This window comes from Escherichia sp. 93.1518 (assembly GCF_013368915.2).
Taxonomy (GTDB): domain Bacteria; phylum Pseudomonadota; class Gammaproteobacteria; order Enterobacterales; family Enterobacteriaceae; genus Escherichia; species Escherichia ruysiae.
This window is the reverse complement of the sequence record NZ_JABWMT020000008.1, coordinates 1-57,671: the sequence shown is the minus strand read 5'-3', so window position 1 is coordinate 57,671 and position 57,671 is coordinate 1. Positions and strand designations below refer to the sequence as shown.

Below are 57,671 nucleotides of genomic sequence, written 5' to 3'. Positions count from 1 at the left end.
CGATAGCCAGCAATCTTCTGATGGAACTGGCGCGCCAGTTTTGCCTGGCTTTGCGAAAAGAGCGGTGATGTTTCGCCGTTGAAAAATTTGTTATCGGCGATATCAATCTTCAATGAGAAAACGGACATATCCTATCCTTTTGGCCTCTGTAAATAGAGAGCCGATCTGTCGATCGGCCCGAGGGGTTATTTCACGCGTTCTTGCGCTTCTTTCAGCAGTTGTTCGAGCAGTGCACCCGGTTTGGAGTATTTACGGGACAGGATCATCGCGGCGATGATATAAGGCTTCCAGCTGGCTTCTTTGTAGGTCGCGATACGGTATTTTTCGAATACGCCCTCAGTGACTTCACCTTCTTTGCAGGATACGCCGCTGATATCGGCTGGCAGGCAGTGCATATACAGGGCTTCGCCATCACGGGTCAGCTCCATCATCTCTTCAGTACAATGCCAGTCTTTGTGCTGTGCGTTCTGCGCCAGACACTGTTTTTCCAGTGCTTTTAAGCCTTCGTGATCGTTAGCGCGCAGCAGTTCAGTACGCTCTTCCATCACTTTGTAAGGTGCCCATGACTTCGGATAAACGATGTCTGCATCTTTGAACGCTTCTTCCATGCTGGTGACCTGACGGAAGCTGCCGCCGGACGCTTTAGCATTGTTTTTCGCCACTTCAACCACATCCGGGATCAGGTCGTAACCTTCCGGGTGGGCCAGGGTGACATCCATACCGAAGCGGGTCATCAGGCCGATGATGCCTTGCGGAACAGAAAGCGGTTTGCCGTAGCTTGGTGAATAGGCCCAGGTCATGGCGATTTTTTTACCTTTCAGGTTTTCCAGCGAACCAAAGTGTTCACGCAACCATGCCAGGTCAGCCATCGACTGCGTCGGGTGGTCGATATCACATTGCAGGTTAACTAAAGCCGGGCGCTGCGGCAGCACGCCCTGTTTGTAGCCGTCGTCGAGTGCCGCGCCAACTTCACGCATATAGGCGTTACCCGCACCCAGATACATATCGTCACGAATACCGATAGCGTCGGCGCAGAAGGAGATCATATTAGCGGTTTCACGAACGGTTTCGCCGTGAGCGATTTGTGATTTACCTTCATCAAGATCTTGCTGTGCCAGACCGAGCAGGTTAAGCGCGGAAGCATAAGAAAAACGGGTACGGGTGGAGTTGTCGCGGAATACGGAAATACCTAATCCACTATTAAAGACTTTGGTCGAGATGTTTTCAGCACGCAGTGCTTTTAACGCTGCGGCAACGTCCAGTACTTGTTTCAGTTCATCTGGCGTCTGTTCCCACGTTAACAAAAAATCTTTCTCGTGAAGGTGAGAGGTCAGCGAATTGATATCCTTAATCAGCTCATTAACAGTTTTCATCATAAAGTCCCGATAGTGGAATGACAGGCAAAGTGGTTTATTTCACTGTGACTTGCCAAAGTGATTGGTGTTTTCACAGCTATACCAGGGACTAACAATAAGTGTGCCAGAATTATCTACGCGGCTGCGAAAGAGTAATTTGACAGGTAATGTGTGGGGTTGATCACAAATTAACATTGCACTATGGAGCATAAAAATATACGGAAACGATTGGCTTTTTTTCTGCCGTTATTTATTTGCTGCTAAGTATCGTAAATAAGATATAAGGGAGAGGAGAATCGTCGTCAGTTTGATAAATGCAGTCCCGTAATTCTCATATTGATATAGAAATGTGATATCACTTCCATAATTTCATTAGAAAGTGATAAAAATCCTATGTTTTTAGCAAAGCTATATTTGTCTGAGTTAATATCGTCATGACCTGTGAACCATCAACGTCTTCAATGATCGACTTTTAAGTGATTCTGGAAGGTAAAGCTATGGAGCTTGTTACTACGCAGTCAGTATTGATGCAAATTCAACCAACAATTCAGCGTTTTGCCAGAATGCTAGCCAGCGTTTTGCAGCTTGAGGTTGAGATCGTTGATGAAAACTTGTGTCGCGTCGCTGGAACTGGCGCATATGGGAAGTTTCTTGGGCGCCAGCTAAGTGGCAATTCACGTTTGCTCCGCTATGTCCTGGAAACCAAAACCGAAAAGGTTGTGACACAGTCTCGCTTCGATCCCCTTTGTGAAGGTTGTGACAGTAAAGAAAATTGTCGTGAAAAGGCATTCCTGGGCACGCCCGTTATTCTGCAAGATCGTTGTGTCGGAGTAATAAGTTTGATTGCTGTTACTCATGAGCAACAAGAACATATCAGTGATAATTTACGCGAATTTTCAGATTACGTTCGCCATATATCTACTATTTTTGTCTCGAAACTTCTGGAAGATCAGGGGCCAGGAGATAATATAAGTAAAATATTCGCTACCATGATCGATAATATGGATCAGGGAGTGTTAGTTATCGATGAAGACAATCGTATTCAGTTTGTTAACCAGACTGCATTAAAAACTCTTGGTGTTGCTCAAAATAATATGGTTGGGAAACCTATTCGTTTCAGACCATTAACATTTGAGAGTAATTTTACTCATGGACATATGCAACATATCGTTTCGTGGGATGATAAAAGTGAATTAATAATTGGTCAGTTGCATAACATCCAGGGGCGACAGTTATTTTTGATGGCGTTTCACCAGTCACATACCAGTTTTTCTGTGGCGAACGTTTCTGATGAACCGCATATTGAACAATTAGTGGGTGAATGCCGGGTTATGCGGCAATTAAAACGACTCATTAGCCGTATCGCGCCCAGCCCATCCAGCGTAATGGTGGTCGGGGAAAGTGGCACCGGTAAAGAAGTTGTCGCTCGTGCAATTCATAAGTTGAGTGGAAGACGGAATAAACCCTTTATTGCTATCAACTGTGCCGCGATCCCGGAGCAGCTTCTGGAAAGTGAGCTGTTCGGTTATGTCAAAGGCGCTTTTACGGGTGCTTCTGCCAACGGCAAAACAGGGCTGATTCAGGCGGCGAATACGGGCACGCTGTTTCTCGATGAAATTGGCGATATGCCATTAATGTTGCAGGCAAAATTGTTACGAGCTATTGAGGCGCGTGAAATTCTGCCGATTGGTGCCAGCAGCCCAATACAGGTCGACATCCGCATCATTTCTGCAACTAACCAGAATTTGGCTCAGTTTATTGCTGAAGGTAAGTTTCGTGAGGATCTCTTCTATCGCCTGAATGTTATTCCGTTAACGTTGCCGCCTTTGCGTGAACGTCAGGAAGATATTGAACTGTTGGTGCATTACTTTTTACATCTGCATACCCGTCGTCTGGGGTCGGTTTATCCTGGCATTGCTCCTGATGTTGTTGAGTTGCTGCGTAAGCATTATTGGCCTGGAAACCTGCGAGAGCTAAGCAATTTGATGGAATATCTGGTCAACGTTGTTCCTTCAGGTGAAGTCATTGACAGCACACTCCTGCCGCCCAATCTGGTAAATAACGGCGTGACAGAGCAAAGTGAGAGCCCAGAAGCCAGCGAAGCACATTTGGCACTTGATGATGCTGGTGGTACGGCGCTGGAGGAGATGGAAAAACAGATGATCCGCGAGGCGCTTTCACGTCATAACAGCAAGAAGCAAGTTGCTGATGAACTGGGAATCGGCATTGCTACGCTCTATCGTAAGATTAAAAAATATGAATTGTTAAGTGCGTAACCGCAGTAAATCCGGCCTGCATTCAGGCCGGATTTCGTTTTACTTCGTTTCCTCGCAGTCCAGCACTGTATTCACAATCATCTGATAACCGGTGCAGCGACAAAGATTTCCCGCCAGGCCGCGACGAATTTCCGTAATAGTTAATGGTTTCTCGCGTGGTTTTGCCAGCATTGCCGTGGTGGCCATAATCAAACCGGGCGTACAAAAGCCACACTGTACCGCGCCTGATTTCGCATAAGCCTGTTGTACATGAGAAAGTTTGCCGCCTTTTGCTTCGCCTTCCAGCGTGCGTATCTCTTTTCCTTCAGCCCAGGAGGCAAGGTATAAGCAGCTATCTATCGCGGTGCCATCAACCAGCACAGTACACGCGCCGCATTCTCCAACGCAGCATCCTTGTTTGACGCTAAGTAATCCTTGCTCACGGAGCAGTTCTGAAAGCGGCATACCCGGCGCGGCGCGGAGCTGAAAAGGCATACCGTTAATGACGCATTCAATGGTAATTGTTTCGCTGTGGTTCATTGTAGTTTTCCCCCTGCCGCAGCGACGGCTTCGCTAATGACTTTTTGGGTCATCGTCTGGATAAGATGCAGACGAAACTCTTTACTCGCACGCCATGAGGAACGCGGGGCGACGTCTTGCAGGACAGACTCGCTGATGGCTTCCAGCGTTTGCAGGTTCAGTGGCGCGTTTTGTGCAGCCTGTTCGGCGTGTTGGCAGCGAATCGGCGTTGGAGCGGCAACACCAAATGCCAGGCGTAATTCACTGAAACTTCCATTATCCAGCCGACAATACGCGGCGCAGCCAATCGTTGAAATATCCATTGCGTCGCGCATGGCATATTTAAAATGCGCGCTACCAGCATGTTCTTTCGGTTGTGGCGGAAAATGAAAGGCGACAAGAATTTCGTCATGCTCAAGAGAGACTTTGCCTGGCCCTGTGTGAAAGCCATTAATCGGGACGAAACGAACTCCACGCGGTGAGTGGATCTCCAGCTTCGCGTCATAAATCAGCGTTGGTGTGGCGGAGTCTGCGCTGGTGGCACCGTTGCAAATATTTCCACCGTAGGTAGCGACATTACGGATCTGCGGTCCGGCAATTGACGAAGCCGCAGCACATAACGCCGGAAGATGATGCTGGGTTAACGGATCTTCAATGAGCTGAGTAAATGTCGTCGCGGAGCCGATTCGTAGCGCGCCATTTTCCTCCTGCGTAATTCCCCGAAGCTCCGCCAGATTGTGAATATCAACAATATGGCGATAACGGTCATTGTGATGATGGAGCTGAATCAGTACGTCAGTGCCACCGGCGAGCAGTTTTGCCTGCGGATTGTGGGTCAGCAGGTTGATGGCATCGGCAATGGTGGTCGCGCGATGGTAAGAAGCAAAATCAAACATGATGTTATCCTCAAATCAATCCTGCCAGATGGAACTCTTCGTATAACCGTTTTGGCGTCAGTGGCAGTGTATTGATTGCAACACCGGTAGCCATCTTCACCGCGTTACGAATAGCAGCGGCAACAGGAATGATTGGTGGCTCACCCAGTGACTTATGTCCGTATGCGGATTGCGGTTCATTGATTTCGACAAACGCACTTTCCAGTTGTGGCAGATCCGGCATGGTCGGCATTTTGTAATCCAGCAGATTTGGGTTACGTACCACGCCGCTTTTCGCGTCGATGATCATCTCTTCAAATAGCGCCCAGCCAATGCCCATTCCCATCCCGCCGTGTACCTGGCCTTCTGCCAGTAGCGGATTAAGAATATGCCCCGAATCATGAACGTTGAGGATGCGGTTGATAGTGACTTTGCACAGCGCAATATCGACTGTAAGGTCAACAAAGGTGCAGCCAAACGCCGGTGGGTTAGTGGTAGTTTTGATAGAACTTTCTGCAGAAAGCTGTCCGCCACGCTCGGGATGATAAAACGCATCCATTGCCAGATCTTTTAATGACAGCAACGGCTCTTCTGGTCTTTCAACCAGCACGATTTGGCCTTTTATCAGGGTCAGATTCATCGCTGACTGATGTAGCATGACTGCGGCGTGAGCGATGATTTTCTCTTTCAGCAGCAGCGCCGCACTGCGCAACGCTGGCGCGGCAACGTAGCTCTGACGTGATGCAAACGCGCCGGGGTCGAATGGTGTAATATCGGTGTCTTGTGTCGAAATTACGCGGACATCGCTGACCGGGACACCCACGGTTTCTGCCACCATTTGTGAGAACACGGTGTCGGCACCCTGACCGATTTCTGTAGCGCCGCTTTGCACGTTGATGGTTCCATCCTGATTCATCAACAGGCGTGCGCCCGCGATTTCCACCCCGACAGGCCAGGTGTTAGAGGTGTAGCTAAAACAGGCAACGCCAACGCCTCGCCGCAAATTGCCTTGCTGGTTCCGGCACTCTGCACGGCGTTTTTCCCATTCAAAGATTTTCCGCCCTTTTTCAAGACACTCTGGTAATCCTGCGCTGTAAATACGTTTGCCCGTGAGCGGATTTGCATCGCCTTCTCGAGCAGCATTACGTAAACGAATTTCTACTGGGTCTAGTTCTAACGCGGTAGCGGCGTCATCCAGCATTGATTCGACAGCAAAAACGACTTGCGGTGCGCCATAACCACGCATCGCGCCTGTCGAGGGCAGATTGGTATAGCAGGTCTTTGAACTGTAGGCATAAGCACAACGAGGATAAAGGTAAGCGACTTTGTTACCGCCTGCGGAAGCGATGGAGTGACCGTGGGAGGCATAAGCGCCGGTGTTGGACAGAACATCCAGACTATAACCTTTCAACGTACCATCACGATTCACGCCCATTTTCCCATCAATGGTAAAGGCGTGGCGGGTTCGGGTTGCGAGAAAACACTCTTCACGGCTAAGGGAAACTTTCACCGGAATGCCCCCGAGCTTGCTGGTCAGGAAGGCCGCCATAGGCTCTTCCAGCACATCCTGTTTATTACCAAAACCGCCGCCGACAAACGGTTTGATGACTCGAACACATGACCAGGGAATATCCAGCGCCTGACCGACAACGCGGCGAACAATATGTGGGATCTGCGTACTGGAGACGATGGTAATTCGCGAGTCATCCTCCATCCATGCCAGTGAGGTCACACTTTCCATATGGCAATGCTGAATGACCGGTGTTTGATAATGCCCCTCGATCTTGTAATCTGCCGCATCGATTGTTTGCTGGACATTGCCCGTCGACATCATGCTTTGTTTAAGTAAATTGCCGCCGTTATGGATTGGTGCTGCGTCTTCTGCCAGTGCCGCTTCTGGTGTGGTGATAACGGGTAATTCTTGCCACTCAATGCTGACTAGTTGCGCCGCTTTTTCTGCCGTGAGCTCATCGCGAGCCACGACGATGGCAACGGCATCACCATGATGACGAACATGGCGGGTTAACAGTGCGCGATCGGCGGTATCGCGTTTATTTACGTCAAGTGTCCATGCATGTCCTGCCGTAGCGAATGGGATATCCGGTACATCTTCCCAGGTAAAAATCGCCAGTACGCCCGGCAGGCTTCTGGCTTTTTCATCGTCAATATTTACGGCATAACCATGTGCGATAGGGCTACGTACATATTTTGCGTAACACATGCCCGCCATAACATAATCATCAGTATATCGTGCCCGCCCGGTAACCTTAGCAATGGCATCTACGCGCATACATGATTCACCTGTAGCGGTTGCTTCCCGCGCTTCCATAGAAATCCCCTTGATTTGAACATTTGGTTCTTATGGCAATGATTTAGTCTTTGCAGGCAAGAATTACGCCAGAAACGACTATAAGCATGGGGGGAGGAGGGAAGTGTGATGTTGTTAATAAAACGCCAGGGATGATGCGTTTTTATCAGCAAAGAAAGAGAGGGCTGTGTATCAATATGAGTGTGATAAAAATCATTGTGATAAATGAATATTAGGCGACAGTCAGGATGCCTTCTTTTGCGTTATGATGATGTGCAAATGGGGGATCGCTATCCTAATGGATTCATTCACAATTCTTGATTTGTACATCCATTTTCTGAGCAATGGATTGGGTATCTGACAGGTGGCTGCTATGATATAGCGTCTTGTTTTTTGAGCGAGGAAAGATTTTGAGCGCAGGACGCCCGAATAAAAAAACGCTGGGTATCGTGATGCTGTTATCGGCAGGGCTGCTTCTGGCGGGCTGTTCTGGTAGCAAATCATCAGACACAGGAACGTATTCCGGCTCCGTTTACACCGTGAAACGGGGGGATACGCTTTATCGTATTTCACGCACCACGGGAACAAGCGTAAAAGAACTTGCCCGACTCAACGGCATTTCTCCACCCTATACCATCGAAGTTGGTCAAAAGTTGAAGCTTGGTGGGGCAAAAAGTAACCGCAGCTCGAGAAAATATACAGCCAAATCAACGACGAAAACAGCGTCAGTCACTCCACCGCCAGTGGTTCCGAAATCTTCATGGCCGCCCGTCGGACAACGTTGCTGGTTATGGCCAACGAGTGGAAAAGTTATCATGCCTTACTCAATGGCTGATGGTGGTAATAAAGGGATTGATATTGCTGCAGCGCGCGGGACGCCAATATATGCAGCCGGCGCCGGTAAGGTGGTGTATGTCGGTAACCAATTACGTGGCTACGGTAATCTCATCATGATTAAACACAGTGAAGATTACATCACTGCTTACGCTCATAACGACACGATGCTGGTAAACAATGGGCAAAATGTTAAGGCTGGGCAAAAGATAGCGACGATGGGCAGTACGGATGCTGAATCTGTGCGGTTACATTTCCAGATTCGTTACCGTGCTACGGCGATTGATCCTTTGCGCTACTTGCCGCCACAGGGCAGTAAACCAAAGTGCTGATGGTGAATTAATCAGCAGTCAGTAGCAAGGCACTTGCTAAGAAGAGCGTAAGGTTTATAATGCCTTACGCATCTCAAAGCGGGCGTAGTTCAATGGTAGAACGAGAGCTTCCCAAGCTCTATACGAGGGTTCGATTCCCTTCGCCCGCTCCAGTTTTTATATCCTCATTTATTTTTCTTTTTTTATCGAAACTTTCCATTCTTTTAATGTGCTTACATCAAGTATGGCTGAATCAAATAACAACAATCAAAAATAAGTAGAGCTTGTGTGCTCCTCGACATTAGCAGTCATAAACGAGTTTGCATTCGTTATACCAGTCGAGGATTATCACGACTCACGCTACTGCACATTGACTATTAAAATCGATATTATTATTAGTTTTTGATAATTGCTTTAATTTTTGGATGTTATTAATAATAACTAAATAGCATTCTTTCTCTGTTCCTTGATAAACGTGTGTGTATTTTTTATTCTGTGTTGCAGAAATATATGCATTAATGCATTTTTTTATTACCACAGCTTTATGCATATCAGGTTCAAGTAACAGTGCCTGGTCTATACAAGCAATTGCATCCTCAATTTTATCGTTATATATATTTACCAGTGCACGATAATAGTATAAGGCGGCGATATCTAATATTTGTGTCTGCGCATGTTCAAAAAAAATACGTGATGTCGTTGCTTGTCCGGAAAGACCAGTTATCAATCCCATGATTCCTGAAATCTTTCCATCACAAATAGTTTTATCTGACACCTTATCTATAAATGCGAATGCTTTTTGAGTTGCATCTTTGTGCTCATTCATACCATGAAGAGCCAGGGATATATAGCCTTCAGCCAACAGGCAATGACACTCATTTATTAGAGACGGAATATTGTGTTTTTTTTTCAGGTGTTCAAATATCGTTATTGCTTTGACAATACTTTCAGGCGTGAACTCATTTAGCGCGTTTTTTCCGTTAGACATTTCTTTTGATAAAATATGGTCATTAAAAGAATCGCGTTGATTAATCAAGCCCTGTGCAGCTTTAGGCTTCTTCATAGCCAGATACAAGTTACTTATTATAAATTGTGATACTTTTTGTATATCATCCGCTTGCAGATGTGTGCTGGCAACAAGATAAAAACTTTTTGCATCGATCACCTCAACATATAAACTATTTGATGTTCCATGTTGGCTGATTCTTCCGGTTATAAAATAATCTGGTTTGAATCTGGCCAGAAAAGCTGTTTGAGATTTATTATCTATACAATATTGGGTTGCTGCCAGTGGGTATATATAAAGGTCATCATTTTTTTGGTTTGAGATAAGTTGTACAAGATTCTGATTTAGTGTTAATGGATCATGATGACTGTGAGACGTTGTAAATGGAAATAAAGCAACCGTACTTCCTTCTTCATTATTTTGGTTCCCTTTTATTTTGAAAACTTGCCCACTGAATCGATAGCCTTTCCTGTATATGGTTTCTATACAGCGGGTATAACCGATGCGTTCAAAAATACATCTTAATGAATATATACACCGTGTAAGGGACTCGTCACTTACAATGACATTTTTCCACACGGACTCGATGATCATATCTTTTGATACAACATTGCCAGATGATTCAAGCAATACAAATAATACGCCAAGCTCTTTCGGAGGTATGTAAGATTGCTCATTCCCTTTTGTAAGAATACCATCTTCTGTAAGAATTATTCCATCAGGAAAATGATATGAAAACTTAATTTCTAAATCCATTAGCTAACCCCTGTAAAGTTTATGGTTATTTACGTCCTGAATGAGTAATAGATATAACTGATATTCATATATGTTTTATTAAACTGTATATGATTTTGTATATATAAAATTCCATGACTGTTTGCATTAATTTATAGAGGATTTTTTCGAATGTAACCTGAAATGTCCTTAATTAATGCTTTTTAATCATGTTTCTACGTAACCAATTGAAAGGCAATGATAAAATGACGCGGCTATCATTCCTTAACTGAGTGCTGATTTTGATTTAAGATAAGAAAATATACTCAGGTAACAGCTATATATCGAGTTCTAACCTTGTTTGTGAACGTTATAGTAACGATATCTTTCTCTGGCAATTTATTATTGTTTTTGATATGCCAGATATGAAAAATATTTGTTTGTTTTTTCACCATTATATATATCACCATTTTACAATGGAGTATTCTCACTGGTAATATTTCCTTCAAATTAATACCGGCAAGGCGTTAATTTGAAGAGTGAGTGTCATACTGAGAGAAGGGGAATATATTGCTGATGTTTTTAGGGAGTGGAAGGTTGCTATATAGATATGTATGGTTATAAAAAATTATAGAAATATTGCATGTGTTATTTTTAATATTTTTATTTCGACCGTGTCAGGGGTTACCTTGCACAGTACATAATCGCTCTGTTACTAATGTTAAAAAGAAAACCGCGATTACCCTGTGTTTGTATATTATAGCTTATCATTTTTCCTGAAAAGACATAGAAGTCAGGAAGGAGTAGTGCGAGTTTATTATCTTCAACTTGATCAATAATATCGAACTTATTTATTTTGTTGGAGGTGAGATGCAACGTATTATAATTTTCAGTCCATGTATATTCAATATCACGTCGAATTGCTTTATAAGCCTTTGTGTTTTGTTTCCATGTACCGCTGAGTGCAACTATACCTGTCTTTTTGTTTTTATTATACATAAAGTCAAGAGTAAGATTGGCTTGTCCCTGGTCATTAAAAATAACCCAGTTAGCTGTACATTTTTCATTGTATGCGATTTGCTGTTTAGAATAATGATAGGTAATAAAAAGAACAAATCCGCTAATAAAACATAAAATAAGTATCAGGGCTTTTTTATAACGAGTCACGATTAATCCCACGATAAGACAAAGTTAAACAACCTGCAACTTCGTTATTTCTATAGCTTTTTTTGCAGGCCATAACAATCAAGCCCGGAAACGATCTGGCCAGAGGGAAATATAGCCATGGATATTTCTTGCAGTCAATTCCTGACGCTAATATATGCTTTTTATATTTATCAAAATCTTTCAGGCCATTAATGCTATCTTCTGTTACATTAAAATGACAACCATTTATTTCTGCAACAGTCCTGTAATCTCTAAAGAATGGTTTGGGTTGATTATTATTCCATAGTAAAAATGCGGTAAGCAAACCCACACCAAATGCACTTAACATGAGTAAATAAAATTTAGAGTGCCGGAGTATGTTCCTGACATGATTATCTGGAGCAGAATTTATCTCTTTAACCCCATCTGTAACGTTCAAACTGAGGGGAGAGTTGTGCTTTTGGACATCTATTGCAGAGAGGGGGGTATGATTTTCTATGTTGATATCGTTATTGAGCTTGAACCCTTTTCTCGGCACGGTTGCAATAAGCGAATGAGTCGTATCACCAACCGCGCGAAACCCACGCCTGATAATCGATATGTTTTGGTATAACGTGTTGACCGGTACACGCATACCTTCTTCTTCCCAGACTCTGGAGAAAAAGTCCTGCTGGGCGACCACATCTGGAAAAGCTTCGAGTAGCAACGATAAACACCTGCTTGCGGGCGTTGTCAGAACAACGTTCAACTCGGCGTCATGTACCGAAATTAATTTCTTGTGTTCCGGCCAGAACTCAATATTATTGTTAATAATCCAGTACATAGGTCAATAAAACACAGCATCAAGAAAATTCAAATGAGATAGTTTGGTAAGTATATTAGTATTTATCTAATAAATATATATTAATTTTATATTCATTATGACAATTATAATTGCAATATATTAATGCAACGTAAATAACCATGTGTGTTAACAAATTTAACGGTTATAACGTCTACTTTTATGGTTTTTTCTCTCATGAATTTTTGAAATAGCACACAAAATTCACATGATTAAACTAAAAATTAACAAGCGGACTTGAAGCTCATCGTATAAAACACGGGCATTATTATAAATGCCCGTATATACAATAATTATTATTGTGGATAGTTACGTTTCAATGCTGAACTGAGTTTGAACGTATAAATAATTCGTTTATTTTACCACCCATCCTTTTTTCAATTCTTTGCTTGTAGGCGTAGATGCTACGGATATCCATGTCGAGAGTGTCTGCAATTTGATATGGATTATAACCAGATACCATATGCCCCATTATGGTGAACTCCATTTGAGTCAACGTATTGCCTCTGGTAAATGACAGGTAACGACCAATAAACAACTGTCTGATCTTCTCGTTAGCAACATCCAGTCCATCATCATTATATATAATGGCTGATATTGCGGGGTTGTGTTTTCTCCAGTAATTAGCAAGAGATTGCATATTCCTGTCGCTTATCAACACAATTCCCATTTCCGTACTTGCAAGATACTCAATCCAGTCTTTATCCAGGAAAAGACGTAAAAAACTTACTGAAAAATCCACAAAAATGTATCCGCTTAATCGAGCATTGTGATTTTTACTTAATATGCCTTCAACCACGCCACGATTAAAATACGAACTATCTTCGGGCCACATACAAAAACAGGCGTTTGCACAATACTGCAAGCGCGGTGACTTTTCTGGCATTATTTGGCAATGCATTGAGCAACTATTGCATGTAAGACTTTTATATCTACTACAAAGTCTCATGTTAATAACCTCCCTATTCATAGATAATCGCATAATTTCATTGGTTATTGATGATGTCAATACACCCTGATTTAATAAGCTTTTAATTGGAATTTGCGTTTAATCTGTATTTGATATTATTCTCAATAAGATATTTAAGAATGCATCATTAAGTTTTAAATATGGCTTGATTTCACTCATTTAACCATGTTTGGCTTATCGCAAATCAGATAAATGCTTAATGCATTAGGAATATCTATACTGCAAATTGTTTTCGAATAACCAGACGATATCGTGTAAATCTAAGTGACGCATCTTAAATAGTCTTATTTAAGATGTTCAGATTTTTACTGAGGATAACAGCTTGATATTGTTTGTTTATGCTATAGATAGTCAGGAGGGTGATTAATGGTGGAGAGGCATTGTAAGAACTGGAATGGTTCAAAATAATGACTATTTTGAACCATTCTCATCAGCGATTAACTAAAGAACATTACCGACACGCACAGGATACCCACGATCAACGTAATTAGATTTCCGATGGAGCGCCAGGGTTTAAGGGCTGGAATGAGATACGTAGACAGTGTTGGCATGATAAAAAGAATCATGGCAATGAGCGGACCACTGATCGCGTAAATCATCGAAATTGCGTTAGGGTTGATGCAGCAAACGATGAAAGTAATCAGTGATACCAACATAATTGACAGCGCGCGGTTAAATGCACGGCTTTTTTTAACGCCCGCCTGCTGTAACGTGGTTTTGACTAATTCCGTCGCACCTTCAATAACGCCAAAGTAGGTGCCTAAAAATGATTTAGACATTGCAACTACCGCGACAATAATCCCGGAAATTGACAACCATGCAGGGGAATTTGGCAGCATAGACAGTGCCGATAAAATGGTTACGCCTTCCTCTTTGGCTGCCTCAATATATGAAGGTGGAATTGATAACAGGCAGCTAAACACGAAGAACAGCACGCTCACACAGATGATGAGATAAGCGACCTTCATAATTTTTTTGCATTTATCCATAGCGTGTTCGCCGTATTTTTCTCGTCTGTCGATGGCAAACGTAGAAATAATCGGAGTATGGCTAAAGGCGAAAACCATCACGGGAATCGATATCCATATCTGGTGAAGGGTATTCTGATTGAACTCTACCTGGGTTGTTAATAAAGAAGGCTGCCAGCTACCGACCAGGTAGATGGAAAGAAATAAGAAGTAAGCAATCAGCGGGAAAACCAAAAATCCCATTACCCGAATTGTGGCATGACGCCCCATCAGAAAAATAAGATTCAGGATTAACACAACGCCAAGACTCACCAGCATACGGATGCGTAGATCAATGACCATATGCTTCGCCAGCTGTTCAGTGAGTGAGTTGGTGATTGCCACTGCGTATATCAGTACAACGACAAAAAAGGCAATGAAGTACAGAGTGGTAATCAGATTACCGATCTTCTTGCCATAGTAGTGAGTTACCGCGCCAGTGATCCCTTCGCCTGCCGATGTTTTTGAAGAAAGGATGAACTGGCACAAGGCCTTATGTGGCCAATATGTTAAAGGCCAGGCGACCAGTGCAGTAATAAACAGGACCACCGCTCCTGCTGAACCTAATTGAATAGGAAGGAAGAGCGTGCCTGCGCCAACGGCTGTGCCGTAGAGTGCGAAGCTCCAGAGAGTTTCTTCTTTTGACCAAATTTTAGACATTATTTGAACGTATCATCTACAAATTAAACAAAATGGAGGGCAATTTACCATAAACCAGGCCGGACATGGGAGATTAACGCTATATCAACCTCTGGATTGGTGTGTTAGTAGATGCAAACCTTGCGTGCCAGTCAGATATCATCCTCCCTTCTTACGGTAAATTTCCTTTGTGATAAAAATCACTTTTTTTAAACATTTTGGATAATTGAAATTAACAATCATTTACTATTGCGCTGTTAATTGGTGCGAGGTTGTGATGAAAGATGTTGTGATTGTCGGTGCGTTACGAACACCTATCGGCTGCTTTCGTGGCGCGTTGGCTGGTCATTCTGCGGTAGAATTAGGCAGTCTGGTCGTGAAAGCCTTATTAGAGCGCACCGGCGTTGCTGCACATGCGGTGGATGAAGTGATTCTTGGACAGGTTCTGACTGCCGGGGCAGGGCAGAATCCAGCACGGCAATCGGCCATTAAAGGTGGTCTTCCCAACAGCGTTTCGGCAATTACCATTAATGATGTTTGTGGTTCCGGGTTAAAAGCTCTGCATCTTGCTACTCAGGCGATTCAGTGTGGTGAGGCTGATATTGTTATTGCCGGTGGTCAGGAAAATATGAGTCGTGCGCCACATGTTTTGACTGATAGCCGCACCGGAGCACAGCTTGGCGATAGCCAATTGGTTGATAGCCTGGTGCATGATGGCTTGTGGGATGCATTCAATGATTACCATATTGGTGTCACTGCCGAAAATCTGGCGCGCGAATATGGTATCAGTCGTCAGTTACAAGACGCCTACGCACTTAGCTCACAACAGAAAGCGCGGGCGGCCATTGATGCCGGACGATTCAAAGATGAGATCGTCCCGGTCAGAACGCAAAGTAACGGGCAGTTACTGATTGTTGATACCGATGAGCAGCCGCGTACTGATGCCAGTGCCGAAGGGCTGGCTAGTTTAAATCCGTCATTTGATAGTCACGGTTCTGTTACCGCAGGAAATGCCTCATCCATCAATGATGGCGCGGCTGCGGTAATGATGATGAGCGAAGCTAAAGCACATGCGTTGAATTTACCCGTGCTGGCACGTATTCGTGCCTTTGCCAGCGTTGGTGTTGATCCTGCACTGATGGGTATTGCTCCTGTGTATGCGACTCGCCGTTGCCTGGAGCGTGTAGGCTGGCAGCTGGCTGATGTTGATCTTATTGAGGCTAATGAAGCATTTGCCGCGCAGGCGCTTTCTGTTGGCAAGATGCTTGAATGGGATGAACGCCGGGTCAATGTCAATGGCGGCGCGATTGCATTGGGTCATCCGATTGGCGCCTCTGGTTGCCGCATTCTGGTTTCTTTGGTTCATGAAATGGTGAAACGCAACGCTCGTAAAGGATTGGCTACACTCTGTATTGGTGGTGGTCAGGGGGTGGCGTTAACTATTGAGCGTGACGATTAGATCTGTATTTCTTCCTTATCCGTTAAACCTCTACCGCCATCAAGCTGCTTTATAATGATGGCTGACACGTCTACGCATATCCCATATAGAACCTGACTTTTTCCTTTCCCCGGCTTATTCGTGATCGACACTACACTTTTCACAATCGCCTTCTTAAAAATGAAACAATGTTTTATTTTTAATTGAAAAGAGCACATCACGGGCTTATCATCCTTCAATAGAAAAACGAAACGATGTTTCACAATCGTTCTAATTTCACACTTCAATGATTATCGGAGGTTGATGTGGACGTAAGACAGAGCATCCACAGTGCGCACGCGAAAACGCTGGATACCCAAGGGCTGCGCAATGAATTTTTGGTTGAAAAGGTATTCGTCGCGGATGAGTACACCATGGTTTACAGCCACATTGACCGTATTATTGTTGGCGGCATTATGCCGGTAGCAAAAACGGTTTCCGTTGGCGGGGAAGTAGGAAAACAACTGGGCGTGAGCTACTTTCTTGAGCGTCGTGAGCTGGGCGTTATCAATATTGGCGGAACCGGTACGATTACCGTCGATGGCCAATGTTATGAAATCGGTCACCGCGACGCCCTCTATGTTGGTAAAGGTGCAAAAGAAGTTGTTTTTGCCAGCATTGATAGCGCCACTCCGGCGAAGTTTTATTACAACTGCGCGCCTGCTCACACGACGTATCCCACTAAAAAAGTCACGCCGTCTGAAGTGTCTCCGGTTACGCTGGGCGATAATCTCACCAGTAACCGCCGCACGATTAACAAATACTTTGTGCCGGATGTGCTGGAAACCTGCCAGTTGAGTATGGGGCTAACAGAACTGGCACCGGGAAACCTGTGGAATACCATGCCGTGCCACACCCACGAGCGCCGGATGGAAGTTTACTTCTATTTCAACATGGACGATGACGCCTGCGTTTTCCACATGATGGGGCAACCGCAAGAAACGCGTCACATTGTGATGCATAACGAACAGGCGGTGATTTCCCCAAGCTGGTCTATCCATTCAGGTGTAGGAACCAGGGCTTATACCTTTATCTGGGGCATGGTTGGTGAAAACCAGGTCTTTGATGATATGGACCACGTTGCCATTAAAGATCTGCGCTAGTCGCGGATATATATGAATAAGGTATTCTCATGATTTTAAATGCATTTTCTCTTGAAGGTAAAGTTGCAGTTGTCACCGGTTGTGACACTGGGCTGGGGCAGGGAATGGCGTTGGGTCTGGCGCAAGCGGGCTGTGACATTGTTGGCATCAACATTGTTGAGCCAACAGAGACCATTGAACAGGTCACTGCGCTGGGGCGTCGTTTTTTAAGCCTGAGCGCCGATCTGCGTAAGATTGATGGTATTCCAGCACTGCTGGATCGTGCAGTGGCAGAATTTGGTCATATTGATATCCTGGTGAATAACGCCGGTTTGATTCGCCGCGAAGATGCTCTCGATTTCAGCGAAAAAGACTGGGACGATGTGATGAATCTGAACATCAAGAGCGTGTTTTTCATGTCCCAGGCGGCGGCGAAGCACTTTATCGCGCAGGGCAATGGCGGCAAGATTATTAATATCGCGTCAATGCTTTCATTCCAGGGCGGGATCCGCGTGCCCTCATATACCGCATCAAAAAGCGGCGTAATGGGTGTGACGCGCCTGATGGCGAACGAATGGGCAAAACACAACATTAACGTTAACGCGATTGCTCCGGGTTACATGGCGACCAACAATACTCAGCAACTGCGGGCTGATGAACAGCGTAGTGCGGAAATTCTGGATCGTATTCCAGCGGGGCGTTGGGGGTTGCCGAGCGATCTGATGGGGCCGGTGGTGTTTCTGGCGTCCAGTGCTTCTGACTATGTTAATGGCTACACCATTGCCGTGGATGGTGGCTGGTTAGCACGTTAATTCATTTAGCTTACATTTATGACCCTGTCACATTGGCAGGGTTTTTTATTTCTGATAATCAACATAATCCATATCACGGCTATTAAATAATCCATATTAATTATCAATTGATAAGTTTTGTTGGTTTTATCTGCTTTAAAATTAGTTGCTTAATAATAATGTCATTAATTTCACTTAATTTTAAAAGTGTAATGTCCATCACATAACTGCATGTGGCAGCAATTTAATCCATATTTATGCTATTTCCGACCTGACACCTGAGTTAATTGTTCACGTATTTTTTCACTATGTCTTACTCTGTGCTGGCAGGAAAAAATGGTTACTATCAATACGGAATCTGCTTTAACGCCGCGCCCTCTGCGCGATACGCGGCGATTTTGGTATTACCTGCTCGACCACCACAAACTGGGTGTCGAACATGATTATTGGCGCGACCTTCCTGACTCTGCTCGATAGCATTGGTGCGGCAGGTACGTTCTGGCTCTACACTGCGCTGAACATTGCGTTTGTTGGCATCACCTTCTGGCTTATTCCGGAAACCAAGAATGTCACGCTGGAACATATCGAACGTAGACTGATGGCTGGTGAGAAATTGAGAAATATCGGTGTCTGATTTCACAGGCCGGATGTGCTGTACATCCGGCCTTTTTTTCGCTAATAGAGATCTGGCACCAGGCCGTTGAGGCGTTTGTCTCGTTCCTTAATCAGCCCTGTTGCGGTAACTCACACCAGGAGAGAGGAATGAAAACAATTGGTTTGCTGGGAGGAATGAGCTGGGAATCCACTATTCCTTACTATCGCCTGATAAATGAAGGCATTAAACAGCGACTTGGCGGGCTTCACTCTGCGCAAGTGCTGCTACATAGCGTCGATTTTCATGAAATAGAAGAGTGCCAACGTCGCGGTGAGTGGGACAACACAGGAGAGATTCTTGCCAGTGCGGCGCTTGGATTACAACGGGCAGGAGCAGAAGGCATTGTGTTATGTACCAATACGATGCACAAAGTAGCAGATGTCATCGAGTCTCGTTGCTCACTGCCTTTCTTACATATTGCGGATGCCACCGGGCGTGCCATCACCCGTGCTGGAATGACGCGCGTGGCGCTGCTGGGAACGCGCTACACCATGGAACAGGATTTTTATCGTGGACGGCTGGCAGAGCAATTTTCTATCGATTGTCTGGTGCCTGAAGCGGATGAGCGGGCGAAAATTAATCAGATTATTTTTGAAGAGCTGTGTCTGGGGCAATTTACCGAAACGTCACGCGCTTATTATGCACAAGTCATTACTCGTCTCGCAGAACAGGGGGCGCAGGGCGTGATTTTCGGTTGTACTGAAATTGGTTTACTGGTGCCAGAGGAGCGCAGTGTCCTGCCCGTGTTCGATACCACCGCTCTTCATGCCGAGGATGCCGTCGCCTTTATGCTGTCGTAACTCGCTACAAAATAGCGTTAAGTGAGGCAACCAGATTCGGTAAACCTGCCTGTAAGTGCTCACTAAATGCCTGCACCAGTGCTGATGACGGGCGGTGAAGGGGGCGAATCAGGCTAACGGTAAACGGAACTGCAATGCTAAATCGCCGCACCACTAAACCGCTTGCCGCATAATCCAGTGCGGTGAGCGGGTTAACCACGGAAACTCCCGCCCCCGCCCGTACCATCGCGCAGACTGACGCGGCGCTGTGGGTCTCCACAATCATGCGGCGTTTAACCTGATGTTCATTAAATAGTTGATCCAATAACTGGCGATAGCTGTCAGTACGGGAAAGGCTGATGTAATTCTCACCCTGAAAATCTTCCGGCGTTAATACCTCTTTTGCTGCCAGCGGATGCCCCTGCGGTAAAACACAGACTTCATCTAAAGACAGTAATTCAGTACGTTCCGTACCCGCAGGTGTATGCAGCGTCTCGGTGAGGCCTAAATCATGGCGCTGGGCCGAGAGCCACTCTTCAAGTAGCGGCGATTCCTGCGGCACTATGTTTAAGCTGACTTCAGGATAGCGAGCCAGAAACGGTTGCATCAGTGGCGGCAAAAAAGACTGCGAAAAGACCGGCAGGCAGGCAATAGACAGTTCGCCCTGGCGAAACTCGCGCAAACTTTCTGCGGCACTGACAATGCGATCCAGGCCGTACCAGGATCGCTGCACCTCTTCGAACAGCCGCAGCCCTTGCACGGTAGGATGTAATCGTCCACGTACGCGTTCAAACAATTTCAGCCCAATCACTTTTTCAAAGCGCGCCAGTTCGCGGCTGACAGTGGGTTGTGAAGTATGTAGCAGTTGTGCCGCTTCAGTCAGGCTTCCGGCGGTCATCACCGCATGAAAAATTTCAATATGACGTAAGTTAACGGCGGCCATCTGCTTAATCTCATTCTTCGGTAATCCATATCATTTTTGCATAGACCTGGCATAAATCGATATTTTTTATTCTTTTTATGATGTGGCGTAATCATAAAAAAGCACTTATTCAGATTGTTGACAATGTGCGCTTTGTTGATGCGCCTACAAGATCTTGCAAATTCAATATATTGCAGGAGCCATGTAGGCCTGATAAACGAAGTGCATCAGGCAATGTTTTATTCGCCGTCAGCCTCACTTATTCGGAGTTTGTTATGCCACATTCACTGTTCAGCACCGATACCGATCTCACCGCCGAAAATCTGCTGCGCTTGCCTGCAGAATTCGGTTGCCCGGTTTGGGTCTACGATGCACAAATCATTCGTCGGCAGATTGCGGCTCTGAAGCAGTTTGATGTGGTGCGCTTTGCGCAGAAAGCCTGCTCCAATATCCATATTTTGCGCTTAATGCGAGAGCAGGGCGTGAAAGTAGATTCCGTCTCGTTGGGCGAAATCGAGCGCGCGCTGGCGGCGGGATACAATCCACAAACGCATCCCGATGATATTGTTTTTACCGCTGATGTTATCGACCAGGCTACGCTCGAGCGTGTCAGTGAATTGCAAATTCCGGTGAATGCGGGTTCTGTCGATATGCTCGACCAACTAGGCCAGGTTTCGCCAGGGCATCGGGTATGGCTGCGCGTTAATCCGGGATTTGGTCACGGGCATAGCCAAAAAACCAATACCGGTGGCGAAAATAGCAAGCACGGTATCTGGTACACCGATCTTCCCGCCGCACTGGAAGTGATACAGCGGCATCAATTGCAGCTGGTTGGCATTCACATGCACATTGGTTCCGGTGTTGACTATGCGCATCTGGAACAGGTGTGTGGTGCGATGGTGCGGCAGGTTATCGACTTTGATCAGGATTTACAGGCGATTTCTGCTGGCGGTGGGCTTTCAGTTCCTTATCAGCATGGAGAAGAAGCGGTTGATACCGAGCATTATTATGGCCTGTGGAATGCGGCACGTGAGCAGATCGCTCATCATCTGGGTCACCCTGTGAAACTGGAAATTGAACCGGGTCGCTTCCTGGTAGCGCAGTCTGGTGTGTTGATTACCCAGGTGCGAAGCGTCAAACAGATGGGGAGCCGCCACTTTGTGCTGGTTGACGCCGGGTTTAACGATCTGATGCGCCCTGCAATGTACGGCAGTTACCATCACATTAGCGCACTGGCGGCTGATGGTCATTCCCTTGAGCACGCACCAACGGTGGAAACCGTTGTCGCCGGGCCGCTATGTGAATCGGGGGATGTTTTTACCCAGCAGGAGGGGGGGAATGTCGAAACTCGTGCTTTGCCGGAAGTGAAGGCGGGGGATTATCTGGTACTGCATGATACTGGCGCATATGGCGCGTCAATGTCATCAAACTACAATAGTCGCCCACTGCTGCCAGAAGTTCTGTTTGATAATGGTCAGGCGCGGTTGATTCGCCGTCGCCAGACCATTGAAGAATTACTGGCGCTTGAGCTGCTTTAATTGCGGCTAGTTGCTGGAGGCGTTATGACTTGCCTCCAGCGACGGTGTTGAAACTGAATGGCGACGTACCAGCGTTGGACTAAAGACGTTGGTAATTTCAGGAAGCGAGTGATTGTTCGCCAGTGCCAAAGCCAGTTCGGCAGCCTGAGTCGCCATCGTTACAATTGGATAGCGTACTGTCGTCAAACGCGGACGCACATAGCGCGATACCAGCACATCATCAAAGCCAATCAATGAAATCTCACCCGGTACATCAATACCATTATCATTGAGTACACCCATCGCGCCTGCCGCCATTGAATCGTTATAACAGGCCACGGCAGTGAAATTTCGCCCCCTTCCCAGCAGTTCAGTCATTGCCTGTTCGCCGCCGCTTTCATCCGGTTCGCCAAAAGTTACCAGCCGATCATTGGCCGGAATACCGCTTTCGGCAAGGGCATCGTAATAACCCTGCAGACGATCTTCGGCGTCAGAAATAGAGTGGTTAGAGCAGAGATAACCAATGCGAGTATGGCCTTGTTGAATCAAATGACGCGTCGCCAGCCAGGCGCCATAACGATCGTCCAGTGCGATGCAACGATTCTCAAACCCCGGAAGGATCCGGTTGATCAGCACCATGCCGGGCATTTGTTTCATCAACGCTGTCAAATCGGCATCGGGAATCATTTTGGCATGAACGACCAGTGCGGCGCAGCGATGGCGGATCAACTGCTCAATGGCCTGACGTTCTTTTTGCTCGTTGTGGTAACCATTACCAATCAATAAAAAATTACCCGTGTGATAAGCCACCTGTTCAACCGCTTTCACCATTGCGCCGAAAAAAGGATCAGAGACATCGCCAACAATCAAACCAACGGTTTCGGTGGCCTGTTGTGCCAGCGCCCGGGCGTTGGCGTTCGGGTGATAGCTAAGAGACTCCATTGCACTATGTACAGCCAGCCGGGAAGCCTCGCTGGCTTTGGGAGAATTATTAATGACGCGGGAAACTGTGGCGACTGAAACGCCTGCCAGTCGGGCTACATCCTTTATGGTCGCCATGAAAATACCTTTGTGGGTAAACGCTTACATTCTGTCAGTGTTACGGAAAACGTCCGTTGGTTCAAGGGGCGTGGTACTTTCAGCGCGGGGAATGTGAGCGAAACGCAAATAAGTAAGACAAAAAAAGAGATTGCAAACCTTTGGTTACACTTTGCGAAACGCTGTTGCGATTGACCGCTGGTGGCGTTTGGCTTCAGATTGATAAAGTGGTGATCCCAGAGGTATTGATAGGTGAAGTCAACTTCGGGTTGATCACATGAATTACACCAACCTGCGCAGATGCGCAGGTTTTTTTTGTCTGTCATCAATCTGTAACAGTAACCGATAATTTACACACCTGGTTGCATTTCCCTTCACTCCTTTGCGTTTTCTCGCTGGCGAACAGTCTGTGTGCAGACCACAATCAAGATCCCAGAGGTATTGATTGGTGAGATTATTCGGTACGCTCTTCGTACCCTGTCTCTTGCACCAGCCTGCGCGGATGCGCAGGTTTTTTTTCGCACCCATTTTACTGTCGCTCGCGTTCTCCTTCTGGTGTAATCTCGCACCATTCGCTTTTACTGAAGAATGAGCAAAGGGAGTTGGAATGCTTTTTAGCTTTTTTCGTAATTTGTGCCGTGTCCTGTACCGTGTTCGCGTGACAGGCGACACGCAGGCACTGAAGGGCGAGCGCGTTCTTATCACGCCCAATCACGTCTCATTTATTGATGGCATATTGCTGGCACTGTTTTTACCCGTTCGCCCTGTTTTTGCCGTTTACACCTCCATCAGCCAGCAGTGGTATATGCGTTGGCTGAAATCATTTATCGACTTCGTTCCCCTCGACCCGACGCAACCTATGGCAATTAAACATCTGGTACGTCTGGTGGAACAGGGCCGACCGGTGGTGATTTTCCCTGAAGGACGAATCACGACAACCGGCTCGCTGATGAAAATCTACGATGGCGCGGGTTTTGTCGCTGCGAAGTCAGGTGCGACAGTCATTCCTGTGCGTATTGAAGGGGCGGAACTTACGCACTTCAGCCGCCTGAAAGGTCTGGTTAAACGTCGCTTGTTCCCGCAAATTCATCTGCATATTTTGCCACCAACGCAGGTACAGATGCCGGATGCGCCGCGTGCCCGTGACCGTCGCAAAATCGCTGGCGAAATGCTGCATCAAATTATGATGGAAGCGCGTATGGCAGTGCGCCCGCGTGAAACGTTGTACGAATCCTTTTTGAGTGCGATGTACCGTTTCGGTGCGGGTAAAAAGTGTGTCGAAGATATCAATTTTACCCCTGACACCTATCGTAAATTACTTACCAAAACGCTGTTTGTCGGGCGCATTCTTGAAAAATACAGTGTTGAAGGGGAACGCATCGGCTTAATGCTGCCCAATGCGGGCATCAGTGCGGCAGTGATTTTCGGAGCCATCGCACGTCGTCGCATTCCCGCAATGATGAACTACACCGCCGGGGTAAAAGGGCTGACCAGCGCCATTACGGCGGCTGAAATCAAAACCATCTTCACTTCCCGCCAGTTTCTCGATAAAGGCAAACTCTGGCATCTGCCGGAACAGTTAACTCAGGTACGTTGGGTCTATCTGGAAGATTTAAAAGCGGACGTCACCACTGCCGACAAAGTGTGGATCTTCGCGCATCTGCTGGTGCCGCGCCTCGCACAGGTAAAACAGCAGCCAGAAGAAGAGGCGCTGATCCTCTTTACCTCCGGTTCTGAAGGTCATCCGAAAGGTGTTGTCCATAGCCATAAAAGCATTCTGGCGAACGTCGAGCAGATTAAAACCATTGCCGATTTCACCACCAACGATCGCTTTATGTCGGCATTACCGCTGTTCCACTCTTTTGGTCTGACTGTTGGCCTGTTTACGCCCCTGCTGACGGGCGCAGAAGTCTTCCTTTATCCAAGCCCGCTGCATTACCGCATTGTGCCGGAACTGGTGTACGACCGCAGTTGTACCGTGCTCTTTGGCACCTCGACCTTCCTCGGTCACTACGCGCGCTTTGCCAACCCGTATGATTTCTATCGTCTACGCTATGTGGTGGCAGGCGCAGAGAAACTGCAAGAAAGCACCAAACAGCTTTGGCAGGATAAATTTGGCCTGCGCATTCTTGAAGGTTACGGTGTGACGGAATGCGCGCCGGTGGTGTCCATCAACGTACCGATGGCGGCGAAACCAGGTACGGTAGGGCGTATTTTGCCTGGTATGGATGCTCGGCTGCTGGCGGTTCCGGGTATCGAAGACGGTGGTCGCCTGCAACTAAAAGGGCCGAACATTATGAACGGCTACCTGCGGGTAGAGAAGCCGGGTGTGCTGGAAGTGCCCACCGCCGAGAATGTTCGCGGCGAGATGGAGCGCGGCTGGTATGACACGGGCGATATCGTGCGTTTCGACGAGCAGGGCTTTGTGCAGATTCAGGGGCGCGCGAAACGTTTTGCCAAAATTGCAGGCGAAATGGTGTCGCTGGAAATGGTGGAACAACTGGCCATTGGCGTTTCACCAGACAAAATGCATGCCACTGCGATTAAGAGCGATGCCAGCAAAGGTGAGGCGCTGGTGCTTTTCACCACGGACAGTGAACTGGCGCGCGATAAACTGCAACAGTATGCCCGCGAGCACGGCGTGCCGGAGCTTGCCGTACCGCGCGACATTCGCTATCTGAAACAGATGCCATTACTGGGCAGTGGTAAACCTGACTTTGTCACGTTGAAAAGCTGGGTAGACGAAGCGGAACAACACGATGAGTGAGTCAGTGCACACTAACACTTCGCTGTGGTCGAAGGGGATGAAAGCGGTTATCGTCGCGCAGTTTCTCTCTGCGTTTGGCGATAACGCGCTGCTGTTTGCCACTCTGGCGTTACTGAAAGCACAGTTCTATCCGGAGTGGAGTCAGCCCGTCCTGCAAATGGTGTTTGTAGGTGCTTACATTCTTTTTGCGCCGTTTGTCGGGCAGGTGGCCGATAGCTTTGCCAAAGGTCGGGTGATGATGTTTGCCAACGGTCTTAAGCTGCTGGGTGCTGCCAGTATCTGCTTTGGCATCAATCCCTTTCTCGGCTATACGCTGGTTGGCGTGGGAGCAGCGGCGTATTCACCGGCGAAATACGGCATTCTTGGTGAATTGACCACTGGCAGCAAGTTAGTGAAAGCTAACGGTTTAATGGAAGCCTCCACCATTGCAGCGATTTTGCTCGGTTCCGTAGCTGGTGGAGTGCTGGCTGACTGGCATGTCCTGGTCGCTCTGGCAGCATGTGCGCTGGCCTATGGTGGTGCGGTCGTCGCCAATATCTACATTCCAAAACTGGCGGCGGCGCGTCCGGGGCAGTCGTGGAATCTCATCAACATGACCCGCAGTTTCCTGAATGCCTGCACCTCGTTATGGCGCAATGGAGAAACGCGTTTTTCGCTGGTAGGCACCAGTTTGTTCTGGGGAGCAGGCGTCACGCTGCGTTTCCTGTTAGTACTTTGGGTGCCAGTGGCGCTAGGCATTACCGATAACGCTACGCCGACCTATCTCAACGCCATGGTGGCGATTGGCATCGTGGTTGGTGCCGGCGCGGCAGCGAAGCTGGTCACGCTGGAAACCGTTTCACGCTGTATGCCCGCCGGGATTTTAATTGGCGTGGTGGTGCTGATTTTCTCCCTGCAACATGAGCTGCTGCCAGCCTATGCCTTGCTGATGTTGATTGGCGTGCTGGGCGGCTTTTTTGTCGTTCCATTGAATGCGTTACTCCAGGAACGAGGTAAAAAAAGCGTCGGGGCGGGGAATGCGATTGCAGTACAGAACCTGGGCGAAAACAGTGCCATGTTGCTGATGTTGGGGATTTATTCACTGGCGGTAATGGTGGGGATTCCGGTCGTGCCCATTGGCATTGGCTTCGGTGCGCTGTTTGCGCTGGCAATAACGGCGCTGTGGGTCTGGCAACGCCGTCATTAATATTTAACGCCGGGTAACCCGGCGCTAATGCTTAAGGTGCCGGATAAGTATAAACCTGATGCACCGCTTCAATTTCAGTTAATACGTCTTCGCTCAACTCCAGATGTAAACTTTCGATGTTAGTTTTCAACTGTTCCATCGTCGTTGCGCCCAGCAGCGTGCTGGCAACAAACGGTTGGCGGCGTACAAAAGCGAGCGCCATCTGAGCAGGATCCAGGCCATGACGTCTGGCAATATCAACATACGCCGCGACAGCTTTTTGCGTTTGCTCACCACTATAACGGGTGAACCGACTAAAGAGCGTATTACGCGCACCAGCCGGTTTTGCACCATTGAGATATTTACCGGTCAGCGTGCCGAAACCCAGACACGAATAGGCCAGCAACTCGACGCCTTCATACTGGCTGACTTCCGCCAGACCCACTTCAAAGCTGCGGTTTAACAGACTATAGGGGTTCTGAATAGTGACGATGCGCGGCAGATCGTGTTTGTCCGCCAGATGTAGATAACGCATTACGCCAAATGCGGTTTCATTCGACACGCCGATATAACGAATTTTCCCTGCGCGTTGGTATTCTGCCAGTGCATCCAGCGTATCCAGCAGCGAAACCGCAGGCGCGGAATCCGTCCAGCTATAACCGAGTTTGCCGAAGCAGTTGGTCGGGCGCTGCGGCCAGTGCACCTGATAAAGATCGAGGTAATCAGTCTGTAGGCGCTTGAGGCTGTCATGCAGAGCTTCGCGAATATTCTTCCTGTCCAGCGCCTGATCCGGGCGAATACCCTTGTCATTGTTGCGCGACGGTCCGCTCACTTTGGAGGCGATAATTAATTTTTCGCGGTTGCCATGTTTTGCCAGCCAGTTACCGACATAGGTTTCGGTCAGACCCTGAGTTTCGGGGCGCGGCGGTACAGGGTACATCTCGGCAACGTCGATAAGATTAATGCCCTGAGCGACGGCATAGTCGAGTTGTGCGTGGGCGTCGGCTTCGCTGTTCTGTTCACCAAACGTCATCGTGCCAAGCCCCAGCGTGCTGACTTCCAGCGAGCTGTGGGGTATACGGTGATATTGCATAGCCGTTTCCTTTTTATAATCACGACATAAGGAATATAAAAATGGCAGAGGGAAGGGAAAAGGGAAAGCGAAAAATCTTAAGGCCAGCCGGATGCTGACCTTATTTTTTAACGTTCAATAATTTGCGAGACATCATCGCGGTTAATTTGCATCGCGTTACCTTGTTGATCGTGATAACTCACAAGCCCGGTATCATCGTCAATTTCCGGTTTTCCATCAGTCAGGATCATTCGACCATCTTTAGTTGCCATCACATAATCGCTGCTACAACCGGAAACAGCAAATGCCAGTCCGACTGCGGAAATTAATACTGCCCATTTTTTCATCCGGTTATCCTCATTAAGCCCATCAATGATAATAGTCTGTTTATAATCTGACGTTATACATCTTGAAAGCAGGAAAGTCTTAAACTGTGAGAATAAAGGGAAGACGTTCGCTCTCCCACAGGAGAGCGAACGGAATATCAGAGCGGATTCTTTTTATTGCGAATCAGGTTGAGGCTTTCTACTGCAATGGAGAAGAACATCGCGAAGTAGATGTAACCTTTCGGTACGTGGATATCGAAACTTTCCAGGATCAGGGTAAAGCCCACCAGAATCAGGAAAGAGAGCGCCAACATTTTCACTGATGGATGGCGTTCAACAAAATCACCAATCGAACGCGCGGCGAACATCATCACGCCTACGGCAATGACTACGGCCGCCATCATAATAAACAGGTGATCCGACAGGCCCACGGCGGTAATCACCGAATCGAGGCTGAAAATAATATCCAGCAGCATAATCTGCACGATAGCGCCGAGGAATGATGAAACACGTGTTTTCAGCCCTTCTTCTTCGCCTTCGATAGACTCGTGGATCTCCTTACTGGCTTTCCAGATAAGGAACAGACCACCCAGCAGCAGAATCAAATCACGAGCGGAAATTTCCTGATTGAAAATTGTAAAAAGCGGATTCGTCAGGCGCGTAACCCAGGCAATCGACGCCAGCAGCGCCAGACGCATAACCATGGCTCCTGCCAGTCCCAGACGCCGCGCGTGACCACGCTGTGCGGTGGGCAACTTTGCGACCACCAGAGAAAGGAAAATAATATTATCGATCCCAAGAACGATCTCCAGCAGCGTCAGCGTACCGAGCGCAAGCCAGGCGTTAGGATCGGTTATCCATGCAAATAACATCTAAAAAGCCCTGCCAAAAAAATGAAGCGGTAATTATATGCCCGGAATGCAGCAGGTCAAAGCGATGGCTACTGGATCAAAAAATGACGCGCCAGCAGTGCGCTGGTGAAATTCTTTTTCAGATAAAATCCGCGCGGCAATGTCAGAATTCGTTCACCCTCGGCGCCAATGGCTTCGGTGAGAGCTTTCGCATTCGCCGCTTTCGGTCGTATTTGCAAATATTCCCCGTGACGAGCGGTGATTCGCTCAACCTGACCGAGGACAATCATATCCATTAATTCTTCCCAGTCTTCGCGTAGCTGGCGGTCTTCCTCTTCGTTCGGACTCCACAGCAACGGTGCTCCTACGCGACGCTGCGCCAGTGGGATGCTGCGCTCGCCTTCAACCGGTATCCATAACACCCGTTTGAGTTTGTGGCGCACGTGGCTGGTTTCCCAAGTCACACCGCTATTGCCAGTTAACGGTGCAACACAAACGAATGTCGTTTCCAGCGGGCGACCAAGAGTATCTACAGGTATAGTTTTGAGTTCCACGCCTAAAGCGGCAAAATCTTGTTCAGGTTTACTTCCTGCGCTGGCGCCAAGCCAGATCTCCAGTAACACACCGATCCAACCTTTATCGCGTTTTAAATTCTCCGGCGTAACCAATCCGGCAAGTGCTGCCAGTTCTCCAAGGGTGTAACCAGAAAGTTGCTGTGCTTGCGCTAATAACTGCGCTTCAGTTTCGGGGGGAGAGGGCAATGGGCGAGGTTGAGACATGGCATTACACCTTGATTAAAAAACAAGCAGCTATTTTGTACCGAATATTCAGAGTGTAACTTTTTCCACAAGCGTTATTCAATTCTATGATTTATCTTGTTTTTTAATTCACAGGTGACGGTGTTGCGCAACGTCCTGGTGGGTTTTCCAATTCTGGTCACTGAAAATAAACAGGATCTTACACCATGTTATCCACAGAAAGCTGGGATAACTGTGAAAAACCCTCACTACTGTTTCCATTTACAGCCTTGACGTGCGACGAAACTCTAATTTTTAGTGGTTCGGTGCTTAACTTAGTGGCACATTCTGTGGATAAATACGACGTTGGTTGATCTTTCGCCAACGCGTAAATGAGTGGTGTGACATGGGTCACGAATTTCTCTGTTTTATCAATATTTATGTATTTAATACATTGATTAATAATGAATATTTTAAAGTGTATTTTAGCGGCTGATTCAGAATGCTCTGGGTTTTCCCGTGGTAATTCCGTAGTTCTTCACAACTCTATCCACAGAAAAGGTGAATAAAAACGGCTATCCACCCCATCCTCTGTTTATAACTCTGCACTTAACTGTGAGTTATTCAATTGTTATTAGTGTGTAATGCCTTGCAGAGAGTGGTTTACCGTCTTCCTGGAGTATGAAACAATCATTCGTATATAAAGCTTTATTTTGAGGTAGTCCGGTGATTGATGACGATGGCTACCGCCCAAACGTAGGTATCGTGATTTGTAATCGTCAGGGGCAAGTAATGTGGGCCCGGCGATTTGGTCAGCACTCCTGGCAATTTCCGCAAGGCGGAATTAATCCCGGAGAATCCGCAGAACAGGCGATGTACCGTGAATTGTTTGAAGAAGTAGGATTAAGCCGTAAAGACGTTCGAATCCTTGCTTCAACGCGTAACTGGTTGCGCTACAAATTACCGAAACGTTTGGTGCGTTGGGACACGAAGCCGGTGTGTATCGGCCAAAAACAAAAATGGTTTCTCTTGCAGCTGGTGAGCGGCGATGCGGAAATCAATATGCAAACCAGCAGTACACCAGAGTTTGACGGCTGGCGATGGGTAAGTTACTGGTATCCGGTCAGACAGGTGGTGTCATTTAAACGTGATGTCTACCGTAGGGTAATGAAAGAGTTCGCAAGTGTTGTGATGGCGCTGCAAGAAAATACGCCTAAACCACAAAACGTATCTGCTTATCGACGTAAAAGAGGTTAAGTCACGCCCATTATGCTCACTCGCCTGCGCGAAATAGTCGAAAAGGTAGCCAGCGCACCACGCCTGAATGAGGCGTTAAATATTCTGGTTACCGACATCTGTCTTGCGATGGATACCGAGGTCTGTTCGGTCTACCTGGCCGATCACGACCGACGTTGTTACTACCTGATGGCGACCCGGGGATTAAAAAAGCCACGTGGTCGCACCGTAACGCTCGCGTTTGATGAAGGGATCGTCGGCCTGGTTGGCAGGCTGGCGGAACCGATAAACCTTGCGGATGCGCAAAAACACCCCAGCTTCAAATATATCCCCTCCGTAAAAGAAGAACGTTTCCGCGCGTTTTTAGGCGTGCCAATTATTCAACGTCGCCAGTTACTTGGTGTACTGGTGGTACAGCAACGAGAGTTGCGGCAGTACAACGAAAGTGAAGAATCTTTCCTGGTGACGCTTGCCACCCAGATGGCAGCTATTCTTTCTCAGTCGCAGTTGACTGCCTTGTTTGGGCAATATCGCCAGACGCGAATTCGCGCATTACCGGCAGCGCCCGGCGTAGCGATTGCCGAAGGCTGGCAGGATGCCACGTTACCCTTAATGGAACAGGTGTATCAGGCATCAACGCTGGATCCGGCTCTGGAACGCGAGCGACTGACCGGGGCGCTGGAAGAAGCGGCTAACGAGTTTCGTCGCTACAGCAAACGCTTTGCCGCCGGTGCACAAAAAGAAACGGCGGCTATTTTCGATCTTTACTCACACCTGCTTTCCGACACGCGTCTGCGTCGCGAATTATTTGACGAGGTGGATAAAGGCTCAGTTGCAGAGTGGGCGGTGAAAACGGTCATTGAAAAATTCGCCGAACAGTTTGCTGCGCTAAGTGATAGCTATCTCAAAGAGCGAGCCGGTGATTTACGTGCGCTGGGCCAGCGATTGTTGTTTCACCTTGATGATGCCAACCAGGGGGCGAACGCCTGGCCGGAACGTTTCATTCTGGTGGCTGATGAACTGTCAGCGACAACCCTTGCAGAGCTGCCTCAGGATCGCTTAGTCGGCGTTGTCGTGCGCGATGGCGCAGCCAACTCCCATGCTGCGATTATGGTACGTGCACTGGGGATCCCTACCGTGATGGGCGCGGACATTCAGCCTTCGGTGCTGCATCGTCGCACACTGATCGTTGACGGTTATCGTGGTGAATTGCTGGTCGACCCGGAGCCGGTGCTGCTGCAAGAATATCAGCGGCTGATTAGCGAAGAGATTGAGCTTAGCCGCCTGGCGGAAGATGACGTCAATTTACCCGCGCAGTTAAAAAGCGGCGAGCGCATAAAAGTCATGCTCAATGCGGGATTAAGCCCGGAACATGAAGAAAAACTGGGCAGTCGCATTGATGGTATCGGTCTTTATCGCACCGAAATCCCTTTCATGCTGCAAAGTGGTTTCCCGTCGGAAGAAGAACAGGTGGCGCAGTATCAGGGGATGCTGCAAATGTTCAATGATAAACCCGTCACCCTGCGTACGCTGGATGTCGGTGCTGACAAACAATTGCCTTACATGCCGATCAGCGAAGAGAATCCATGCCTGGGGTGGCGTGGGATTCGCATTACGCTCGATCAGCCGGAGATCTTTTTGATCCAGGTGCGGGCGATGTTGCGCGCCAATGCTGCAACGGGCAACCTGCACATTCTGTTGCCAATGGTCACAAGCCTGGATGAAGTTGACGAAGCGCGTCGCCTGATTGAACGTGCCGGACGTGAAGTTGAGGAGATGATCGGTTACGCAATTCCCAAACCACGCATCGGTATCATGCTGGAAGTACCTTCAATGGTATTTATGCTGCCGCATCTGGCAAATCGGGTCGATTTTATCTCTGTTGGCACCAACGATCTGACTCAATACATCCTGGCCGTTGATCGCAATAACACCCGGGTCGCGAACATTTATGACAGTCTTCATCCTGCAATGTTACGTGCTCTGGCGATGATCGCCCGTGAGGCGGAAACGCAGGGAATCGATCTGCGTTTATGCGGTGAAATGGCGGGCGATCCCATGTGCGTGGCAATCCTCATTGGGCTGGGGTATCGCCATCTGTCGATGAACGGACGTTCTGTCGCGCGCGTCAAATACCTGCTGCGGCGCATTGATTTTGCCGAAGCAGAAAATCTTGCGCAGCGCAGCCTGGAAGCGCAACTAGCGACCGAAGTTCGTCATCAGGTCGCGGCATTTATGGAGCGTCGCGGTATGGGCGGGCTGATTCGCGGAGGGTTATAGCGCGGATCATATACATATCTTTTAACGGTATCCGGCAACCAGCCAGGTTCCCTTGTGCTATTATTCGCACCTTTGGAGCGCCTGAAACCTGCGGCGCGCATTTCAATCGCTGTTCTCTTTCAGCGAAATAACAAGAACTTGTGGTGACAGATGACCAGTAGCTATCTGCATTTTCCGGAATTTGATCCGGTCATTTTCTCAATAGGACCCGTTGCGCTTCACTGGTACGGCCTGATGTATCTGGTGGGTTTCATTTTTGCGATGTGGCTGGCTGGGCGTCGGGCTAGCCGTCCGGGCAGTGGCTGGACCAAAAATGAAGTTGAAAACTTACTCTATGCGGGCTTCCTCGGCGTCTTCCTTGGCGGACGTATTGGTTATGTTCTGTTCTACAACTTCCCGCAGTTTATGGCCGATCCGCTGTATCTGTTCCGTGTCTGGGACGGCGGCATGTCTTTCCACGGCGGTCTGATTGGCGTGATTGTGGTGATGATTATCTTCGCCCGCCGCACCAAACGTTCCTTCTTCCAGGTGTCTGATTTTATAGCACCGCTCATTCCATTTGGCCTTGGAGCCGGGCGTCTGGGCAACTTTATTAACGGTGAATTGTGGGGGCGCGTTGATCCGAACTTCCCGTTTGCCATGCTGTTCCCCGGCTCCCGTACTGAAGACATTCTGCTGCTGCAAAACAACCCTCAGTGGCAATCTATTTTCGACACCTACGGCGTACTACCGCGTCACCCGTCGCAACTTTACGAGATGCTGCTGGAAGGTGTGGTGCTGTTTATTATCCTCAACCTGTATATCCGTAAACCGCGCCCGATGGGGGCTGTCTCGGGCTTGTTCCTGATTGGCTATGGCGCGTTTCGCATCATTGTTGAGTTTTTCCGCCAGCCCGATGCGCAGTTCACCGGCGCATGGGTGCAGTACATCAGCATGGGGCAAATTCTTTCCATCCCGATGATTGTCGCGGGTGTTTTCATGATGGTCTGGGCATATCGTCGCAGCCCACAGCAACACGTTTCCTGAGGAACCATGAAACAGTATTTAGAACTGATGCAAAAAGTGCTCGACGAAGGCACACAGAAAAACGACCGAACCGGAACCGGAACGCTTTCCATTTTTGGTCATCAGATGCGTTTTAACCTCCAGGATGGATTCCCGTTAGTGACAACCAAACGTTGCCACCTGCGTTCCATTATCCACGAGCTGCTGTGGTTCCTGAAGGGCGACACTAACATTGCTTATCTGCACGAAAACAATGTCACCATCTGGGACGAATGGGCCGATGAAAACGGCGATCTTGGTCCGGTTTATGGTAAACAGTGGCGCGCCTGGCCCACGCCGGATGGTCGTCATATTGACCAGATTACTACGGTACTGAACCAGCTGAAAAACGACCCGGATTCCCGCCGCATTATTGTTTCGGCATGGAACGTAGGCGAACTGGATAAAATGGCGCTGGCTCCATGCCATGCGTTCTTCCAGTTCTATGTGGCAGACGGCAAACTCTCTTGCCAGCTTTATCAGCGTTCCTGCGACGTCTTCCTCGGCCTGCCGTTTAACATTGCCAGCTACGCGTTACTGGTGCATATGATGGCGCAGCAGTGCGATCTGGAAGTGGGTGATTTTGTCTGGACCGGTGGCGATACGCACCTGTACAGCAATCATATGGATCAAACCTATCTGCAATTAAGTCGTGAACCGCGTCCGCTGCCGAAGCTGATTATCAAACGTAAACCTGAATCCATCTTCGACTACCGTTTCGAAGACTTTGAGATTGAAGGCTACGATCCGCATCCGGGAATTAAAGCGCCGGTTGCTATCTAAATTACGCAACATCCTGCCAGAGCCGACGCCAGTGTGCGTCGGTTTTTTTTATCCTTCGCTAAATTCTTCGAGACGCCTTCCCGAAATTTTGCAACGCCCTGCAACAGCGTAAATAGTCCGGAAGACGCGCCGAAGAATGAGAAACTGGCCCTCGTCTTTTTTTCTCCTCGCTCCATACTGCCGGCATGAAAACACAACGTGGTTATACGCTGATTGAAACGCTGGTTGCGATGCTGATTTTGGTCATGCTAAGCGCAAGTGGACTCTATGGCTGGCAATACTGGCAGCAGTCGCAACGGCTCTGGCAAACCGCCAGCCAGGCGCGGGACTATTTGCTCTATTTACGTGAGGATGCCAACTGGCATAACCGCGACCACAGTATCAGCGTCATCAGGGAGGGGAAGTTATGGTGTCTTGTGAGTTCTGCCGCAGGGGCAAATGCCTGTCATGGCAGTTCACCGTTGGTCTTTGTGCCACGCTGGCCCGACGTAGAAATGAACGACCTGACGCCTTCACTCACTTTCTTTGGCCTGCGCAATACCGCATGGGCCGGGCATATTCGCTTCAAAAATTCAGCGGGAGAGTGGTGGCTGGTGGTTTCGCCGTGGGGAAGGCTCCGGCTTTGCCAGAAAGGAGAAACAGAAGGATGCCTGTAAAAGAGCAAGGATTTTCTCTGCTGGAAGTTTTGATTGCTATGGCGATCAGTAGCGTACTGTTGCTGGGGACTGCTCGATTTCTGCCTGCATTACAGCGTGAAAGTTTGACGAGCACCCGCAAGCTGGCGCTGGAAGATGAAATCTGGCTGCGGATATTTACCGTTGCGAAGCATCTCCAGAGAGCAGGTTATTGTCATGGTAGCTGCACTGGCGAGGGGCTGGTCATTGTCGGACAGGGTGACTGTATCATTGTGCAGTGGGATGCGAACAGTAACGGTATCTGGGAGAGCGAACCGGTAAAAGAGTCCGACCAGATTGGATTTCGTCTGAAGGAGCATGTGCTGGAAACGCTACGCGGTGCGACATCTTGTGAAGGTAAGGGCTGGGATAAAGTCACTAATCCGGATGCCATCATTATCGATACTTTTCAGGTCGTGCGTCAGGATGTCAGAGGTTTCTCGCCGGTGTTGACGGTGAATATGCGGGGCGCCAGTAAGGCTGAACCACAAACCGTGGTGGATGCCAGCTATAGCGTAACAGGATTCAACCTGTGAATCGTGAACGGGGAGTTTCATCGCTGGCACTGGTTCTAATGTTGCTGGTTTTGGGCAGCTTGCTGCTACAGGGAATGAGCCAACAGGATCGCAGTTTTGCCTCTCGGGTGACTATGGAAAGCCAGTCATTGCGCCGCCAGGCTATCGTACAGTCGGCGCTGGAATGGGGCAAAATGCACTCCTGGCAGACACAGCCCGCAGTTCAGTGCTCACAGTACACTGCAACCGGTGCCCGGGTTTGTCTGCGTTTACTGGCAGATAATGAAACCTTGCTGATTGCCGGTTATGAAGGCGTTTCATTATGGCGAACAGGCGAAGTCATCGATGGAAATATTTTTTTTTCGCCACGCGGCTGGAGTGATTTTTGTCCGCAGAAAGAGGGGGCGTTATGTCAGCTTCCCTGAAGAATCAACAAGGCTTTAGCCTGCCGGAAGTGATGTTGGCGATGGTGCTGATGGTGATGATTGTCACTGCGTTATCGGGGTATCAGAGAACATTAATGAACAGTCTTGCCAGCAGAAACCAGTATCTGCAACTCTGGCGGCATGGCTGGCAGCAAACGCAACTGCGCGCGATTTCGCCACCTGCCAACTGGCAGGTTAACCGAATGCAGACATCGCAGGCGGGATGTGTCAGCATCAGCGTTACGTTAGTTTCACCCGGGGGCAGAGAAGGCGAGATGACCCGCCTGCATTGCCCGAATCGTCAGTAGTCAGGAGCCGCTATGTTAAGGGTCTACCATTCCAATCGTCTGGACGTGCTGGAAGCGTTGATGGAGTTTATCGTCGAACGCGAACGGCTGGACGATCCTTTTGAGCCAGAAATGATTCTGGTGCAAAGTACCGGTATGGCGCAGTGGCTGCAAATGACGCTGTCGCAGAAGTTTGGCATTGCGGCAAACATTGATTTTCCGCTGCCGGCGAGCTTTATCTGGGATATGTTCGTCTGCGTATTGCCGGAGATCCCCAAAGAGAGTGCCTTCAACAAGCAAAGCATGAGCTGGAAACTGATGACTCTGCTGCCGCAACTGCTGGATCGCGAAGATTTTACCCTGTTGCGTCATTACCTGACTGACGATAGCGACAAGCGCAAGCTGTTTCAGCTTTCCTCAAAAGCGGCGGACCTGTTTGACCAGTATCTGGTCTATCGACCGGACTGGCTGACACAGTGGGAAGCGGGACACCTGGTTGAAGGGTTGGGAGAAGCGCAGGCCTGGCAAGCTCCCTTGTGGAAGGCGCTGGTGGAATATACCCATGAACTGGGGCAACCGCGCTGGCACCGTGCCAATCTCTATCAACGCTTTATCGAAACGCTGGAGTCCGCGACGACCTGCCCGCCGGGGTTACCTTCGCGCGTCTTTATATGCGGTATTTCCGCGTTACCGCCTGTTTATCTACAGGCGCTACAGGCGCTGGGTAAACATATTGAAATCCATCTTCTGTTTACCAATCCCTGCCGTTATTACTGGGGCGATATTAAAGATCCGGCTTATCTGGCGAAACTGCTGACTCGCCAGCGCCGACACAGTTTTGAAGATCGCGAATTGCCGCTATTCCGCGATAGCGAAAACGCCGGACAGTTGTTTAACAGCGACGGCGAACAGGATGTTGGCAACCCGCTACTGGCCTCATGGGGAAAGCTGGGGCGCGACTACATCTATCTGCTTGCCGATCTCCAGAGCAGTCAGGAGCTGGACGCATTCGTTGATGTTACGCCAGACAGCCTGCTGCATAACATCCAGTCCGACATTCTTGAACTGGAAAATCGTGCCGTTGCGGGCGTGAATCTGGCAGAGTTTTCCCGTAGCGATAATAAACGTCTGCTTGATCCACAAGATAACAGCGTCACCTTCCACGTATGCCACAGCCCGCAGCGCGAAGTGGAAGTTTTGCACGATCGCCTGCTGGCGATGCTGGAAGAAGATCCGACACTTACTCCACGCGACATCATCGTGATGGTGGCCGACATCGACAGCTATAGTCCGTTTATTCAGGCTGTATTTGGTAGCGCACCTGCGGATCGTTACCTGCCTTATGCCATTTCCGACCGTCGGGCGCGGCAGTCACATCCAGTACTGGAAGCATTTATTAGCCTGTTATCACTGCCTGACAGCCGCTTTGTGTCGGAGGATGTGCTGGCGCTGCTGGACGTGCCGGTACTGGCGGCGCGGTTTGATATCACCGAAGAAGGGCTACGTTATTTACGTTTGTGGGTTAATGAATCCGGCATTCGCTGGGGGATTGATGACGACAACGTTCGCGAGCTGGAACTCCCCGCCACCGGGCAACACACCTGGCGATTTGGCCTGACGCGCATGTTGCTGGGCTATGCAATGGAGAGTGCCCAGGGCGAGTGGCAATCGGTTCTGCCTTATGATGAATCGAGCGGCTTAATTGCGGAACTGGTAGGGCATCTGGCGTCACTGCTAATGCAACTGAATATCTGGCGTCGCGGGTTAGCGCAGGAGCGCCCGCTTGAGGAGTGGCTGCCGGTTTGTCGCGATATGCTTAACGCCTTCTTCCTGCCGGATGCGGAAACTGAAGCGGCGATGACGCTTATCGAACAACAATGGCAAGCGATTATCGCCGAAGGTTTAGGTGCGCAGTATGGCGACGCGGTGCCGCTGTCGCTGTTACGTGATGAACTGGCACAACGCCTCGATCAAGAACGTATCAGCCAGCGTTTTCTTGCAGGTCCGGTTAACATTTGTACGCTGATGCCAATGCGTTCAATCCCGTTCAAAGTGGTTTGCCTGCTGGGAATGAACGATGGTGTTTATCCGCGCCAGCTTGCGCCATTGGGCTTTGATTTAATGAGTCAGAAACCGAAACGTGGCGATCGTAGCCGTCGCGATGACGACCGCTATCTGTTCCTGGAAGCGTTAATTTCCGCGCAGCAAAAACTCTATATCAGCTATATCGGGCGTTCCATTCAGGATAACAGTGAACGTTTCCCGTCGGTGCTAGTGCAAGAACTGATCGACTACATTGGACAAAGTCATTATCTGCCGGGTGATGAAGAGCTTAACTGTGATGAAAGCGAGGTACGGGTAAAAGAGCATCTTACTTGCCTCCATACCCGGATGCCGTTTGATCCGCAAAACTACCAGCCTGGCGAGTTACAAAGCTATGCACGTGAATGGCTACCGGCAGCCAGCCAGGCAGGCAAGGCGCATTCTGAATTTGTCCAGCCTTTACCGTTTACCTTGCCGGAAACCGTGCCGCTGGAAACACTACAACGATTCTGGGCGCATCCGGTGCGAGCGTTTTTCCAGATGCGTTTACAGGTGCACTTCCGTACCGAAGACAGCGAAATTCCCGATACCGAACCATTTATTCTTGAAGGGCTTAGCCGTTATCAAATTAATCAGCAGTTATTAAATGCGTTGGTGGATCAGGATGATGCAGAACGCTTGTTCCGCCGCTTCCGGGCGGCAGGGGATTTACCGTACGGCGCTTTTGGTGAAATTTTCTGGGAAACGCAGTGTCAGGAGATGCAGCAGCTTGCTGACAGAGTCATTGCCTGTCGCCAGCCGGGGCAAAGTATGGAAATCGATCTCGCCTGCAACGGTGTGCAGATAACTGGGTGGTTGCCGCAAGTTCAGCCGGATGGCCTGTTGCGCTGGCGTCCCTCTTTGCTCAGTGTGGCACAGGGAATGCAACTTTGGTTAGAACACCTTGTCTACTGTGCCAGTGGTGGTAACGGTGAAAGCCGCCTTTTTCTACGCAAAGACGGCGAGTGGCGTTTCCCGCCGCTTGCAGCCGAACAGGCTTTGCATTACCTCTCACAACTGATTGAGGGGTATCGTGAAGGAATGTCCGCGCCATTGCTGGTGTTACCTGAAAGTGGCGGCGCATGGCTAAAAACCTGTTATGACGCGGCAAACGATGCCATGCTGGATGACGATTCCACGTTGCAAAAAGCTCGTACGAAATTCCTTCAGGCTTACGAAGGCAACATGATGGTGCGTGGTGAAGGTGATGATATCTGGTATCAACGGCTCTGGCGGCAATTAACGCCAGAGACAATGGAAGCCATCGTTGATCAGTCACAGCGTTTCCTGTTACCGCTGTTTCGTTTTAATCAGCCATGAGTTTTGTATAAAAATTGCGCAATCCATCTGCTTACTTTATGATGCGCACCAGTCACGGACTGATGGTTATATAGACACTGGCTGGCTCGTTCAGCACAAGATTATATTCTGCCGGATGATTTTCTTTAAGCTATTGAATCTGGTTGAAAAATAAAGTTGATAATGAGGTTCGTGAATGCCCCGCAGCACCTGGTTCAAAGCATTACTGTTGTTTGTTGCCCTTTGGGCTCCCTTAAGTCAGGCAGAAACGGGATGGCAGCCGATTCAGGAAACCATCCGTAAAAGTGATAAAGATAACCGCCAGTATCAGGCTATACGTCTGGATAACGGTATGGTGGTGTTGCTGGTTTCTGACCCGCAGGCGGTAAAATCGCTTTCGGCGCTGGTAGTGCCCGTTGGGTCGCTGGAAGATCCTGAGGCGTATCAGGGGCTGGCGCATTACCTTGAACATATGAGTCTGATGGGGTCGAAAAAGTATCCTCAAGCAGATAGCCTCGCTGAATATCTCAAAATGCACGGCGGCAGTCACAATGCCAGTACGGCACCATATCGCACCGCTTTCTATCTGGAAGTGGAAAATGATGCCTTGCCTGGTGCAGTAGACCGCCTGGCCGATGCCATCGCTGAACCCTTGCTCGACAAGAAATATGCTGAACGTGAACGTAATGCAGTGAACGCTGAATTAACCATGGCGCGCACGCGTGACGGGATGCGCATGGCGCAGGTCAGCGCAGAAACCATTAACCCGGCGCACCCAGGTTCAAAGTTTTCTGGCGGTAACCTGGAAACCTTAAGCGACAAACCCGGTAATCCTGTGCAGCAGGCGCTGAAAGATTTCCATGAGAAATATTACTCTGCCAATCTGATGAAGGCGGTTATCTATAGCAATAAACCATTGCCGGAACTGGCAAAAATGGCGGCGGACACCTTCGGTCGCGTGCCTAACAAAGAGAGCCAGAAACCGGAAATTACCGTACCGGTAGTCACCGACGCGCAAAAGGGAATTATCATTCATTACGTCCCGGCACTGCCGCGTAAAGTTCTGCGCGTCGAGTTTCGCATCGATAACAACTCGGAGAAGTTCCGTAGTAAAACGGATGAGTTGATTACCTATCTGATTGGTAATCGCAGCCCAGGTACACTTTCTGACTGGCTGCAAAAGCAGGGATTAGTTGAGGGCATTAGCGCCAACTCCGATCCTATCGTCAACGGCAACAGCGGCGTATTAGCGATCTCTGCGTCCTTAACCGATAAAGGTCTGGCGAATCGCGATCAGGTTGTGGCGGCCATTTTCAGCTACCTCAATCTGTTACGCGAAAAAGGGATTGATAAACAGTATTTCGATGAGCTGGCGAATGTGCTGGATATCGACTTCCGTTATCCGTCAATCACCCGTGATATGGATTACGTCGAATGGCTGGCGGATACCATGATTCGCGTTCCTGTTGAGCATACGCTGGACGCGGTAAATATTGCCGATCGGTATGATGCTAAAGCAGTAAAAGAACGTCTGGCGATGATGACGCCGCAGAACGCGCGTATCTGGTATATCAGCCCGAAAGAGCCGCACAATAAAACGGCTTACTTTGTCGATGCGCCGTATCAGGTCGATAAAATCAGTGAACAAACCTTCGCTGACTGGCAGAAAAAAGCCGCCGACATTGCGCTCTCCTTGCCGGAGCTTAACCCCTATATTCCTGACGATTTCTCGCTGATTAAGTCAGAGAAGAAATACGACCATCCAGAGCTGATTGTTGATGAGTCGAATCTGCGCGTGGTGTATGCGCCAAGCCGTTATTTTGCCAGCGAGCCCAAAGCTGATGTCAGCCTGATTTTGCGTAATCCGAAAGCCATGGACAGCGCCCGCAATCAGGTGATGTTTGCGCTCAATGATTATCTCGCAGGGCTGGCGCTTGATCAGTTAAGCAACCAGGCGTCGGTTGGTGGCATAAGTTTTTCCACCAATGCTAACAACGGCCTTATGGTTAATGCCAATGGTTACACCCAGCGCCTGCCGCAGCTGTTCCAGGCTCTGCTGGAAGGCTACTTTAGCTATACCGCTACGGAAGATCAGCTTGAGCAGGCGAAATCCTGGTATAACCAGATGATGGATTCGGCAGAAAAGGGCAAAGCGTTCGAGCAGGCGATTATGCCCGCGCAGATGCTCTCGCAGGTGCCGTACTTCTCGCGAGATGAGCGACGTAAAATTTTGCCCTCCATCACTCTGAAAGAGGTGCTGGCCTACCGCGACGCCTTAAAAACGGGGGCACGACCAGAGTTTATGGTTATCGGCAACATGACCGAATCACAGGCAACAACGCTGGCGCGCGATGTGCAAAAACAGTTGGGCGCTGATGGCACTGAGTGGTGTCGTAACAAAGATGTGCTGGTTGAGAAAAAACAGTCCGTCATCTTTGAAAAAGCCGGTAACAGTACCGACTCTGCCCTGGCAGCGGTTTTCGTACCGACTGGCTACGATGAATACACCAGTTCAGCCTACAGTTCTCTGCTGGCGCAGATTGTACAGCCGTGGTTCTACAATCAGTTGCGTACCGAAGAACAGTTGGGTTATGCCGTGTTCGCGTTTCCTATGAGTGTGGGCCGCCAGTGGGGCATGGGCTTCTTGCTGCAAAGCAATGATAAACAGCCTTCATACCTGTGGGAGCGATACAAAGCCTTTTTCCCAACCGCAGAGGCAAAATTGCGGGCGATGAAGCCAGAAGAGTTCGCGCAAATTCAGCAGGCGGTCATTACCCAGATGCTGCAGGCTCCGCAAACGCTCGGCGAAGAAGCATCGAAGTTAAGTAAAGATTTCGATCGTGGCAATATGCGCTTCGATTCGCGTGATAAAATTGTGGCACAGATAAAACTGCTGACGCCGCAAAAACTGGCCGATTTCTTCCATCAGGCGGTGGTCGAGCCGCAAGGCATGGCTATCCTGTCGCAGATTTCCGGCAGCCAGAACGGGAAAGCCGAATATGTACATCCTGAAGGCTGGAAAGTGTGGGAGAACGTCAGCGCGTTGCAGCAAACAATGCCCCTGATGAGTGAAAAGAATGAGTGATGTCGCCGAGACACTAGATCCTTTGCGCTTGCCCTTACAGGGCGAGCGCCTGATTGAAGCCTCTGCCGGCACAGGCAAAACCTTTACGATTGCGGCGCTCTATTTGCGCCTGTTACTTGGACTAGGCGGTTCCTCCGCCTTTCCCCGCCCATTGACCGTTGAAGAACTGCTGGTGGTCACCTTTACCGAGGCTGCCACTGCAGAATTGCGTGGCCGTATCCGTAGCAATATTCATGAATTACGCATCGCCTGTCTGCGTGAAACCACCGACAATCCGCTGTATGCACGCCTGCTGGAAGAGATCGACGATAAAGCGCAAGCCGCGCAGTGGTTGCTGTTAGCTGAGCGACAGATGGATGAAGCAGCAGTCTTTACTATCCACGGTTTTTGCCAGCGAATGCTCAACCTGAATGCCTTTGAATCCGGCATGTTGTTTGAGCAGCAGCTGATTGAAGACGAGTCTCTACTGCGCTACCAGGCCTGTGCCGACTTTTGGCGTCGCCACTGCTATCCGTTACCGCGTGAAATTGCCCAGGTAGTCTTTGAAACCTGGAAAGGGCCGCAGGCGTTGCTGCGCGATATTAATCGTTATCTGCAAGGCGAAGCGCCGGTTATCAAAGCACCGCCGCCCGATGATGAAACGCTGGCTTCCCGCCACGCGCAAATTGTGGCGCGTATTGATGCGGTAAAACAGCAGTGGCGTGACGCAGTAGGTGAACTGGATGCGCTGATTGAATCTTCCGGTATTGATCGCCGCAAGTTTAACCGTAGCAATCAGGCTAAATGGATAGACAAGATCAGTGCCTGGGCAGAAGAAGAGACCAACAGCTACCAGTTGCCTGAGTCGCTGGAAAAATTTTCTCAGCGTTTCTTAGAAGATCGCACAAAAGCAGGGGGCGAGACGCCGCGCCACCCGTTATTTGAAGCGATCGATCAATTGCTTGCCGAACCATTATCGATCCGCGATCTGGTGATCACCCGCGCGTTAGCTGAGATCCGCGAAACAGTAGCGCGCGAAAAACGTCGCCGTGGCGAACTGGGCTTTGACGACATGCTAAGTCGGCTGGATTCCGCGCTGCGTAGCGAAAGCGGAGAGGCGCTGGCGACGGCGATCCGTACGCGCTTTCCGGTGGCAATGATCGACGAATTTCAGGATACCGACCCTCAGCAGTACCGGATTTTCCGCCGTATTTGGCACCATCAGCCGGAAACGGCGTTATTGCTGATTGGTGACCCGAAACAGGCCATTTACGCATTCCGTGGTGCAGATATCTTCACCTACATGAAGGCGCGTAGCGAAGTTCACGCCCACTACACTTTAGACACCAACTGGCGTTCTGCGCCGGGAATGGTGAACAGTGTGAACAAACTTTTCAGCCAGGCGGATGACGCTTTCATGTTCCGCGAAATTCCGTTTATTCCAGTGAAATCAGCCGGGAAAAATCAGGCACTGCGTTTTGTATTTAAAGGTGAAACGCAGCCGGCGATGAAAATGTGGTTGATGGAAGGCGAAAGCTGCGGTGTTGGCGATTATCAAAGTACCATGGCGCAGGTATGTGCTGCGCAAATCCGCGACTGGCTACAGGCCGGGCAGCGGGGCGAAGCATTGCTGATGAACGGCGACGACGCGCGTCCTGTTCGCGCCTCGGACATCAGTGTGCTGGTACGCAGCCGCCAGGAGGCCGCCCAGGTGCGCGATGCCTTAACGTTGCTGGAAATCCCTTCCGTTTACCTTTCGAACCGCGACAGTGTTTTTGAAACACTGGAAGCGCAGGAGATGCTTTGGCTGTTGCAGGCTGTAATGACGCCTGAACGTGAGAACACTCTGCGCAGTGCGTTAGCAACGTCGATGATGGGGTTGAACGCCCTGGATATCGAAACGTTGAATGATAACGAAAATGCGTGGGATGCAGTCGTCGAAGAGTTTGATAGGTATCGACAAATCTGGCGCAAACGCGGCGTTATGCCGATGCTGCGGGCGCTGATGTCGGCGCGCAACATTGCAGAAAACCTGCTGGCCACGGCAGGTGGCGAGCGTCGTCTTACCGATATCTTGCATATCAGCGAACTGCTACAAGAAGCCGGAACGCAGCTGGAAAGTGAACATGCACTGGTACGCTGGTTATCGCAACATATCCTCGAACCCGACAGTAACGCCTCCAGCCAGCAAATGCGCCTCGAAAGTGACAAACATCTGGTGCAGATCGTCACGATCCATAAATCGAAAGGACTGGAATATCCGCTGGTCTGGTTGCCGTTTATCACCAATTTCCGTGTCCAGGATCAGGCGTTCTATCACGATCGTCATTCGTTTGAGGCTGTACTTGATCTTAACGCTGCGCCAGAAAGCGTCGATCTCGCCGAGGCCGAACGTCTGGCGGAAGATCTGCGTTTGCTTTACGTGGCGCTGACGCGTTCGGTCTGGCATTGTAGTCTCGGCGTTGCGCCGCTGGTGCGCCGTCGTGGCGATAAAAAAGGTGACACCGACGTCCATCAAAGTGCGCTCGGGCGCTTGCTGCAAAAAGGGGAACCACAAGATGCGGCAGGGCTTCGCGCCTGTATTGAGGCACTGTGCGATGATGATATTGCCTGGCAAACGGCACAAACGGGTGATAACCAACCCTGGCAGGTTAATGATGTTTCTACAGCAGAACTGAATGCGAAGACGCTACAACGTTTGCCCGGCGATAACTGGCGCGTCACCAGTTATTCAGGTTTGCAGCAGCGTGGTCACGGTATCGCTCAGGATCTGATGCCACGGCTGGATGTTGACGCCGCAGGCGTGGTTAGTGTTGTTGAAGAACCTACGTTAACACCGCATCAGTTTCCGCGCGGCGCCTCACCGGGGACGTTCTTGCACAGTTTGTTTGAGGATCTGGATTTTACCCAGCCGGTTGACCCGAACTGGGTGCGAGAAAAACTGGAACTTGGCGGCTTTGAACCGCAGTGGGAACCTGTGTTGACCGAGTGGATCACCGCTATTCTTCAGGCGCCGCTCAATGAAACTGGCGTCACGCTGAGTCAGCTTTCCGCCCGCGATAAACAGGTGGAGATGGAGTTTTACCTGCCGATTAGCGAGCCGCTTATTGCCAGCCAGCTTGATGCGCTAATCCGCCAGTTTGACTCGCTATCCGCTGGCTGCCCGCCGCTGGAGTTCATGCAGGTGCGCGGCATGTTAAAAGGCTTTATCGACCTGGTGTTTCGCCATGAAGGGCGTTATTACCTGCTCGACTATAAATCCAACTGGCTGGGTGAAGACAGTTCGGCTTACACCCAACAGGCTATGGCAGCGGCGATGCAGGCACACCGCTATGATCTGCAATATCAGCTTTATACCCTGGCGCTGCATCGTTATCTGCGCCATCGAATTGCTGATTACGACTATGAGCGCCACTTTGGCGGCGTTATCTATCTGTTCCTGCGTGGTGTTGATAAAGAACATCCGCAACAAGGAATTTACGCAACCCGCCCCGATGCCGGGTTGATTGCGCTGATGGATGAGATGTTTGCCGGTATGAGCCTGGAGGAGGCGTAATGAAATTGCAAAAGCAATTACTGGAAGCTGTGGAGCACAAACAGCTACGCCCGCTGGATGTGCAGTTCGCCCTGACCGTGGCGGGTGATGAACATCCCGCCGTCACCCTTGCGGCGGCACTGTTAAGTCACGACGCCGGAGAGGGGCACGTCTGCTTGCCGCTTTCACGACTGGAAAATAACGAGGCGTCACATCCGCTGCTGGCGACCTGTGTCAGTGAAATCGGTGAGCTACAAAATTGGGAAGAGTGCTTGCTGGCTTCACAAGCGGTCAGCCGGGGAGATGAACCAACGCCAATGATCCTCTGTGGCGATCGCCTTTACCTGAATCGCATGTGGTGTAATGAGCGCACAGTGGCGCGATTTTTCAACGAAGTGAATCATGCCATTGAGGTTGATGAAGCTCTACTGGCGCATACCCTGGACAAACTTTTTCCAGTAAGCGATGAAATTAACTGGCAAAAAGTTGCAGCGGCAGTGGCGCTGACGCGGCGGATCTCGGTGATTTCCGGCGGCCCTGGCACCGGTAAAACGACCACCGTGGCGAAGTTGTTGGCTGCGTTAATTCAGATGGCAGACGGTGAACGCTGCCGTATCCGACTGGCCGCGCCAACGGGGAAAGCTGCTGCGCGCTTAACTGAATCGCTTGGCAAGGCTTTGCGCCAGTTACCGCTGACCGATGAACAAAAGAAACGCATTCCGGAAGACGCCAGCACTTTGCACCGCTTGCTGGGCGCGCAGCCGGGCAGTCAGCGTTTACGTCATCATGCAGGTAACCCACTGCATCTTGATGTGCTGGTGGTAGATGAAGCATCAATGATCGATCTGCCTATGATGTCGAGACTGATCGACGCCTTGCCCGATCATGCGCGAGTGATCTTTCTCGGCGATCGTGATCAACTGGCCTCGGTTGAGGCTGGGGCTGTGCTGGGCGATATCTGCGCCTATGCCAACGCGGGCTTTACCGCCGAGCGTGCCGGGCAGCTAAGCCGCCTGACGGGAACTCACGTTCCGGCAGGAACTGGCACAGAAGCGGCATCTTTGCGCGACAGTCTCTGCCTGCTGCAAAAAAGCTATCGTTTCGGCAGCGATTCTGGCATTGGTCAGTTAGCTGCGGCGATCAACCGTGGTGATAAAACGGCAGTGAAAACCGTTTTTCAGCAGGATTTTACTGATATCGAAAAACGACTTTTACAGAGCGGCGAAGATTATATTGCGATGCTTGAGGAAGCTCTTGCGGGTTATGGACGTTATCTGGATCTGCTGCAAGCGCGTGCCGAGCCGGATTTAATCATTCAGGCGTTCAATGAGTACCAGCTTTTGTGCGCCCTGCGGGAAGGGCCGTTTGGCGTGGCTGGACTGAATGAGCGAATTGAGCAGTTTATGCAACAGAAGCGCAAAATTCATCGTCATCTGCACTCTCGTTGGTACGAAGGCCGACCGGTGATGATTGCCCGTAATGACAGCGCGCTTGGGTTGTTTAATGGCGATATCGGTATTGCGCTGGATCGCGGGCAGGGGACGCGCGTTTGGTTTGCGATGCCGGACGGCAATATTAAGTCTGTGCAACCGAGCCGCCTGCCAGAGCACGAAACGACGTGGGCGATGACGGTACATAAATCGCAGGGATCGGAGTTCGACCATGCGGCGTTGATTTTACCGAGCCAACGCACGCCGGTAGTAACTCGAGAGCTGGTTTACACTGCGGTAACCCGCGCGCGTCGCCGTTTGTCGCTATATGCCGATGAACGTATTTTGAGTGCGGCAATCGCCACGCGCACCGAGCGGCGTAGCGGGCTGGCAGCGTTGTTTAGTTCGCGGGAATAAACGTGATTGCCTGATGCGACGCATGGGCGTCTTATCATGCCTGGAGGTATTGCGTATGCCGCATCCGGCTATATCCATCGCTTACCCTAAATCCGCCATCAACACCTTTGATTTACGCTGGTAGTTGTACATCTGCTTTTTGCTCTCCGGCAGTGAGTCAATATCCACCGGGGTAAATCCGCGCTCCTGGAACCAGTGAATACTGCGCGTGGTCAGCACAAACAATTTGCTTAACCCGCTCTGCTTCGCCTGAGCGGCAATGCGTTCCAGTAAAACCTCGCCCCGTGATGAACTACGGTAATCCGGGTGTACCGCCACACAGGCCATTTCGCCAATCTTCTCTTCCGGGAACGGATAGAGCGCGGCGCAGGCAATAGTTGTGTTATCGCGCTGAATAATAGTGAATTTGTCGATTTCCATCTCCAGTTGTTCGCGAGAACGACGTACCAGAATGCCTTGCTGCTCCAGCGGGCGAATCAACTCCAGAATACCGCCAATATCGTTGATTGTTGCGCGACGAATCTGCTCCGCGCTTTCCATCACAATTTGCGTACCGATACCGTCACGTGAGAACAGCTCTTGCAACAGCGCGCCATCTTCCTGATAACTGATTAAATGACAGCGACGAACACCGCTGCGACAGGCTTTCACCGCGCCACGCAAAAAGCGCACCGTACCAGAGTTGTAATCGCCTTTCTCTTCCTGGGCTTCTACTCGCGCTTGCGCCTCGTTAGGGAAAAGTTCGGAGACAATATCGCCATCGTCATTGGTGACGCCCTGTGAAGAGCAAAAACCAATCATCTTCTCAGCTTTCAGTTTGATGGCCAGTTGTGTGGCAATCTCTTCCGAGGTCAGGTTAAAGCTCTCGCCAGTGACCGAAACCGCCACCGGGCCCATCAGCACAATCGCACCGCTATCCAGTTGGCGATGAATCGCTTCTTCGTCAATCCGCCGGATGCGCCCGCTATGGCAGTAATCCACGCCGTCATCGACGCCCAGCGGCTGGGCAATAATAAAATTGCCACTGACGACGTTGATATGAGCGCCCTGCAACGGTGTGTTGTTGAGGCTCATCGACAGGCGTGCTGTGATGTCTAGTTGCAATGTCCCCGCAGCCTGCTTCACCAGCTCCAGCGTTTTGCCGTCAGTCACGCGTATATTCTTGTGGTACAGCGGTTCGTGATGATGCGCCGCCAGATTCGCGTCGATCTGTGGACGCGCGCCATAGACGACGACCAGACGTATGCCGAGGCTGTGCAATAGCCCAATATCATTAACGATACTGGAGAAATTCTCATGCTCAATGGCTTCGCCGCCGAGCATGATGACAAACGTTTTTCCCCGATGAGTGTTGATATAGGGAACCGAATGGCGGAATCCCTCGACCAGCTCGGTTTTACGTTCCTTCACCACGGCACACCTCTTTGCATGATTATTCGAAATTAATGTATTTTTATTCTGTTTTTTCGCCGTGTGCAAGTGCAAATTTTACGCATGAGCAACTTTTTTATCAGTAATGCCGTGAATATAAAAAGAATGTTTACCGTTTTATAGATGACAGATTATGCGTCTTTCGCTAAAGTTTCCGGTCAAATTGGTCGTTTACTTGTTACACAGCTTAGATTTTTTGCTCGGGAGAGGCATGTCAGGATCCAATACTGCAATCAGCCGTCGTCGTTTACTGCAAGGCGCGGGTGCCATGTGGCTATTGAGCGTAAGTCAGGTCAGCCTGGCTGCGGTCAGCCAGGTCGTGGCGGTGCGCGTCTGGCCTGCGTCCAGCTATACCCGTGTGACGGTTGAATCAAATCGTCAGCTGAAATATAAGCAGTTCGCGTTGAGTAATCCTGAGCGCGTGGTGGTGGATATTGAAGATGTAAACCTGAACTCGGTGCTCAAGGGGATGGCGGCACAAATTCGTGCTGACGACCCGTTCATCAAGTCAGCTCGTGTCGGGCAATTTGATCCGCAAACCGTGCGGATGGTTTTTGAATTAAAGCAAAACGTAAAACCACAGATGTTTGCCCTCGCGCCGGTTGCCGGATTTAAAGAGCGTCTGGTGATGGATCTCTATCCGGTCAATGCGCAGGATATGCAAGACCCGCTGCTGGCTCTGCTGGAGGATTACAACAAAGGCGATCTCGAAAAACAGGTGCCGCCTGCGCAAAGTGGTCCGCAGCCAGGTAAGGCAGGGCGCGATCGCCCGATTGTCATCATGCTTGACCCTGGCCACGGTGGCGAAGACTCCGGCGCAGTGGGGAAATACAAAACGCGTGAAAAAGACGTGGTATTACAAATTGCCCGCCGTCTGCGCTCTCTGATCGAGAAAGAGGGTAATATGAAGGTGTACATGACGCGTAATGAAGACATCTTCATTCCATTGCAAGTGCGCGTAGCAAAAGCACAGAAACAACGTGCTGACCTGTTTGTCTCTATCCATGCAGATGCCTTTACCAGCCGCCAGCCGAGCGGTTCCTCGGTGTTTGCGCTTTCGACCAAAGGCGCAACCAGTACTGCGGCAAAATATCTGGCGCAAACCCAGAACGCCTCGGACTTAATTGGTGGTGTGAGCAAAAGCGGCGACCGTTATGTCGACCACACCATGTTTGATATGGTGCAGTCGCTGACCATTGCCGACAGCCTGAAGTTTGGTAGGGCAGTACTAAATAAACTTGGTAAAATCAACAAGCTGCATAAAAATCAGGTCGAGCAGGCTGGGTTTGCCGTGCTGAAAGCGCCTGATATTCCCTCTATTCTGGTCGAAACGGCGTTTATCAGTAACGTTGAGGAAGAGCGCAAACTGAAAACGGCGACTTTCCAGCAGGAAGTTGCAGAGTCCATTCTTGCGGGAATTAAAGCGTATTTTGCCGATGGAGCGACGCTGGCGAGAAGGGGATGATGTTTTAATTTATCCATTCAATTAATTTATATTTAATTGAATGGATATTATTTATATGAATGTTAAACGATGATTTTGTGACTGCTGTCGAATATTTGAAAGTTAGCTTGAAAAATAAGCCTGGCGTCTCTTTTATTAAAGGCAATCCCGTGTAAGGTATAGGCATTAGTTAATCATCTTGTAACTGTTAAATCAGGCAAGGCAATGTTTGAAGTAATTATTACTTCTGACGTGCCTTGCCTTTTTTTTTGGAGCCATGAAATGATCATCGAAAAAGTCATGAACAATAATTGTGTGCAGGCATCGATGAATGGACAGGAGGTTATCATTTCTGGACCTGGTGTCGGTTACAACAAAAAATATGGTATGCCTGTACCCGAACATCCGGCTAACCGAATTTTTTATGTCAGGAATGAGCAAAAAAATAAACTCTACAAACTGATTGAGCATGTGGATATTGAGTATGTATTTGTGGCTGAAAAGATAGTGCAATATGCGGAGAGCAATCTTGAAAAAAAGCTAAATCCATCGCTACTGCTCATTCTTGCCGATCACATTTCGAATGCAATATCCCGAGTCGCCTCCGGAATACAAATTAATAATGTTTTCCTTGAGGAAATCAAAGCGTTGTATAAAGCAGAATATGCGATAAGTCGGGATGCATTAACAATCATCAATGATCAATTTAGCTTTCAGCTTCCGGATGACGAGATTGGTTTTATTGCATTACATATTTTAAATAACTATGAAAACTCAATTGATTATGAATCTGTACGAATTATTGAGTTGTCTCAAAAAATTACGGAGATTATTGAGGGAATTTATAACAGAAGGGTGGACAGGAGTTCATTTAACTATTCAAGATTTATGATGCATCTTAAGTATTTTTCTTGTCGAGTATTATGCAATGAAAAAATAAAACAGAAAGATATTGGCGATATCTATGAACAGTTTCTTGAAAAAGACATTCAATTGCAACGCGCTATTCATGAAATAGAAAGGTATCTGTACAGCACGTTTAAATATGAATTGATTTTAGAAGAAAAGCTATATCTCTCTATTCGCACCAAAGTATTAATGGACTAACTACATATAATATTTTTATGAGATAACCAGCATGAAACAAAAGAAAGCCTGGAGTTTTTTTCAGAGCCTGGGAAAAGCATTTATGTATCCCATCGCTCTGCTAAGTGTATGTGGCATGATGCTAGGACTAGGAAGTGGTTTAGCCAGTGATGATATGGCAAAGTTAATTCCATTTCTGGCTATTCCAATAATTAAAACCATACTTGATTTCATTGTTAGCCTTGGTTTGTTTGCTTTTGTTAATTTACCTGTACTATTTGCGATAGCGATTCCATTAGGATTATTAAAAGAGAAAGATGATAAAGCCTATGGTGCATTTTCTGGCTTAATTGGTTTTATGGCGATGCATTTGGGAACAAATTTTTACCTTAAACAACACGATTTATTGGTCGCAGCTGACCAAATGTCGACACATGGACAAACTATCATTTTGGGGATCCAGTCCTATAATACCAGTGTGCTGGGAGGGATTGTTTCAGGTTTATTAGTCGCCAGCATGTATAAAAAGATCGTTAACTTACGCATTCCTGAGTCATTAGGTTTTTATAGTGGTCCGCGCCTGGTGCCTATCATTACACTAATTGTGATGAGTGGGTTTGGCCTGATTATTCCTTTTATCTGGCCGCCATTTTTCAATCTTTTCATGCTCATTGGTCACTGGATTTCAACTTCCGGTCCTGTCGGTTATTTCTTCTATGCAGTTGCTGAACGCGTGACGATACCTTTTGGCCTAAACCATCTGGTGACATCAGTTTTCCGATTTACCCCAATCGGCGGTTCGGCAGTAATTGGTGGTGAAGAATATTACGGCACTCTGAATATGTTTATGGCGTACGTCAAAGAGAATACTGTTATTCCGCTGGATTTGGCGGGGAAAATGGAACAGGGCAAACTGATGATCCAGTATGGTCTGGCTGGTGCCGCGCTGGCGATGTATCGCACCGCTCATGCTCAGAACAGAAAGGCTATCAAAGCATTGCTTATTTCCGGTGTGCTGACGGTCATTATTGGTGGCGTTAGCGAACCGATTGAATTTCTCTTCTTGTTTGTCAGTCCGTTGCTGTTTGTCTTCCATGCTTTTATGAATGGATTCGCTAACATGGTTCTGCCATATATGGGCGTGAAGATGGGGTTTACTGGCGATCTGATTCAGTTTATTAGCTTTGGTGTCTTACGTGGCACAAGAACGGGCTGGCCGATAGCGGTTTGTGTAGAAGTGGCCTATTTCTTTATTTATTACTTTGTGTTCCGTTGGACCATTCTTAAATTTAACCTGATGACCGTAGGACGTGAAGAGTCCAGCCCCATCGCGATAAACGCCCACGAAGATACTGCTATAGCGGATATCCCAACTCATGATAAATCAGAGTTGCAGGCAGCGGCGCAGATGGTTCAGGCACTTGGCGGTAGAGAGAATATTAAATCTCTGGATAATTGTGTAACTCGTTTACGTTTAACTATCGCAGATATGGGATTAATTGATGAGGTTGCGATAAAAAGAGCCGGAGGGATTGCGGTTGTTAAACTTGATCAAAATACCCTACAAGTCATTATCGGCACTAAAGTCATCGCCCTGCGTCGGGATATGGATAATTACATGGGGATACGCTAATGGATATTTTTAATACCACAATTTCCCGTAAAGGAACATATTGTACCCAGTGGGACTTTTGTGAGGACAGATTTGGTGTAAAAGATGTATTGCCATTCTCTATTTCAGATATGGATCTTCCGATACCAGAAGCTATCACCAGAGCATTAAAAAAACGCCTGGAACACCCGATTTTAGGGTACAGCCGTTGGCAACATGATGAATATCTGAATGCGATAGTTAATTGGTATTATAAACAGTATAAAACAGATATTAAACCAGAATGGATAACCTATAGCCCAAGTGTGATGTATTCCATTGCTAAAGCAATAGAGTTACTGACATCGAGTGGCGATAACATTCTCATTTTTACACCTGTCTATAACGCATTTTTTGATGTTATTAAAAATAGTGGGCGAAATACGCTGGAAACTTCTTTGAGTAAAGATAACGAGGGAGATTACGTTATCGACTGGCAAGATTTTGATCTAAAAATTAAAAAAGCGAAGATGGTGTTATTATGCAATCCTCATAACCCGACAGGAACCGTCTGGCCTGAAGATTGTCTGCATAAAATCGCTGCAAGCTGTGCAAGACACGATGTTTGGTTGTGTTCAGATGAAATCCATAGTGATTTTGTATTTAATCGTTGCTTCACGTCTGCGCTTAAAATAATAAATGAAAAGGTGGTGGCGTTTAATTCAATATCGAAAACATTTAACGTTCCTGCGCTAACGGGTTCGTATATGATTTCACCTGATGAAAATTTCAATCACCAATTCAGAACGATATCGAGGTATCGCGATTTTGTAAACTCCCCATCAGTACTGAATGTAATTGCGACTATTGTTGCCTATAACGAATGTGAGGAATGGTTAACGTCATTAAAGGAGCATCTTGCTTCAAATATTCAATTTACCCAGTGGTATATAAATGAAAATATTCCGGGGTTAATCGTGAAGCCGGCTGATGGTTGCTATTTTTCGTGGATTAATTGCTCTGCCATTGGTTATCCCTTTGATAAATTTTACAGCCGATTAATTTATGAAGGTAAAGTAGGTATTATGGCGGGGCATGTCTATGGAACCGAAGGGGAGGGCTATCTTCGTCTGAATTTGGCTTGCAGTCGAGAAAAGTTATATATGGGGCTTACGCGCATTGCAGGTGTAATCAGAAATATTAATCAGGAAAAAGAAAATGAACAACACTGATCTTATCTATCTTATTAAACATTTTATGCGCAACGAACATAAAGCAGTTGAAGAGATTATCGATTCTCCCCTTTCGGAAGTTGCTGCTTTAATTAAAATATTACAATCTTGTCAGGGTAAAGTTGTTTTTATTGGCGTAGGGAAGTCCGGCATTATTGCCAGAAAACTCGCAGCAACATTTGCCAGCACCGGAACTCCCTCGTTTTTTGTTCACGGTACGGAAGCGGTACACGGCGATCTTGGTATGGTGGCGAAAAACGATATTGTTATTCTTATTTCAAACAGCGGTGAGACGGCAGAAATTCTGGCAACGTTGCCCAGCCTAAAAAAAATGGGTAATTATTTGGTCTCCTTTACTCGCAGTCATCGTTCATCGCTTGCGATAAGTTGTGATTTATCCGTTGAAATTCCCGTCAAAAGCGAGGCGGATAATTTAGGTTTAGCGCCGTCATGTTCATCTACAGTCGTTCTGGTTGTGGGTGATGCGGTGGCGCTTGCTCTCTCCGAATTGAAAAAATTTACTCGTGCTGATTTCGGCTTATATCATCCAGGAGGTGCGCTCGGTATTAAAGCAAACTCATAGTTTCAGAATATAAAAACAGTAACCGGTCACGCCATCTTTTGGGGTGGCGTTCATTGAAGTGAGTGTCAGCTATGAAAAACGTTCTGGTCACCGTTCCCAGCTTTTCAGCGCGCTGTGTTTCCGCCAGCAAGTTGCTAAGAGAGAATAATTTTAACCTTATTATTAAGAATAATGTGGAGCATCTGCTTAAATCAGAATCCACTGCATTACGAGAATCTATTTGTGCGGCCATTGCCGGAAAAGATTGTTATCAGGCGGACACGCTATCACTACTGCCTGGTGTGAAAATAATATCGAGATTTGGGACAGGGATTGATAATGTTGATCTTCACGCGGCACGACAATCAGGGATTGTGGTCAATAATACGGTTGGGATTAATTCAAATGCGGTTGCGGAATTTATCATTGGTCTTATCTTCGCGAGCATGAGAAATATCCCAGGCAGCTATCATGCGATGCAAAATGGTTACTGGGGAGAGTCGCATGGCTGCGAGTTACAAGGTAAACGGATTGGCCTGCTTGGCTACGGCAATATAGGTAAAACCCTGGCGAAAAGGTTGTCTGGTTTTGATGTTGAGCTTTTAGCTTTTGACAAACAACCCGATTATCAGGTTGCAGGTAAAACCGGAGTTCAGTTCGTATCAATTGAAGATATCTTCATGCTGTCGCATGTCATCATTGTTCTTTTGCCTTTTTCTCCTGACCTGGAGAACTTCATCAGCCATAAATATTTGTCGATGATGCGCAATGGCGCTCTGATCATCAATGCCGCAAGAGGAAAGTTGCTGGATGAGGGGGCTTTACTTCAGGTGATTGAAGAACGAAATGTTTTTGCGGCGCTGGATGTTTTTAGCTCTGAACCGCTGGCGCAATTTAGCCCATTGCTGCATACCAAAAATATCATTACAACGCCGCATATTGCAGCCGCCACCGTTGAGTCATACCAGCAAACCGGGATACACGTTGCCCAGTCGATAATTGATTTCTTTGCGGGGAGGGAGATAAAAAACGTGCAGTGAGTTTAGCGATCGAAGATTTTAGATACAAAAAAACCGCAATCCGTGAAACACGTTGCGGTTTATCAGCATTCTAAGTATTGGTTGCGGGGGCCGGATTTGAACCGACGACCTTCGGGTTATGAGCCCGACGAGCTACCAGGCTGCTCCACCCCGCGTCACCGTACTGCTTTTACTTCGTCAAATTTTGATTGGTTGCGGGGGCCGGATTTGAACCGACGACCTTCGGGTTATGAGCCCGACGAGCTACCAGGCTGC

Annotated in this window: 45 protein-coding genes, 2 tRNA genes and 1 pseudogene (1 of these 48 running past the window's edge); 30 read left to right on the top strand and 18 right to left on the bottom strand. The window is 48.5% G+C overall.

The window, feature by feature from the left end:
• Nucleotides 1-128 carry the beginning of a diaminopropionate ammonia-lyase gene (dpaL, locus tag HEN21_RS07825; protein WP_000110483.1) on the bottom strand. The gene continues 1,069 nt to the left of window position 1, outside the view, so the window shows 128 of its 1,197 coding nt (coding positions 1-128); its start codon is at nucleotides 126-128; its stop codon lies beyond the left edge, outside the window.
• 57 nt (nucleotides 129-185) lie between these two features.
• Entirely contained in the window at nucleotides 186-1,373 is a 1,188-nt protein-coding gene (ygeW, locus tag HEN21_RS07820) for a knotted carbamoyltransferase YgeW (RefSeq protein WP_001360948.1), read from the bottom strand.
• A 479-nt stretch (nucleotides 1,374-1,852) separates the two neighbouring features.
• On the opposite strand from ygeW, the gene HEN21_RS07815 reads away from it, so the two are divergent.
• On the top strand, nucleotides 1,853-3,631 hold the full coding sequence (locus HEN21_RS07815) for a sigma-54 interaction domain-containing protein (RefSeq protein WP_000424616.1): 1,779 nt from the start codon (nucleotides 1,853-1,855) through the stop codon (nucleotides 3,629-3,631).
• Between the two features lie 39 nt (nucleotides 3,632-3,670).
• Here HEN21_RS07815 and xdhC read toward each other — a convergent pair whose 3' ends face one another.
• The 3 genes from xdhC to xdhA are packed head-to-tail and all read right to left on the bottom strand — an operon-like array spanning nucleotide 3,671 to nucleotide 7,333.
• Nucleotides 3,671-4,150, bottom strand: coding sequence for a xanthine dehydrogenase iron sulfur-binding subunit XdhC (gene xdhC, locus HEN21_RS07810; RefSeq protein WP_001016616.1), 480 nt, complete (start codon nucleotides 4,148-4,150; stop codon nucleotides 3,671-3,673).
• Nucleotides 4,147-5,025, bottom strand: coding sequence for a xanthine dehydrogenase FAD-binding subunit XdhB (xdhB, locus tag HEN21_RS07805; RefSeq protein WP_000459214.1), 879 nt, complete (start codon nucleotides 5,023-5,025; stop codon nucleotides 4,147-4,149). The genes xdhC and xdhB overlap by 4 nt, the downstream gene beginning before the upstream one ends.
• A 10-nt stretch (nucleotides 5,026-5,035) precedes the next feature.
• Complete coding sequence (gene xdhA, locus HEN21_RS07800) at nucleotides 5,036-7,333, bottom strand: xanthine dehydrogenase molybdenum-binding subunit XdhA (protein ID WP_176252454.1); 2,298 nt, start codon at nucleotides 7,331-7,333, stop codon at nucleotides 5,036-5,038.
• A 389-nt stretch (nucleotides 7,334-7,722) separates the two neighbouring features.
• Between xdhA and actS the strand changes: the two genes are divergently transcribed.
• The gene (gene actS, locus HEN21_RS07795; protein ID WP_010349361.1) at nucleotides 7,723-8,478 is read left to right on the top strand and encodes an amidase activator ActS; all 756 of its coding nucleotides are present in this window, start codon (nucleotides 7,723-7,725) and stop codon (nucleotides 8,476-8,478) included.
• Nucleotides 8,479-8,556: 78 nt separating this feature from the next.
• A tRNA-Gly gene (locus HEN21_RS07790) sits at nucleotides 8,557-8,630 on the top strand.
• Between the two features lie 182 nt (nucleotides 8,631-8,812).
• On the opposite strand, the gene HEN21_RS07785 is transcribed toward HEN21_RS07790, so the two are convergent.
• The 5 genes from HEN21_RS07785 to HEN21_RS07765 form a co-directional block, all read right to left on the bottom strand.
• Nucleotides 8,813-10,219, bottom strand: coding sequence for a winged helix-turn-helix domain-containing protein (locus tag HEN21_RS07785; RefSeq protein WP_176252453.1), 1,407 nt, complete (start codon nucleotides 10,217-10,219; stop codon nucleotides 8,813-8,815).
• A 642-nt stretch (nucleotides 10,220-10,861) separates the two neighbouring features.
• On the bottom strand, nucleotides 10,862-11,344 hold the full coding sequence (locus HEN21_RS07780; RefSeq protein ID WP_000199214.1) for a hypothetical protein: 483 nt from the start codon (nucleotides 11,342-11,344) through the stop codon (nucleotides 10,862-10,864).
• Nucleotides 11,331-12,146, bottom strand: a complete 816-nt coding sequence (locus HEN21_RS07775) for a winged helix-turn-helix domain-containing protein (RefSeq protein ID WP_016159650.1) — start codon at nucleotides 12,144-12,146, stop codon at nucleotides 11,331-11,333. The genes HEN21_RS07780 and HEN21_RS07775 overlap by 14 nt, the downstream gene beginning before the upstream one ends.
• Before the next feature lie 334 nt (nucleotides 12,147-12,480).
• Nucleotides 12,481-13,113, bottom strand: coding sequence for a helix-turn-helix transcriptional regulator (locus HEN21_RS07770; protein ID WP_010354900.1), 633 nt, complete (start codon nucleotides 13,111-13,113; stop codon nucleotides 12,481-12,483).
• A gap of 458 nt (nucleotides 13,114-13,571) precedes the next feature.
• Nucleotides 13,572-14,801 carry an amino acid permease gene (locus HEN21_RS07765; protein ID WP_000036850.1) on the bottom strand — a complete coding sequence of 410 codons (1,230 nt, stop codon included), beginning with the start codon at nucleotides 14,799-14,801 and terminating at the stop codon, nucleotides 13,572-13,574.
• Nucleotides 14,802-15,057: 256 nt separating this feature from the next.
• On the opposite strand from HEN21_RS07765, the gene HEN21_RS07760 reads away from it, so the two are divergent.
• From HEN21_RS07760 to HEN21_RS07740, 5 genes and pseudogenes are all read left to right on the top strand, one after another.
• On the top strand, nucleotides 15,058-16,239 hold the full coding sequence (locus HEN21_RS07760) for an acetyl-CoA C-acetyltransferase (RefSeq protein WP_000656049.1): 1,182 nt from the start codon (nucleotides 15,058-15,060) through the stop codon (nucleotides 16,237-16,239).
• Between the two features lie 284 nt (nucleotides 16,240-16,523).
• Nucleotides 16,524-17,360 carry a 5-dehydro-4-deoxy-D-glucuronate isomerase gene (gene kduI / locus HEN21_RS07755; RefSeq protein ID WP_000383242.1) on the top strand — a complete coding sequence of 279 codons (837 nt, stop codon included), beginning with the start codon at nucleotides 16,524-16,526 and terminating at the stop codon, nucleotides 17,358-17,360.
• Nucleotides 17,361-17,389: 29 nt separating this feature from the next.
• Nucleotides 17,390-18,151, top strand: coding sequence for a 2-dehydro-3-deoxy-D-gluconate 5-dehydrogenase KduD (kduD, locus tag HEN21_RS07750; protein ID WP_176252452.1), 762 nt, complete (start codon nucleotides 17,390-17,392; stop codon nucleotides 18,149-18,151).
• 373 nt (nucleotides 18,152-18,524) lie between these two features.
• Nucleotides 18,525-18,764: pseudogene (locus HEN21_RS07745) on the top strand (MFS transporter); the annotation flags it as partial.
• A 128-nt stretch (nucleotides 18,765-18,892) separates the two neighbouring features.
• Complete coding sequence (locus tag HEN21_RS07740; protein ID WP_105285981.1) at nucleotides 18,893-19,585, top strand: aspartate/glutamate racemase; 693 nt, start codon at nucleotides 18,893-18,895, stop codon at nucleotides 19,583-19,585.
• Between the two features lie 4 nt (nucleotides 19,586-19,589).
• On the opposite strand, the gene lysR is transcribed toward HEN21_RS07740, so the two are convergent.
• A complete protein-coding gene (gene lysR, locus HEN21_RS07735) occupies nucleotides 19,590-20,507 on the bottom strand; it encodes a DNA-binding transcriptional regulator LysR (RefSeq protein ID WP_000741843.1) in 918 nt (305 codons plus the stop codon).
• Between the two features lie 254 nt (nucleotides 20,508-20,761).
• Here lysR and lysA point away from each other — a divergent pair, with 254 nt between their 5' ends.
• On the top strand, nucleotides 20,762-22,024 hold the full coding sequence (lysA, locus tag HEN21_RS07730) for a diaminopimelate decarboxylase (RefSeq protein WP_176252451.1): 1,263 nt from the start codon (nucleotides 20,762-20,764) through the stop codon (nucleotides 22,022-22,024).
• Between the two features lie 6 nt (nucleotides 22,025-22,030).
• Here lysA and galR read toward each other — a convergent pair whose 3' ends face one another.
• Nucleotides 22,031-23,062, bottom strand: a complete 1,032-nt coding sequence (galR, locus tag HEN21_RS07725; RefSeq protein ID WP_176252450.1) for an HTH-type transcriptional regulator GalR — start codon at nucleotides 23,060-23,062, stop codon at nucleotides 22,031-22,033.
• 586 nt (nucleotides 23,063-23,648) lie between these two features.
• Here galR and aas point away from each other — a divergent pair.
• Together aas and lplT are read left to right on the top strand one after the other, a co-directional pair.
• Nucleotides 23,649-25,808, top strand: a complete 2,160-nt coding sequence (gene aas / locus HEN21_RS07720) for a bifunctional acyl-ACP--phospholipid O-acyltransferase/long-chain-fatty-acid--ACP ligase (RefSeq protein WP_000899033.1) — start codon at nucleotides 23,649-23,651, stop codon at nucleotides 25,806-25,808.
• Nucleotides 25,801-26,994 (top strand): lysophospholipid transporter LplT, encoded by a 1,194-nt coding sequence (lplT, locus tag HEN21_RS07715; RefSeq protein WP_000004643.1) that lies wholly within the window; start codon nucleotides 25,801-25,803, stop codon nucleotides 26,992-26,994. The genes aas and lplT overlap by 8 nt, the downstream gene beginning before the upstream one ends.
• Before the next feature lie 31 nt (nucleotides 26,995-27,025).
• Here the strand turns inward: lplT and HEN21_RS07710 are convergent, their stop codons facing one another.
• From HEN21_RS07710 to mutH, 4 genes are all read right to left on the bottom strand, one after another.
• Nucleotides 27,026-28,066, bottom strand: coding sequence for an NADP(H)-dependent aldo-keto reductase (locus HEN21_RS07710; protein WP_001199282.1), 1,041 nt, complete (start codon nucleotides 28,064-28,066; stop codon nucleotides 27,026-27,028).
• A gap of 107 nt (nucleotides 28,067-28,173) precedes the next feature.
• On the bottom strand, nucleotides 28,174-28,392 hold the full coding sequence (gene ygdR / locus HEN21_RS07705; RefSeq protein WP_000758660.1) for a lipoprotein YgdR: 219 nt from the start codon (nucleotides 28,390-28,392) through the stop codon (nucleotides 28,174-28,176).
• A gap of 137 nt (nucleotides 28,393-28,529) precedes the next feature.
• Complete coding sequence (locus HEN21_RS07700) at nucleotides 28,530-29,243, bottom strand: TerC family protein (protein ID WP_000895630.1); 714 nt, start codon at nucleotides 29,241-29,243, stop codon at nucleotides 28,530-28,532.
• Nucleotides 29,244-29,311: 68 nt separating this feature from the next.
• Nucleotides 29,312-30,001 carry a DNA mismatch repair endonuclease MutH gene (mutH, locus tag HEN21_RS07695; RefSeq protein WP_000082202.1) on the bottom strand — a complete coding sequence of 230 codons (690 nt, stop codon included), beginning with the start codon at nucleotides 29,999-30,001 and terminating at the stop codon, nucleotides 29,312-29,314.
• A 185-nt stretch (nucleotides 30,002-30,186) separates the two neighbouring features.
• Here mutH and HEN21_RS23000 point away from each other — a divergent pair, with 185 nt between their 5' ends.
• The 13 genes from HEN21_RS23000 to recD all read left to right on the top strand — a co-directional run bounded on the left by HEN21_RS23000 (nucleotide 30,187) and on the right by recD (nucleotide 49,030).
• Entirely contained in the window at nucleotides 30,187-30,333 is a 147-nt protein-coding gene (locus HEN21_RS23000; RefSeq protein ID WP_016159643.1) for a hypothetical protein, read from the top strand.
• Between the two features lie 352 nt (nucleotides 30,334-30,685).
• Complete coding sequence (gene rppH / locus HEN21_RS07690) at nucleotides 30,686-31,216, top strand: RNA pyrophosphohydrolase (protein ID WP_000564488.1); 531 nt, start codon at nucleotides 30,686-30,688, stop codon at nucleotides 31,214-31,216.
• A 12-nt stretch (nucleotides 31,217-31,228) separates the two neighbouring features.
• A complete protein-coding gene (gene ptsP / locus HEN21_RS07685) occupies nucleotides 31,229-33,475 on the top strand; it encodes a phosphoenolpyruvate--protein phosphotransferase (protein WP_000957933.1) in 2,247 nt (748 codons plus the stop codon).
• 150 nt (nucleotides 33,476-33,625) lie between these two features.
• Entirely contained in the window at nucleotides 33,626-34,501 is an 876-nt protein-coding gene (gene lgt / locus HEN21_RS07680) for a prolipoprotein diacylglyceryl transferase (protein ID WP_000204651.1), read from the top strand.
• Nucleotides 34,502-34,507: 6 nt separating this feature from the next.
• Nucleotides 34,508-35,302 (top strand): thymidylate synthase, encoded by a 795-nt coding sequence (thyA, locus tag HEN21_RS07675; RefSeq protein ID WP_176252449.1) that lies wholly within the window; start codon nucleotides 34,508-34,510, stop codon nucleotides 35,300-35,302.
• Nucleotides 35,303-35,487: 185 nt separating this feature from the next.
• The gene (locus HEN21_RS07670) at nucleotides 35,488-35,958 is read left to right on the top strand and encodes a prepilin peptidase-dependent protein (RefSeq protein WP_000857048.1); all 471 of its coding nucleotides are present in this window, start codon (nucleotides 35,488-35,490) and stop codon (nucleotides 35,956-35,958) included.
• Nucleotides 35,949-36,512: a prepilin peptidase-dependent protein gene (locus tag HEN21_RS07665; protein ID WP_176252448.1), complete on the top strand. Its 564-nt coding sequence runs from the start codon at nucleotides 35,949-35,951 to the stop codon at nucleotides 36,510-36,512. The genes HEN21_RS07670 and HEN21_RS07665 overlap by 10 nt, the downstream gene beginning before the upstream one ends.
• Nucleotides 36,509-36,916: a DUF2509 family protein gene (locus HEN21_RS07660; RefSeq protein WP_176252447.1), complete on the top strand. Its 408-nt coding sequence runs from the start codon at nucleotides 36,509-36,511 to the stop codon at nucleotides 36,914-36,916. The genes HEN21_RS07665 and HEN21_RS07660 overlap by 4 nt, the downstream gene beginning before the upstream one ends.
• Nucleotides 36,901-37,224 carry a prepilin-type N-terminal cleavage/methylation domain-containing protein gene (locus HEN21_RS07655; protein ID WP_001276468.1) on the top strand — a complete coding sequence of 108 codons (324 nt, stop codon included), beginning with the start codon at nucleotides 36,901-36,903 and terminating at the stop codon, nucleotides 37,222-37,224. The genes HEN21_RS07660 and HEN21_RS07655 overlap by 16 nt, the downstream gene beginning before the upstream one ends.
• Nucleotides 37,225-37,236: 12 nt before the next feature.
• On the top strand, nucleotides 37,237-40,605 hold the full coding sequence (gene recC, locus HEN21_RS07650; protein ID WP_176252446.1) for an exodeoxyribonuclease V subunit gamma: 3,369 nt from the start codon (nucleotides 37,237-37,239) through the stop codon (nucleotides 40,603-40,605).
• A gap of 175 nt (nucleotides 40,606-40,780) precedes the next feature.
• The gene (gene ptrA, locus HEN21_RS07645; RefSeq protein ID WP_016159640.1) at nucleotides 40,781-43,669 is read left to right on the top strand and encodes a pitrilysin; all 2,889 of its coding nucleotides are present in this window, start codon (nucleotides 40,781-40,783) and stop codon (nucleotides 43,667-43,669) included.
• Nucleotides 43,662-47,204, top strand: a complete 3,543-nt coding sequence (gene recB, locus HEN21_RS07640) for an exodeoxyribonuclease V subunit beta (protein ID WP_176252445.1) — start codon at nucleotides 43,662-43,664, stop codon at nucleotides 47,202-47,204. Before ptrA ends, recB begins: the two co-directional genes overlap by 8 nt.
• Nucleotides 47,204-49,030: an exodeoxyribonuclease V subunit alpha gene (recD, locus tag HEN21_RS07635; protein ID WP_176252444.1), complete on the top strand. Its 1,827-nt coding sequence runs from the start codon at nucleotides 47,204-47,206 to the stop codon at nucleotides 49,028-49,030. Before recB ends, recD begins: the two co-directional genes overlap by 1 nt.
• Before the next feature lie 81 nt (nucleotides 49,031-49,111).
• Here recD and argA read toward each other — a convergent pair whose 3' ends face one another.
• On the bottom strand, nucleotides 49,112-50,443 hold the full coding sequence (gene argA / locus HEN21_RS07630; protein ID WP_000237966.1) for an amino-acid N-acetyltransferase: 1,332 nt from the start codon (nucleotides 50,441-50,443) through the stop codon (nucleotides 49,112-49,114).
• A gap of 229 nt (nucleotides 50,444-50,672) precedes the next feature.
• On the opposite strand from argA, the gene amiC reads away from it, so the two are divergent.
• The 6 genes from amiC to HEN21_RS07600 all read left to right on the top strand — a co-directional run bounded on the left by amiC (nucleotide 50,673) and on the right by HEN21_RS07600 (nucleotide 57,416).
• Nucleotides 50,673-51,926, top strand: coding sequence for an N-acetylmuramoyl-L-alanine amidase AmiC (gene amiC / locus HEN21_RS07625; protein ID WP_000016908.1), 1,254 nt, complete (start codon nucleotides 50,673-50,675; stop codon nucleotides 51,924-51,926).
• A gap of 261 nt (nucleotides 51,927-52,187) precedes the next feature.
• The gene (locus HEN21_RS07620; RefSeq protein ID WP_016231407.1) at nucleotides 52,188-53,012 is read left to right on the top strand and encodes a PRD domain-containing protein; all 825 of its coding nucleotides are present in this window, start codon (nucleotides 52,188-52,190) and stop codon (nucleotides 53,010-53,012) included.
• A 31-nt stretch (nucleotides 53,013-53,043) separates the two neighbouring features.
• Nucleotides 53,044-54,624: a PTS transporter subunit EIIC gene (locus tag HEN21_RS07615; protein ID WP_000810564.1), complete on the top strand. Its 1,581-nt coding sequence runs from the start codon at nucleotides 53,044-53,046 to the stop codon at nucleotides 54,622-54,624.
• Nucleotides 54,624-55,814, top strand: coding sequence for a MalY/PatB family protein (locus HEN21_RS07610; protein WP_000350908.1), 1,191 nt, complete (start codon nucleotides 54,624-54,626; stop codon nucleotides 55,812-55,814). Before HEN21_RS07615 ends, HEN21_RS07610 begins: the two co-directional genes overlap by 1 nt.
• Entirely contained in the window at nucleotides 55,801-56,397 is a 597-nt protein-coding gene (locus HEN21_RS07605; RefSeq protein WP_105286477.1) for a KpsF/GutQ family sugar-phosphate isomerase, read from the top strand. The genes HEN21_RS07610 and HEN21_RS07605 overlap by 14 nt, the downstream gene beginning before the upstream one ends.
• A 71-nt stretch (nucleotides 56,398-56,468) precedes the next feature.
• A complete protein-coding gene (locus tag HEN21_RS07600; RefSeq protein ID WP_016159634.1) occupies nucleotides 56,469-57,416 on the top strand; it encodes a phosphoglycerate dehydrogenase in 948 nt (315 codons plus the stop codon).
• A 78-nt stretch (nucleotides 57,417-57,494) separates the two neighbouring features.
• Here the strand turns inward: HEN21_RS07600 and HEN21_RS07595 are convergent.
• Nucleotides 57,495-57,571: transfer RNA gene (locus HEN21_RS07595), tRNA-Met, on the bottom strand.
• Nucleotides 57,572-57,671 lie beyond the last annotated feature (100 nt).

Excerpts from the sequence above, each read along its gene's own strand:
- ygeW (WP_001360948.1), bottom strand. The coding sequence starts at position 1,373 with ATGAAAACTGTTAATGAGCTGATTAAGGATATCAATTCGCTGACCTCT.
- HEN21_RS07815 (WP_000424616.1), top strand. The coding sequence starts at position 1,853 with ATGGAGCTTGTTACTACGCAGTCAGTATTGATGCAAATTCAACCAACA.
- xdhC (WP_001016616.1), bottom strand. The coding sequence starts at position 4,150 with ATGAACCACAGCGAAACAATTACCATTGAATGCGTCATTAACGGTATG.
- xdhB (WP_000459214.1), bottom strand. The coding sequence starts at position 5,025 with ATGTTTGATTTTGCTTCTTACCATCGCGCGACCACCATTGCCGATGCC.
- xdhA (WP_176252454.1), bottom strand. The coding sequence starts at position 7,333 with ATGGAAGCGCGGGAAGCAACCGCTACAGGTGAATCATGTATGCGCGTA.
- HEN21_RS07785 (WP_176252453.1), bottom strand. The coding sequence starts at position 10,219 with ATGGATTTAGAAATTAAGTTTTCATATCATTTTCCTGATGGAATAATT.
- HEN21_RS07775 (WP_016159650.1), bottom strand. The coding sequence starts at position 12,146 with ATGTACTGGATTATTAACAATAATATTGAGTTCTGGCCGGAACACAAG.
- HEN21_RS07770 (WP_010354900.1), bottom strand. The coding sequence starts at position 13,113 with ATGAGACTTTGTAGTAGATATAAAAGTCTTACATGCAATAGTTGCTCA.
- HEN21_RS07765 (WP_000036850.1), bottom strand. The coding sequence starts at position 14,801 with ATGTCTAAAATTTGGTCAAAAGAAGAAACTCTCTGGAGCTTCGCACTC.
- HEN21_RS07760 (WP_000656049.1), top strand. The coding sequence starts at position 15,058 with ATGAAAGATGTTGTGATTGTCGGTGCGTTACGAACACCTATCGGCTGC.
- kduD (WP_176252452.1), top strand. The coding sequence starts at position 17,390 with ATGATTTTAAATGCATTTTCTCTTGAAGGTAAAGTTGCAGTTGTCACC.
- HEN21_RS07740 (WP_105285981.1), top strand. The coding sequence starts at position 18,893 with ATGAAAACAATTGGTTTGCTGGGAGGAATGAGCTGGGAATCCACTATT.
- lysR (WP_000741843.1), bottom strand. The coding sequence starts at position 20,507 with ATGGCCGCCGTTAACTTACGTCATATTGAAATTTTTCATGCGGTGATG.
- lysA (WP_176252451.1), top strand. The coding sequence starts at position 20,762 with ATGCCACATTCACTGTTCAGCACCGATACCGATCTCACCGCCGAAAAT.
- galR (WP_176252450.1), bottom strand. The coding sequence starts at position 23,062 with ATGGCGACCATAAAGGATGTAGCCCGACTGGCAGGCGTTTCAGTCGCC.
- aas (WP_000899033.1), top strand. The coding sequence starts at position 23,649 with ATGCTTTTTAGCTTTTTTCGTAATTTGTGCCGTGTCCTGTACCGTGTT.
- lplT (WP_000004643.1), top strand. The coding sequence starts at position 25,801 with ATGAGTGAGTCAGTGCACACTAACACTTCGCTGTGGTCGAAGGGGATG.
- HEN21_RS07710 (WP_001199282.1), bottom strand. The coding sequence starts at position 28,066 with ATGCAATATCACCGTATACCCCACAGCTCGCTGGAAGTCAGCACGCTG.
- ygdR (WP_000758660.1), bottom strand. The coding sequence starts at position 28,392 with ATGAAAAAATGGGCAGTATTAATTTCCGCAGTCGGACTGGCATTTGCT.
- HEN21_RS07700 (WP_000895630.1), bottom strand. The coding sequence starts at position 29,243 with ATGTTATTTGCATGGATAACCGATCCTAACGCCTGGCTTGCGCTCGGT.
- mutH (WP_000082202.1), bottom strand. The coding sequence starts at position 30,001 with ATGTCTCAACCTCGCCCATTGCCCTCTCCCCCCGAAACTGAAGCGCAG.
- HEN21_RS23000 (WP_016159643.1), top strand. The coding sequence starts at position 30,187 with ATGTTATCCACAGAAAGCTGGGATAACTGTGAAAAACCCTCACTACTG.
- ptsP (WP_000957933.1), top strand. The coding sequence starts at position 31,229 with ATGCTCACTCGCCTGCGCGAAATAGTCGAAAAGGTAGCCAGCGCACCA.
- lgt (WP_000204651.1), top strand. The coding sequence starts at position 33,626 with ATGACCAGTAGCTATCTGCATTTTCCGGAATTTGATCCGGTCATTTTC.
- thyA (WP_176252449.1), top strand. The coding sequence starts at position 34,508 with ATGAAACAGTATTTAGAACTGATGCAAAAAGTGCTCGACGAAGGCACA.
- HEN21_RS07670 (WP_000857048.1), top strand. The coding sequence starts at position 35,488 with ATGAAAACACAACGTGGTTATACGCTGATTGAAACGCTGGTTGCGATG.
- HEN21_RS07665 (WP_176252448.1), top strand. The coding sequence starts at position 35,949 with ATGCCTGTAAAAGAGCAAGGATTTTCTCTGCTGGAAGTTTTGATTGCT.
- HEN21_RS07655 (WP_001276468.1), top strand. The coding sequence starts at position 36,901 with ATGTCAGCTTCCCTGAAGAATCAACAAGGCTTTAGCCTGCCGGAAGTG.
- recC (WP_176252446.1), top strand. The coding sequence starts at position 37,237 with ATGTTAAGGGTCTACCATTCCAATCGTCTGGACGTGCTGGAAGCGTTG.
- ptrA (WP_016159640.1), top strand. The coding sequence starts at position 40,781 with ATGCCCCGCAGCACCTGGTTCAAAGCATTACTGTTGTTTGTTGCCCTT.
- recB (WP_176252445.1), top strand. The coding sequence starts at position 43,662 with ATGAGTGATGTCGCCGAGACACTAGATCCTTTGCGCTTGCCCTTACAG.
- recD (WP_176252444.1), top strand. The coding sequence starts at position 47,204 with ATGAAATTGCAAAAGCAATTACTGGAAGCTGTGGAGCACAAACAGCTA.
- amiC (WP_000016908.1), top strand. The coding sequence starts at position 50,673 with ATGTCAGGATCCAATACTGCAATCAGCCGTCGTCGTTTACTGCAAGGC.
- HEN21_RS07620 (WP_016231407.1), top strand. The coding sequence starts at position 52,188 with ATGATCATCGAAAAAGTCATGAACAATAATTGTGTGCAGGCATCGATG.
- HEN21_RS07615 (WP_000810564.1), top strand. The coding sequence starts at position 53,044 with ATGAAACAAAAGAAAGCCTGGAGTTTTTTTCAGAGCCTGGGAAAAGCA.
- HEN21_RS07610 (WP_000350908.1), top strand. The coding sequence starts at position 54,624 with ATGGATATTTTTAATACCACAATTTCCCGTAAAGGAACATATTGTACC.
- HEN21_RS07605 (WP_105286477.1), top strand. The coding sequence starts at position 55,801 with ATGAACAACACTGATCTTATCTATCTTATTAAACATTTTATGCGCAAC.
- HEN21_RS07600 (WP_016159634.1), top strand. The coding sequence starts at position 56,469 with ATGAAAAACGTTCTGGTCACCGTTCCCAGCTTTTCAGCGCGCTGTGTT.